Source organism: Pseudomonas nitroreducens (assembly GCF_014204515.1).
Classification (GTDB): Bacteria; Pseudomonadota; Gammaproteobacteria; order Pseudomonadales; family Pseudomonadaceae; genus Pseudomonas; species Pseudomonas nitritireducens_A.
Genome location: NZ_JACHLI010000010.1, coordinates 57,672 through 115,342, shown reverse-complemented (window position 1 = coordinate 115,342; position 57,671 = coordinate 57,672). Strand labels below are relative to the sequence as shown.

The window sequence follows — 57,671 nt, the reverse complement described above, 5'->3', positions numbered from 1 at the left end:
CCGGTCCGCGCCGGCACCTGGGCGCGATCCACGCGCTGCTGCTGACGCTGGGCATGGTGATCACCAGCGATATCCTCAAGACCGCGCCCACCGTGGCGCTCAACGTTGGCGAGGAATACTTCTACGGGGTATGGATTCTCGGTGGCCTGCTGTCGATGGTCGGCGCCCTGTGCTACGTGGAGATGGCCGCGGCCTTCGCCCATCCCGGCGGCGACTACCACTTCCTCGAACGTGCCTACGGCCAGCGCGTGGGCTTCCTGTTCGCCTGGTCGCGCTTCGCCATCCTGCACACCGGCTGGATCGCGCTGATGGCCTTCCTCTTCGCCGATCACTTCAGCGCCTTGCTCGGCCTCGGTCAGCTGGGCAACGTGCTGCTGGCGGGCGGGTTGGTCAGCGCGCTGGTGGCGCTCAACCTGATCGGCTGGCGGGTCAGCCTCGGCACTCAGGCCGGATTGGTGGCGCTGGTGGCGGCGGGGTTCCTGGGGATAGTCGGCGCCGGATTGTGGCTGGACTGGCGCGGCTTCGTGCCCCTGCCGGTTGCACCCGTGCAGCCGGAGCAGGTCGGCGTCGCCGGCTTCTCCGCCGCGCTGATCTACGTATTCCTCGCCTTCGGTGGCTGGAGCGACGCGGCCACGCTGTCGGCGGAGCTGCGCGACAACCGCCGCGGCATCTTCACCGCCATGCTCGGCGCGCTCGCCGCCTTGCTGCTGATCTACCTGGCGCTGAACTGGGCGTTCATCCGCGGGTTGGGCTTCGATGGCCTGGCTGCCAGCGGCGCGCCGGCACTGGAGTTGCTCGGGCTGGCCTTCGGCGCGCCGGGCATCGGGCTGATCATGGCGGTGGTGGTGGTGTCCGCCGTTGCCAGCATCAACTCCACGCTGATCGTCGGCAGCCGCACCACCTATGCCGCCGCACGGGACGTTCCCGCGCTGGGCGTGCTTGGCCGCTGGGATGTGCGCCATGGCGTGCCGCGCGCCGCGTTGCTGGCTGAGGGCGTGGTGGCGCTGTTGCTGATCGCCGTCGGCGGCTGGAGCGGCCACGGCTTCAACACCATGGTGGAGTACATGACGCCGGTGTACTGGCTGTTCCTCAGCCTGAGCAGCGTGGCGCTGATCATACTGCGCCGCCGCCACCCGGAAGTGCCGCGGCCGATCCGCGTGCCGCTGTATCCGTGGCTGCCGCTGGGCTTCCTCGCCGTGTGCCTGTACATGCAGTATTCCAGCGTCGCCTACGTCGGCTGGGGCGCGCTGCTGGGCGTCGGCGTGCTGGCGCTGGGCGCGCTGCTGCAGTTGCTTCTGCGGCCGCGAGCGGTAACCGCTGAAGGTTGGTCGGAGGAGGGCGTGTGATGCGCGCGAAAGCACTCTGGCGCAATGGCGCCGTGGCGGTGCTGCTGGCAGCGCTGGTCGGGCTGTGGCTCAACGAACCGTCCGCCAGTGCCAGCGGTGAGGTGAGCGGTCGGCGCATGCTGCGCACCGAGTTGTACCTGGAGGCGGTGGAGCTGTCGCAGTGGGAGGACTTCCTCGCCCGCGAGGTGACGCCGCGCTTTCCCGATGGCCTCAGCTGGCTCGACCTGCACGGCCAGTGGCGCGGCCCCAGTGGCGGGCCGGAGAAGCTGCCGTCGCGGCTGCTGATCCTCATCCACGCCGACAATCCCTACACCCGCCAGGCCCTTGCGCAGATCGGCGCGGACTTCAAGCAGCGCTTCGGCACGGCGGTGCTGCAGGTCAGCAGCCCGGTTCGCGCCCGCGACCCGGACTGGACGCCGCAGCGCCTGGACAACCCTCAGCTGTCGCGCTGAAGCCCGGCCTCGATCAGGTCGAGCATGTAGCGCGGCAGGGCGAACGCCGCCTGGTGTACCTCGGGGGTGTAGTAACGGGTCACCAGGCCGCTTCTGGCGAAGCGCTGGCGCAGGGTTTCCAGCTCGGTACGGCGGACCTTCTCGCTGTTCGACGCCCAGCCGAAGGCCATGCTGCCGCCGATGTAGGTCGGCACCGCTGCGTGGAAGAAGCCCCAGTCGGCGAAGGTCTCCGCCAGCCGCCGTGCCGTGCCGCCCAGCTCCTCCGGCTGGAGGAAGGGCACGCCGTTCTGCGTGGCGAGGATGCCGCCGCTGCCCAGGCGCTGCTGGCAGTTGCGGTAGAAGGCATCGGTGAACAGGCTGGCCGCCGGGCCACCCGGATCGGTGGAGTCGCAAAGGATCAGGTCGAAGGTCTCGCGGCTCTGCGCGAGGTATTCCAGGCCGTCGGCATAGATCAGCCGCAGGCGCGGATCGTCCAGCGCGCCGGCGGAATGATTCGGCAGCAGCTCGCGGCACAACTCGACCACCTGTGGGTCGATCTCCACCGCGACGATCTCCTCGATGCCGGCATGCCGCACGATCTCCCGCAGGATGCCGCCATCGCCCACGCCGATCACCAGCACCCGGCGCACCGCGCCATGGGCCAGGATCGGCACATGGGCGAGCATCTCGTGGTAGACGAACTCGTCCGCCTCGGTGGTCTGCAGCACACCGTCCAGGGTCAGCACGCGGCCGAAGCGCCGGTTGCGGAACACCTGCACTTCCTGCTGGCCGGTGTGGCCCTGGTAGATCGGTTCGTCGATGCTCAGCGCCTGGGCGTAACCCTCATGCAGCGTCTCGCGGAACTCGCTCATCAGAAGGAGACCTGCGCCGGTTGCGACAGGCGCAGCACGGAGAGGTCGCCGGTAATGCGCTTCCACGCCAGGCGGATCGCCTCGATGTCCTGGCCGCGCGCCGCGCTGTCTTCATGCAGGATCACGATGACCTTGGTGCTCAGCCGCTCCGGCGTCGCGGCGCCGTGGTCACGCCACTGGCCGTAGGCGTCATAGGCGGTGAAACCGTCGGGGAAGCGCGGCGTCACTTCCTGGTCGAGGAACTGCCGCCAGCGCTGCTCGCTGATCTTCTCCTTGCCGTTCTCCTGGCCCAGCGCGAAGTACAACTCGGTGCGCAGCCACTGCGCCTGCGCCGGCCGGGTCGGGTCGCCCTGCAGCGTGGAACTCGCGGGGTTGGTGGTGTGGACGGAAGGAGCGGGCGGGGTGGCGCAGCCGAACAGCGCCAGGGCGAGGCTGGCGGCGAGCAGGTGGCGGAGCATGGGACTTCCTTGCGGTGATGAGAGTTGAACCCGATCGCCACTATAGGAGGTTGCCGGTTATTTCCTTAAATACTGAAAAAGCATTCTCATATGCTCATATTCAGTAGTTCCGGGTGCGCGGGAGCGCAGCTTCCACTGCTTAACCAGCCGCCAGCGCCGGAGCACTCGGCGGTCCGTCGTGCAGCTCGCGCCGCCAGGCCAGCAGGCCATAGATCGCCAGCACGATGAAGCCGGCGTAGAGCGCGGCGGTGAGGTACAGGGACTTGTAGAGAAACAGCCCGGTGTAGACCACGTCGAGGATGATCCACAGCCACCAGCTGGCGACGTACCTGCGCGCGGCCCAGAAGCTCGCCACCAGGCTGAAGGCGGTCAACGCGGCATCCAGCCAGGGCAGGGCGGCGTCGGTGTGGGTGTGCATCGCCCAGCCCAGGGCCAGTGCGCCGAAGGCGCCGGCCAGGCAACTGGTGACGGCCGTGGCGAAGGGCAGGCGCTGGACGCGAACTCTACCGTGGTCGCTGCTGCCCTGGCTCCATTGCCACCAGCCGTAGAACTGCAGCACCACGAAGACCAGTTGCAGGAGCATGTCGGAGTAGAGCTTCACGCTGAAGAAGATCCACGCGTAGAGCAGCACCGCTACCACGTTAACCGGCCAGCACCAGCGGATGCGCCGGGCGGTGAGCCAGACGCCGAGCACGTTGACGATCACCGCGATGATTTCCAGAGCAGACATGCCCGTTTTCCTCAGAATGCGTGTCCAGGCGAGTCAGTTCGTCCGGGTTGCCAGTTGGCGCAGATGGTTGAGCAGTCGCTGGCCTTCGCTGCCCAGGAACCAGCGGGTGTGGCCGAGCAGGTAGTGGTCGTAGGCCAGGGCGGCATTTTCTGCCGAGCCGAGCAGGCCATGGAAGTAACTGATCTCGGACAGGGCGAAATCCGTATGCACCAGCGGCAGCAGGGCGGCGAGCGCGAGCAGGTCGTCGCGGCTCAGCGGGCGCACGCTGGCGTAGCCGCTCAGCAATGCGTCGAGGGCATCGAGGTCGGCCACGGCGGCGCGGCCCTGGTCCAGTTCCAGCCAGGGCACCAGGTTGCGCTCGATGGCGGTGGCCAGGTCGAAGAGGGCGAAGGTGCGGTCGCTCAGGCCGAAGTCCAGCACCGACGCCACCTGTGCCTGCGGGCCGTCTTCGCTCCACAGCAGGTTGGAGGCGTGCCAGTCGTTGTGGGTCCACAGGGCGGGCTGGCGCGCCAGGTACGGCAACAGTTCGCGTTGCAGGGGCAGGTGCAGTTCGCGCAGGGTTTCCCGCCACGGGCGCGCCTGCAGGTAGTCGGCGAGGGCGGGGGCGTTGGGCAAGGTCGCTTCGATGGCGGCGATGGGGTCCGCCGCCCCGAACAGCTTCAGGTTGCTGAACAGGACGTCGGTGCTGCGCGGCGGGGCGTCGAAGCCTTCGGCCGCGCGGTGCAGCTGTGCCAGCGCGACGCCGGCGGCGACGGCGTGGGCGTTGTGCCGGAAGGGCGTCCAGGACAGGGCGTCACGGTACAGGTCCAGCCCAGGGGCCTGCCGATGCACCTCATAGGTCCAGCCATCGCGCTCGATTGCGCTGCACCCGCTGGCATCGTGCAGCACCTGGGCGACCGGCGCGCCACGCCGGGCCAGATGAGCGAGGAAGGCGTGTTCCTCCGCCAACTGGGCGGCCGTGCGCACGCCGGGGTGGTGGCGCTTGACGAACAACGGCTCGCCGGCGCTTGCCACCAGCGCGGCAGCGGAGAACGGCCGTGGGCTGTGCCACAGCAGGCGGCTGTCGGCCTGGCCGAAGCCTTCCAGCAGCGCGGCGACTTCCGTCGCGGTGAGCGCCGGCCAGTCGGGCTCCACGGGTTCCAGGCCCATGCCGTGGCTCAGGCGTTTGCTCATGCGGGTTCTCCACTTGCAGGGGCTGCCGCGCGCAGCACCTATCCATCAGACAGCCTGCGAGAGCAGGGCTGCGGCAATCTTGCGCGGGGCTTGCCCCGGTGGCGGCAGGGCAGCGGCCGGGACGATGCGCGGCGCAGATTCTGCCAGCATCCGCCGGCCAATGGGTGGAACGCCGCTGGGCGAAGCGTGTCGGGGCGCCGGATTTTCCCGGTGCAGCCCGCGCCGCCAGGGCGGATCGATCGCCGCCTGGCCGGTCGGTCGGCGTGACACATTCTTTAACAATTCCTTAACTTCCTGGGTTATAACATTACTTTTTCTCCTTCTCGGGCGCCCGCTGGGTGCCCGGCGATGACCCATCCGCTCGTTGTCGGGGCCGCCTGGCATTCCTGGAGTCTTCATGAGAGTCGATCTGGACATCGAGGCGGAACCGCTCGATGGACTGCCGCGCTTCCAGCGCTCGCTGAGCCTGTCGCGTCCACTGGTGCTGCTGACCTGGCTGCCGGCATTGGCGGCCCTGCTGCTGTGGGCGCTGGGTTACCTCGTCAGTCTGTTTTCCGCCGACTCCCACTGGGTCGCGCTGCTGGGCGTCAATGCGGCGTCCCTGCTGCTGCTCGGCGCGAGCGCGCAATCGGCCTGGCGGGTCGCCAGCTGGCGCGCCGCGGCCATCGGCCAGCAACCGGTTCCCCTGCGCTTCTGGCGGCGCGGCGCCGCCCAGGCGCCAGCGCAGGAGGAGCCGCTCAGCGGCTACGAGCGTTGGCTGGAGCGCATCCTCGGCGCCTGCCGCCGGCAGGTGCAGCGGATCGGCGGCGAGGCGCCGTGGTTGTTCGGCCTGGCGGGCGTCGCCCTGCTGATGGTGAGGGACGTCTGGCGCTTCGACCTGCCGGTGCCGGTCGCGACCGGCCAGCTGACCTGGGTCGCCGTCGGCATCCTGGTGGCCGCGGCATTCTGCCTGGTCGTGGTCGAGCGCCATCTGGCCGCCGACTCCGCGTCGACCTGCCCGGAAGCCGGATCGCTGGCCGCCATGCTGCGCCTGGTCGTGGTCGTCCAGGTGCTGACCGTCGTCTGCCTGGTACTGGTGGACGGCCAGCGCCTGTGGCCGGCCCGGCTGGCGGTATTGATCGGCCTGCTGCCGGGGCTCGCCGCCGTGGAACTGATGCTGCGGGCGCTGCTGTCGCTGTTCAGCCCGCCGCGCCCGCGCCAGGAGCCGACGCTGGTGGCGCGCAGCCTGGTCGCCGACTCCCTGCAATGGCCGCCGCGGCCCCTGGCGTTCATCCAGGGCGAGCTGCAGCAGCGCCTGGGTATCGACCTGCGCCAGGTCTGGGCCTTCGACTTCATGCGTCGCGCCTTGCTGCCGGTGGCGGCGCTGGTGCTGCTGGCCGGCTGGCTGCTGACCGGCGTGGTCGAGGTGCCGCTCAACGGGCGCGGCGTCTACGAGCGCTTCGGCAATCCGCTGCAGGTCTACCAGCCGGGGCTGCACGTCGGCCTGCCATGGCCATTCGGCAAGGTGCTGAGCGTCGACAACGGCGTCGTTCGCGAACTGGCCACCTCCGGCTCGGACAGCACCGCCGACCCGCTGGCGCCCGCCGAAGGGCCGGCGCCGGCCGCCGCCAACCGGCTGTGGGACGCCACCCACCTGAGCGAGAATTCCCAGGTCATCGCTGGCGTCGACGGCGGCCGGCAGAGCTTCCAGATCGTCAACATGGACGTGCGCTTCATCTATCGCATCGGCCTCAGCGACCAGGCCGCGCTGGCGGCGACCTATCACAGCGCCGACGTCGCCCAGTTGTTGCGCAGCATCGCCAACCGCGTGCTGGTCCACGATTTCGCCGGGCGCTCGCTGGACGGCGTGCTCGGCGCCGAGCGCGAAGCCCTCGGCCGCGATATCGGCCGCGCCGTGCAGGCCGATCTCGACCGCCTGGACAGCGGCGTGGAGCTGCTGGCCACTTCGGTGGAGGCCATCCATCCGCCGGCCGGTGCGGCCAATGCCTACCACGCCGTGCAGGCCGCGCAGATCACCGCCCAGGCGCTGATCGCCCGGGACCGGGGCCTCGCCGCGCAGCAGGCGAACCTCGCGCAACTCAATGCCAGCACGCTGACCGACAAGGCCACTGCCGCCGCCCACGAGACCACCAGCCAGGCGCGCACCGCCGAGCTGCGTTTCGCCGCCGAGCGCACCGCCTGGCAGCGCGCCGGCCAGGCCTTTCTCCTCGAACAGTACCTGGGCCGCCTGAGCCAGGGCCTGAACGGTGCCAACAGCCTGATCATCGACCACCGCCTGGCCGCCGGCCAGGCGCCGACGCTGGACCTGCGTGGCTACGCTGCGCCCGGCGCCCCTTCATTGGGTTTTCCCTGATCCCGCCGCAGCCCAGGAGCGCGTCCTTTGAGCTCGAACGCTACCCACGCCCATGACGGGCATTCCCACCCTGACTGCGGCCATGATCATGCCCACGACCATGACCCTGCACACGGGCATGACCACGGGCATGGCCGGGGCGAGTCCGGCCACGCCTGGCGGCGCATCGCCCTGGCTGCGCTGCTGGTGCTGGCCATGGCGGCCACGGCCTGCTTCGTCCAGGTGCGGGTGGGCGAGGCGACCGTCATCACCCGTTTCGGCAATCCCGCGCGGGTGCTGATCCAGCCGGGCCTGGCCTGGCGCTGGCCGCTGCCCTTCGAGGCGGCAGTGCCGGTGGACCTGCGCCTGCGCACCACCTCCAGCGGCCTGCAGGACGTCGGCAGCCGCGACGGCCTGCGGATCATCGTCCAGGCTTACATCGTCTGGCAGGTGGCGCCGGAGCCGGAGAGCATCCAGCGCTTCATGCGCGCGGTGCAGAACCAGCCCGACGAAGCCGCGCGGCAGATCCGCACCCTGGTCGGCTCGGCGCTGGAGACCACCGCCAGCGGCTTCGAGCTGGCCGACCTGGTCAATGTCGACGGCAGCCGGGTGCGTATCGACGACTTCGAACAGCGGCTGCGCCAGCAGATCGCCAGGCAGCTCAGCGATACCTACGGCGTACGCGTGGTGCAGGTCGGCATCGAACGCCTGACCCTGCCCAAGGTAACCCTCGACGCCACCGTCGATCGCATGCGTGCCGAGCGCGAGACCATCGCCACCGAGCGTACCGCCGAAGGCAAGCGCAAGGCTGCGCAGATCCAGTCCGCCGCCGAGCGCGACGCGCGCATCCTGGAGGCCGACGCCAACGTCAAGGCTGCCGACATCCAGGCGCAGTCGCAGGTCGAGGCGGCGCAGATCTACGGCAAGGCCTACGCCGGCGCGCCGGAGCTGTACAACCTACTGCGCTCCCTCGACACCCTGGGCACCCTCGTCAACCCCGGCACGCGCCTGGTGCTGCGCACCGACGCGGCGCCGTTCCGCGTACTGGTCGACGGGCCAACGCTGCCCGCAGCGACCCCGCACTCCGCCGAGCACGCCCATGAATAACCCGGAGCAGGGGCGCCCGAGCCCCTGGTTGCAGGCCGGACGCACGGGCTTCCTGGCCCTGTATGCGGTGACGCTGCTGGCGGCGCTGGGCTGGCTGGCCGGCAACGTCCGCCAGATCGGCCCGGAAAGCCGCGCGGTGGTGCTGCGCCTGGGCGCCGAGAACCGCATCCAGAACGCCGGCCTGCTGCTGGCCTGGCCGCGCCCCTTCGAGGAAGTGATCATGCTGCCCTCGGCCGGCCGTGTGACCGAGCGCCGGGTCGAACTGCTGCTGCGTTCGGAACAGGCGCAGAAGACCGATTACGACGGCACCCTGGCCAACGATTCCACCGCCGGTTCCGGCTACCTGCTGACCGGCGATTCCGGCGTGGTGCAGCTGGACGTGCGGGTCTTCTACCAGGTCAACGATCCCTATGCCTTCGCCCGGCAGGGCGCCCACGTGGAGCCGGCGCTGGATCGCCTGGTGGAGCGCAATGCCGTGCAGGTCTGCGCTTCCCGCGACATGGACGCCATCCTGGTGGCGCGGCCCGAACTGGTGGGCGGCGACTCCGCCCTGGCCGAACGCCGCGAGCGCCTGCGCGGCGACCTGCAGCAGGGCATCAACGCCAGCCTGGCGAAGCTGCAGGACGAAGGCGCGGGCCTGGGCATCGAGATCGTCCGGGTCGATGTCCAGTCTTCGCTGCCGCTGTCGGCCGTCAGCGCCTTCAACGCCGTGCTCACCGCCAGCCAGCAGGCCGAACAGGCCGTGGCCAGGGCGCGCAACGATGCGGCGCGGCAGCAGCAACAGGCGACCCAGGCGGCGGACCGTATCGTCCAGGTGGCCCAGGCCGAGGCTACCGAGCGGCTGTCCCGCGCCCGCAGCGACACCGCCAGCATCGTCAGCCTCGGCCAGCAGCAGGACCCGGGCCTGCTGCTGCGCCTGTACCGCGAACGGCTGCCGGCGATCCTCTCGCGCGCCGGTTCAGTGACGGCGGTGAACCCCGACGACGCGGGACGGATGATCCTGCAGGGGCCTAAACCATGACCCTGTTCGTTCCGTCTTTCCCAGCCAGCAGGAGCTTCCCGGCATGAGTGGCCACCATCACCACGGTCATGATCATCACGGTCACAGCCACCTGCACCTGACCTCCGGGCTGCTCTCGGGCGACGAGCGCCGCCGCGCCGCACGCCAGCTGAGCCTGGCGATGCTCGCCCTGGGCCTGCTCGGCCTCGGGTTGGCCTGGCGCTGGCTGGCGCCGCAGCAGGAGGGCGTCACCCAGCTGCTGCTGGGCATCGCCTCGCTGCTGGTAGCGGTGCCGGTGCTGCGCTCGGCCTGGCACAGCCTGCTGCATCCCAGCCTGCATGGCCTTACCGACCAGTTGATCGGCCTGGCCATGCTCGGCGCCTGGGCCACCGGTGACCTGGCCACGGCAGCGCTGCTGCCGATCATCATGATCTTCGGCCATGTCCTCGAAGAACGCAGCGTGCTCGGCTCGCAGGAGGCGATCGACGCCCTCGGCCGCCTGACCCGCAGCCAGGCGCGGCTGATCGGCGCCGACGGCCAGGTCAGCGAAGTCGACAACGCCAGCCTCAAGGCCGGCGATCAGGTGGAAGTGCGCGCCGGCGACCGGGTGCCGGCCGACGGCCGCGTGCTCGACGGGCAGGCCAGCCTCGATACCGCGCCGATCACCGGCGAAGCAGTGCCGGTGGAAGTGGCGGCCGGCGCAGACATCTACGGCGGCGCCATCAACCTCGATGGCCTGCTGCGGGTGGAGGTAACCCGCACCGGCGAGGATTCCACCCTCGGCAAGGTGATTGCCCTGATGCAGCGCGCCGAGCAGGCCAAGCCGCCGATCACCCGCCTGCTGGAGCGCTACGCCGGGCGTTACCTGCTGCTGGTGCTGCTGATCGCGGCGGTGACCTGGTTCGTCACCAGCGACGCCCAGGCCATGCTCGCCGTGCTGGTGGCGGCGTGCCCCTGCGCGCTGGTGCTGTCGGCGCCGGCCACCGCAGTAGCCGGTATCGCCGTGGCAGCGCGGCACGGCATCCTGATTCGCGGCTCGGCATTCCTCGAAGAGCTGGCCGACCTGTCCTCGCTGGTGATCGACAAGACCGGCACCCTGACCTACGGCGAACTGCGCCTGCACAGCATCGTCAGTGCCGACTCCGGCCAGCCCGGCGAATCCGTCGTGCGGCTGGCCGCCAGTCTGGGGGCCGCCAGTAGCCACCCGGTCAGCCGCGCCCTGGCCGCATTGGTGCCTCACGCGCAGTTGCTGCCGCTGAGCGAGCTGCACGAGCGCCAGGGCTTCGGCGTGGTGGCGCAGACGGAGGAGGGTGAGGCGGCGCTGGGCCGGCCCGAACTGTTCCAGCGCCTGGGCATCGCCATCCCCGAAGTACCGCTGCACGATGGCCCGATTGCCGGGTTGGCGCTGGACGGACGCTTCCTCGCCTGGCTGCTGCTGGCCGACAACGTGCGGGCCGAGGCGGGCGAGGCCATGGAGCAGCTGCGCGAACTCGGCCTGCGGCGCCAGTTGCTGCTCACCGGCGACCGCCGCAGCGTCGCCGATGCGGTGGCCGCCCAGGTCGGCATCGGCAGCGTGGTGGCCCAGGCTCTGCCGGAAGACAAGCTGCAGCAGGTCAACCAGGAACTGCAGACCGGTTTCCGCCCGCTGGTGGTCGGCGACGGCATCAACGACTCCCTCGCGCTCAAGGCCGGCGCCGTGGGCGTCGCCATGGGCGCGGGCGGCGCCGACATCGCCCTGGCGGCGGCGGACATCGTGCTGATCAACGGCGACCTGCGCCGGCTCGGCACCTGCATTCGCCTCAGCCGTCTGTGCCGACGCACGCTGCAGGTCAACGTGCTGATCGGCCTCGGCTGGACCCTGGCCATCGTCATCGCCGCGGCCTTCGGCCTGCTCGGTGCCGCCGGGGCGATGATCGCCGCGCTGCTGCACAACCTCAGCACCCTGCTGGTGCTGGCCAACGCCGGGCGCCTGCTGCGCTACGACGAACGCCTGCCGGAGCGCAGCGAGGCCGCGCCACGCGCCTTGCCGCCGACTGCCGCGCTGGGCGCCGGCCAGTGATCAGCTGCAGGACATGGCGCAGGCGATGAAGGCGGTGGTCAGCGTGGTCAGCGTCAGGCCGAGGAGGAACAGCAGGTCGGCGATGCGCTCCAGGCGGTGGTTGCGCTGCAGCTTGCGGGTGCGCAGGCCGAAGTAGGCGGCGAGGCTGGTGGCCAGGTAGATCACCGTGTTCAGCGCGAGCATGTCCTGGCCGATCAGGTCGACCCGGTGCAGGTTGACGATGATGTGGAGGATGCCCACCACGGTCAGGCAGACGCCGACCATGGCGCCGGAAGCGGCGAAGATGTGCACGCAGATGTCGTCGTCCAGTTGCGCGGTGTGGGTCTTGTGGCTCATGGCGAAAGGCTCCCGGTGCCGGCGGTGCGGTTCATCCGCTGACCTTGCCGGTCTCGATGTGGCTGCCATGATAGGAAGGTCGTGCGCTTTGCTCTACTCGCTTTCCCGGAGCCCCTCCATGCCCAGGAAATCCTCGGAAAATCAGTCAGATAGCCGTCGCTTGCCGCGCCAGGCGCGCGCCATGGAAAAGATCGAACTCATATTGGAGGCGTCGCGGCGCATCCTCGATCGCGACGGCCTCGAAGGTTTCACCACCAACCACGTGGCGCAACTGGCCGGGGTCAGCGTCGGCACGCTGTACCAGTACTTCCCCAACAAGGACCGTGTGCTGGACGAACTGGCCCGCCGCGAACTGGCGCAGCTGGCCAATGGGGTGATGGCCGCCCTCGGGGAGCGCGCGGAAGACTCCCCGGGTTCACGCATCCGCGCGGTGATCCATGCCGCCGTCAGCGCCTATGGCGGACGCACCGGCGCGCACCGGGCACTGATGCAATACCTGCTCACCCGCGGTGGCGGCAACCCCTTGCCCGGCCTGCGCGGCAACATCATGGCGCACCTGGTCGCCCATGGCGTGGGCGGCGCGGGCCAGCCGCCGCGCAGCCTCGACGAAGCGCAGGCATTCGTTCTCGCCCATGCCGTCAGCGGCGTGCTGCGGGCCATGGTGGAAGAGCCCGAAAGCATGCCGGCGGAACGCCGCCAGCGCGTCGAGGACGCGCTGGTGCAGCTGGTGCTGGGGTATTGCTGGGGCGCTGAGCAGAATAAATAGTGGCAGAGTGCTGTGCGGATATTTCCTACAGCCTGGCGCTCACATAGACTTCGCGCTTCGTGTCGCGGAGGGCGAAGGATGCGCAGGCAAGTCGGGTGGGGAGTCGGGGGAATGCTGGCCGTGGTGCTGGGTGCGCAAGCGGCCGAGCCGCTGCCCGATCCGTTGTTGCCGGCCACTGCAAGTGGCTCGGCTGAAGCTGCCGGTCGCGATGTGCGTGGCGTGTTGCATGCCCGCGAGCAGGCGATGCTATCCAGTGAACTGGCCGGGCGCATCCTGGAGATGCCTTTTGCCGAGGGCCAGGCCTTCAAGAAGGGCGATGTGCTGGTGCGCTTCGACTGCTCCGCCTACCAGGCCCAGTTGAATGCCGCCCAGGCCGGGGTGCGGGCGGCAGCGGAGGAGCTGTCGCACAACCGCCAGCTGGCCTCGCTCAATTCCGTGGGGCGCTACGAAGTGGCGCTGGCCGAGGCCAAGCAGGCCGAAGCGCAGGCCCAGGCGCAGGTCTATCAGGTGCAGGTACGTCGTTGCGGCGTGCAGGCGCCCTACGATGGCCAGGTGGTACAGCGCAAGGCGCAGCCCTTCGAAAGCGTCGCCAGCGGTGCGCCGCTGCTGGAGATCGTCGACAACCGCAGCCTGGAAATCCGCCTGCTGGTGCCTTCGCGCTGGCTGTCGAAGCTCAAGCCGGGCGAGCAGTTCAGTTTCACCCCGGACGAAACCGGCCAGCCGCTGCAGGTCGAGGTCAAGCGCCTGGGCGCGCGCATCGACGAGGCCAGCCAGACGCTGTTGCTGATCGCCAGCGTGCCGCCCAGCGCCGGCCTCGTCGCCGGCATGAGCGGCACTGCGCGCTTCGCCCCGTCGCAATGAGCAGCGCCGCCATGAATGCAGCCACCGGGAGCATCGAGCGGGCCTTTGCCCAGTTCCTCGGCCTGCAACGCCAGGCGCGCGCCGCCGACAGCCTGGAGCGGCTGTGCTTCGCCATGGTCAATGACGGCCAGGCGCTGTTCGGCTTTCGCCACGCGGCGCTGGTGATTGCCGGCAAGGTGCGCGCGCTGACCGGCGTCAGTGTGGTCGAGCCGCATGCCCCCTTCGTCGCCTTCATCGAGAGAGCCTGTGTCGAGCTGGGCGCCCATAGCGCGCTGGAACAGCCCACTGTGGCCGATTGCAGCCTGCTGAGCGAGTCGACCCGCCAGGACCAGCAGCAGATGAGCCTGCCGCAGGTATTCTGGTTGCCGCTGCGCGACCGTGCCGGGGTGCGCTTCGGCGGCCTCTGGCTGGCCCGTGAACAGCCCTGGTCGCCGGCCGAGAAGGCCTTGCTGGCGGAACTGGGCGATACCTATTCCCATGCCTGGCAGGCCCTGCAGCCACGCCTGCCGTGGCGCCTGCGCTGGCCGAAGAAGCGCCTGGCGATGGTGCTGGGTGCTGTACTCGTGCTGTTGCTGGTGCCGATCCGCCAGTCCGCGTTGGCGCCTGCCGAAGTGATACCCAAGGGCGGGCGGGTGATTGCCGCGCCGCTGGACGGGGTGATCGCCCAGGTCGTGGTGCGGCCCAACCAGACGGTGCAGCGCGGCGACCTGCTGGTGCGTTTCGACGCCACCACACTCAAGGCCCAGGCCGATGTGGCCGAGCGCGCCCTGGCGGTGGCCGAGGCCGAGCTCAAGGCCAACAGCCAGCGCGCCTTCCAGGACGGCGAATCGGCTGCGCGCCTGGACCTGCTGGCCGCCCGCGTCGAGCAGAAGCGCGCCGAACGCGACTACGCCCGCGAGCTGCTGCAACGCAGCGAAGTACGTGCCGAGCAGAATGGCGTAGCGGTGTTCGCTGATGCCGAACGCTGGACCGGCAAGCCGGTGCGCACCGGCGAGCGCCTGATGGAGATTGCCGACCCGAGCAGCGCCGAGCTGCGCATCGAGCTGCCCACCGGTAGCGTGATGCAGCTGGAGAACGATGCCCAGATCGCGCTGTTCCTCGATAACCAGCCGCTGACGTCGGTGCCTGCAAGTCTGCAGCGCATCGGCTATGAAGCGGAGCCTGTGCCCGGCGGCGGCCTGGCCTATCGGCTGGTCGCCGGCTTCGAGGAGACGCCGCCGCGCATCGGCCTGCGCGGCACCGCCAAGCTCTACGGCGAGCGTGCTCCGCTGGGCTACTACCTGCTGCGCCGGCCGCTGACGGCCCTGCGCCAGACCCTGGGGCTGTGAGCTTGAACCTGCCTGCGCTGCGTGACGACCTGCAGCTGTCCGAGGCCGCGCCGGCCTTCGATGGCGCCGCCCAGTGGGTGCTCAACGACCCCTTGCGCGGCCGCTACTTCAAGCTGGGCGAGGCCGCCGTGCGCCTGCTGCGGCAGTGGGGGCAGGGCGCGCCGCTGGCGGTGCTGGCAGCCGCCAACCGCAGTGCCGGCCGCGCGCTGGGCGAAAACGACCTGGAGCAGTTGCTGAGCTTCCTGCGTGAGCATGACCTGATCGCCGCCGGCGATCCGCAGCAGCGCGACAGCTACCTGGCCAAGTCCCACGCGCGTCGCGAGAGTCTGTGGCAGAAGGCGCTGCATCAATACCTGTTCTTCCGCATCCCGTTGTGGCGGCCCGATCCCTTCCTCAATCGCACCTGGCCCTGGCTGGCCCGGCACGGCGGCGCGCTGCTGCGCTATGGCCTGCCGGCGGTGCTGGCGCTGGGGCTGTTCCTGGTGGCCCGCGACTGGGACCGCTTCATCGGCAGTTTCTCCTACCTGTTCAGCTGGTCCGGCGCCGCTGCGTTCGGCATCGCCCTGTGGTTCGCCAAGTTCTGCCACGAGCTGGGGCATGCCTACATGGCCAAGCGCGCCGGTTGCCGGGTGCACAGCATGGGCATTGCGTTCGTCGTGCTGTTGCCGATGTTCTACACCGATGTATCCGACGCCTGGCGCGTCAGGGATCGCCGCAGCCGTCTGCTGATCGGCGCCGGCGGCGTGCTGGCGGAAATGCTCCTGGCCTGCGTGGCGCTGCTGGCCTGGTCGCTGCTCGACGACGGGCCGCTGCGCACGGCGGCCTTCCTGTTGGCGAGCGCCACCTGGCTGACCACGGTGGCAATCAACCTCAACCCGTTCATGCGCTTCGATGGCTACTTCCTGCTCAGCGACCTGCTGGGCGTGGACAATCTCCAGGGACGCGCCTTCGCCCTGTGTCGCTGGCACCTGCGCGAAGCGCTGTTCGGCTACGGCGCGCCACAGCCCGAGCCACTGCCGCCGGCATTGCGCCTGCGCCTGCTGGCGTGGGGGTACTTCTCCTGGGTCTGGCGCGCGCTGCTGTTCTTCGGCATCGCCCTGGCGGTCTACCACCTGTTCTTCAAGGTGCTGGGCATCTTCCTGATGCTGGTCGAACTGGGTTGGTTCATTGCCTTGCCGATCTGGCGCGAGCTGAAGTTCTGGTGGCAGAACCGCGAGCATGCGCAGCCGCGCCGCAGCCTGCCGACCCTGTTCGGATTGGCGTTGATCGGCCTGGTGCTGCTGGTGCCGTGGCGCACGTCGGTGCAGGTGCCGGCGGTGCTGGAGGCTTCCCAGGTCAGCGAGGTGCATACCCCGGTGGGCGCGCAGGTGGTGCGCCTGCTGGTCCGCGAAGGTCAGCCGGTGAAGGCCGGCGACCTGCTGCTGGAGTTGGCCTCGCCGGATGTCGAGGCGCACCTGCGGATCATCGGCCTGCAGCTGCGTGCGTTGCAGTTGCAGATCGCCCGCACACGCGCCAATCCGCTGCTGGTGGCCGATGCCGGCGTGCTGGAGAGCCAATTGGCGCAGCAACTGGCGGACTACCGCGGACTGGCGGCGGAACGTGAGCGCCTGCAGTTGCGTGCCCCGCAGGATGGCGTGGTGCGTGACCTCAGGAGCAGCCTGCAGGAGGGGCTCTGGCTGGCGCCGGAGGAGGTCCTGCTGCGGGTGGTCGGCCAGCAGCGGCCGAAGTTGCGCGGCTATGTCGAGCAGCAGTCGCTGGAGCGCCTGGCGCCGGGCAACGAGGGCCGATTCGTCGCCGAGGACCCCGGCCTGCCGGCCCTGGCGGTACGCCTGAGTGAGCTGGATGCCACCAGCAGTTCGGTGCTGGCCTTGCCGCTGCTGGCCTCCGACCAGGGGGGGCCCCTGGCGGTGCGCCGCGATGCCGAACAACGTGCGGTTCCCGAGCACGCGCAATACGGCGCGCGCCTGGAGCTGCTGGCCGACAGCCCGGCGCCGCAGCAGTCCGTTCGTGGCGTGGTCAGCCTGCGCGGGCGCAGCGAATCGCTGCTCGGCGGCTTCCTGCGGCGCCTGGCGGCGCTGGGGGTTCGGGAGAGTGGTTTCTAGCCTGCGGCTGTCTAGCGCGAGCCTCTGCGCAGGGGGCGTGGCGGTGGCCCTGTCCATGTTCCCGCAGTTTGTATGAAAAATCTGTACGAATATTCTGAAAAGCCCTAGCATCCAGCAATTGCAAAGTGCCATTGAGTTGTTGCGCAGGGATGCAGAACTTTCACTTCATATCGGGTTTGCCGCGCTCAGGCAGTACGCTGCTGTCCGCCATTCTCCTGCAGAACCCACGCTTCCACGCGGGCATGTCCAGCCCCGTCGGCGGGCTGTTTGTCAGCGTCCGTGAACAGTGCAGCGCAGGCAGCGAGTTCGCCCCGCTGATCAGCGCCGAGCAACGTCGCCGCCTGCTGCGTGGCCTGTTCGACTCCTACTACGCCGACCAGCACGACAAGTCCGTGGTGTTCGACACCAACCGCCTCTGGTGCGCCAACCTGCCGGCCCTGCGCGAGATGTTCCCGCAGGGCAAGGTCATCGCCTGCGTGCGCAACGTCGCCTGGATCATGGACAGCCTGGAACGCTTGTTCCGCGCCAATCCCTTCGAGAACACCAAGCTGTTCGCCGACGCCAGCGAGCGCAACACCGTCTATAGCCGCGTCGAGACGCTGGCCCAGGGTAACCGGCTGGTGGGCTTTTCCTGGAGTGCGCTCAAGGAAGCCTTCTACGGCGAACAGGCCGATTCGCTGCTGGTGATCGACTACGACCTGCTGGTGCGCAGCCCGGAGAAGGTGCTGCGCCTGGTCTACCAGTTCATCGACGAGCCCTGGTTCGAGCACGATTTCGACAATCTGGCCTACGACGCGCCGGACTTCGACACCGCGCTGGGTGTGAACGGCTTGCACCGCGTGCGGCCGAAGGTGGCTGTTCAGGAGCGTCGCACCCTGCTGCCGCCGGACCTGTTCGAGCAGTACAGCAAGCTCTCTTTCTGGGAAGACGGCAGCGCCAGCGCGGCCAACGTGATTCGTATCAAGAACAACTGACAGGACCGGTCACGGCGGCAACAGATCGCCGGTACCCAAGAGGTGCATTGCATGCAGTGGATCAAGCGCGTGTTCGGCGAGGCTGCGCGTCGCCAGGAAGAAACCGGGGTTGCCCAGCCGACGCTGATCATGGCGCTGGAGCCACGCATGATGTTCGACGGCGCGGTGGCCGCCACGGCTGCCGAAGTGGCCAAGCCCACTGACGGCCAGGACGCCGCCGCCGCCGACAAGGCCGGCGCGAGCAGCGCCAGCAAGGACAACGCCGCTGCCCATGCCGCCACCAGCGACGCCCGCAGCGATGCGGGGCACGAAGCGGCAGCCGGCAGTGGACGCAATGTCGTGTTCGTCGATTCGCGCGTGGAAGATGCCCAGCAGCTGTTGCAGGGTGTGGCCGCCAATACCGACGTCGTCTTCCTCGACAGCCGCGGCAACGGTGTACAGCAGATGGCCCAGTACCTGGCCGCGCACCCCGGAGCCGCCTCGGTACAGATTATCGCCCACGGCAACGCTGGCGATCTGTGGCTGGGCAACAGTTACGTCAGTGCCGAGAACATTGCCGACTATGGCAACTCCCTCAGCCAGCTCGGCGCCAGCATGCAGGCCGGCGGCGACATCCTCATCTATGCCTGCAATACCGCCCAGGGTGAGCGCGGGCAGACCTTCGTCAACGAGCTGGCCAGCCTGACCGGGCGTGATATCGCCGCCTCCGATGACCGTACCGGCAACGGTTCGGACTGGGACCTGGAGGTCACCACCGGCGCTATCCAGGCGCGGCCGGTGCTGTCGGCTACTGCCGAAGCTGCCTACCAGCACAACCTGGCGATCATCACGGTCACCACCACCAATGACAGCGGCGCCGACCTGACCTTCGGCGCCAACCAGGCGGCGGATCTTGCCGACGGCAGTGGCCTGTCGCTGCGCGAAGCGATCAACTGGGCCGCCAACGGCGACACCATCAAGTTCGCCCCAGGGCTCAGCGGCGGCACCATCGCGCTGACCGGCCATGCCTCCGGTGACTCTCTGCTGGTGATCGCCAAGAGCCTGACCATCGAGGGCGACATCGATGGCAACGGCTCGGCCGACATCACCCTCGACGGCCAATACAACGGCCGGGTGCTGGAGATCAAGGCGGGCACGGTGAATCTTGACGGCCTGATCATCCAGCACGGCTTGCTCTCCGGCGCCGGTGGCGATGGTGGCAGCGCACCGGGAGTCGCCGGAAGCCAAGGCGGCGACGCCCTGGGCGCCGGTATCCTGGTGAGCGGCGGCACGGCGAACATCAGCCATTCGATCATCCGCTACAACGTCGCTGCCGCAGGCGGTGGTGGTAGCGGTTCCTCCCAACCGCAACTGACTTCCTATGGTGGTGGTGGCGGTGCGGGCTTCAGCAACAAAGGTGGTGGCGCCGGTGGTGGTGGCTACGGCAACCCGGGCAGCCCCTCCACGGGTAACGGTGTGGGTACCGCTGGCCTGGGCGGCCCACTCGGAGGCAAGGGCGGTAGCACCGCCGGTGGTCTCGGCGGCTCCTACACCGGCGGCGCGATCGGTTACAACTACTACCAGGGCGGCGCCGGCGGCAAGGCATCCGGCATCCTCGGCTCCGTCGGTGGTGGCGGCGGGGCAGGCGGCTATGGCCTGGCCGGAACGACACTGGCTGGCAAGGGCGGTAGCGCAGCGGGCGCGATGGCAATTGCCGCGGGGGCGACGGTCAACATGACCGACACCGTGATCCTCGGAAACCTGGCGGCGGGCGGCGGTGGTTCCGCCGGCAGCTCGGCCACGGCGGGCACCGTGGGCGGTGACGCGGCCGGCGCCATCCTGGTCGCCGGTACGCTGCATTACCAGAAGAGCAGTGTGTCCTTCTTCAACAACTCCGGTGTCGCTGGCGGCGGCGGAGCTGGCTTCAGCGGCACTGTCGCTGACGGTGCTTCGTTCAGTGACAGCGGCAAGGCCAGCGCTTCGTCGGGTTTGATCGACTCCACCTACGCTCCTCCGCCGACCGCCACCATCGTCGTCTCCGACAACGCCCTGAAGATCGGCGAAACCTCGCTGGTGACCTTCACCTTCAGCCGGGCGGTGACCGGTTTCACCAACGCCGACCTGACCATCGCCAACGGCACCCTGAGCGCGGTGAGCAGCGCCGATGGTGGCATCACCTGGACGGCGACCTTCACCCCGACCAACGGCATCACCGACACCACCAACCTGATCACCCTCGACAATACCGGGGTGACCGCGATCAGCGACGGCGTGGCGGGTGTCGGCAGCACCTCGTCGAACAACTACGCCATCGACACCCAGCGACCGACCGCGACCATCGTGGTGGCCGACACTGCACTGAAGATCGGCGAAACCTCCCAGGTGACCGTCACTTTCAGCGAAGCCGTGAGCGGCTTCACCAACGCCGACCTGACCATCGCCAACGGCACCCTGAGCGCGGTGAGCAGCGCCGACGGCGGCATCACCTGGACGGCGACCTTCACGCCAACCGCCAACCTCACCAACACCAGCAACCTGATCACCCTGGACAACAGCGGCGTCGTCGACCTGTCGGGCAACGCCGGCAGCGGCAGCACCGATTCGAACAACTACAGCATCGACACCCAGCGGCCGACCGCGACCATCGTCGTATCGGATACCGCGCTGAAGGTCGGCGAAACCTCGCAGGTGACCATCACCTTCAGCGAAGCGGTGAGCGGCTTCACCCTCGCCGACCTGATCGTGGCCAATGGCACGCTGTCGAGCCTGAGCAGCAGCGATGGTGGCATCACCTGGACGGCCACCCTGACGCCGAGCGCGAACATCACCGATACCACCAACCTGATCAGCCTGGACAACACCGGTGTCGTCGACCTGGCCGGCAACGCCGGCAGCGGCACCACCAACTCCAACAACTACGCCATCGACACGGCCCGCCCGACCGCGACCATCGTGGTGGCCGACAATGCGCTGAAGATCGGTGAAACCTCGCTGGTGACCATTACCTTCAGCGAAGCGGTTACCGGCTTCTCCAACGCCGACCTGACCATCGCCAACGGCACCCTGAGCGCGGTCAGCAGCATCGACGGCGGCATCACCTGGACCGCCACCTTCACGCCGACCGCCAACCTCACCGACGCCACCAATGTCATCACCCTGGACAATACCGGGGTCACCGACGCGGCGGGCAACACCGGCAGCGGCACCACCGACTCGAACAACTACGCCGTCGACACCCAGCGCCCGACGGCCACCATCGTGGTTGCCAATCCCAGCCTGGCCCTCGGCCAGACTTCGCTGGTGACCATCACCTTCAGCGAGGCGGTGACCGGGTTCACCAACGCCGACCTGACCATCGCCAACGGCACCCTGAGCGCGGTGAGCAGCGCCGACGGTGGCATCACCTGGACGGCGACGTTCACGCCGACCTCGAGCATCACCGACGCCACCAACGTCATTACCCTGGACAACACCGGGGTCTCGGACACGTCGGGCAACGCCGGCAGCGGCACCACCGATTCGAACAACTACCGCATCGACACCCAGCGGCCGACCGCGACCATCGTCATGGCCGACCCTAACCTGAATGCCGGTGAAACCTCGCTGGTGACCATCACCTTCTCCGAAGCGGTCACGGGTTTCACAAACGCCGACCTGACCATCCCCAACGGTACCTTGAGCGCGGTCAGCAGCAGCGACGGCGGTATTACCTGGACGGCGACCTTTACCCCGAGCACGGGCATCAACGACGCCACCAACCTGATCACCCTGAACAACACCGGCATCGCCGACCTGGCCGGCAACACCGGCGCCGGTACGACCAACTCCGCAAACTTCACCATCAACACTGTGCTGCCGACCGCCACCATCGTGGTTACCGACAGCTCGCTGCGTATCGGTGAAACCTCGCAGGTGACCATCACCTTCAGCGAAGCGGTCACCGGGTTCACCAATGCTGACCTGACCATTGGCAACGGCACCCTGAGCGCGGTCAGCAGCGCCGATGGCGGCATCACCTGGACGGCGACCTTCACCCCGACCAACGGCATCACCGACACCAGCAACCTGATCACCCTGGACAACTCCGGGGTGCAGAACTTCGTCGGCAACGCCGGCAGCGGCACCACCTCGTCGAACAACTACGCCATCGACACCCAGCGCCCGACGGCCACCATCGTGGTGGCCGACACGGCGCTCGGCATCGGCCAGGCGACTACGGTGACCATCACCTTCAGCGAAGCGGTGACCGGCTTCAGCCTGGCCGACCTGACCGTGGCAAACGGCACGCTCAGCGGCCTGACCACCTCGGACAACATCACCTGGACGGTCACCCTCACCCCGGCCACGGGCATCACCGACACCAGCAACCTGATCACCCTGGACAACACCGGGGTTTCGGACGCTGCGGGCAACACCGGCAGCGGCAGCACCGACTCGAACAACTACGCGATCGACAGCCAGCGCCCGACGGCGACCATCGTCATGGCCGATACCGACCTGCGCCCGGGCGAAACCTCGCTGGTGACCATCACCTTCAGCGAGGCGGTGAGCGGGTTCGACAACAGCGACCTGAGCGTGGCCAACGGTACGTTGAGCAACGTCGTCAGCAGCGACGGCGGTATTACTTGGACGGCCACCTTTACCCCGAACCTCGGCGTCAGTGATGCCACCAACCTGATCGTCCTCAACAACACCGGGTACACCGACCTGGCCGGCAACAGCGGCAGCGGCACTACCAATTCTGCCAACTACGCGGTGCAGACCCTGGTGCCGACCGCCACCATCGTGGTCGCCGATACCGCCCTCAAGGCCGGCGAAACCTCGCTGGTGACCATCACCTTCAGCGAGGCGGTCAGCGGGTTCGACAACAGCGACCTGACTGTCGCCAACGGTACGCTGAGCAACGTCAGCAGCAGCGATGGTGGCATCACCTGGACGGCGACGCTCACCCCGACCGCCAATGTCACCGATGCCAGCAACCTGATCACCCTGAACAACGCCGGGGTGAGCAACGCATCGGGCAACAGTGGGGTCGGTACCACCGACTCCAACAACTTCGCCATCGATACCGCATTGCCGACCGCCACCATCGTGGTCGCCGACAATCGTCTGGGCATCGGTGAAACCACTGCCGTGACCATCACCTTCAGCGAGGCGGTGAGCGGCTTCGACCTGTCGGATATCAGCGTCGCCAATGGCGTCCTGTCCAACCTGAGCAGCACTGACGGCGGCGTGACCTGGACCGCGATTCTGACGCCCACCGCCGGCATCAGCGATGCGACCAACCTGATCGTCCTCGACACCAGTGGCGTGCAGGACCTCGCCGGCAATATGGGCGCCAGTATCGCCATCTCCAACAACTACATCGTCGACGGCATACGCCCGACGGCCAGCATCGTGGTAGCCGATGCCGGGCTGGGTCTGGGCCAGACCAGCCAGGTGACCATCAGCTTCTCCGAGGCGGTGACCGGGCTGGACCTGTCGGACCTGGTGGCCAGCCACGGCAGCCTATCCAACCTGACGACCAGTGACGGCGGACGCACCTGGACCGCGACCCTGACGCCCGACGCCAATACCACCCAGGGCGGCAACCAGATCACCCTGGACACCAGCCTGGTGGCGGACCTGGCCGGCAACACGGGGGTTGGCAGCGTCGCCTCCAATGTCTACACCGTCGACACCCAGCGCCCGACCTCGAGCATCGTGGTGACCGACAGCGCGTTGAACGCAGGCCAGTCGACGCAGGTGACGATCACCTTCAGCGAAGCCGTGAGCAACTTCGACAACAGCGACCTGACGGTCAGCAACGGCACCCTGAGCGCGGTCAGCAGCAGCGACGGCGGCATCACCTGGACCGCGACCTTCACGCCTTCCATCGGTGTCACCGACGCCAGCAACCTGATCACCCTCGACAACTCCGGGGTCAACGATGCCCTGGGGAACGCCGGCAGCGGCGTTTCCATCTCGAACAACTACGCCATCGACACCGCTCGCCCAACGGCCACCATTGTGGTCGCCGATCCGCGCCTGGCCATCGGCCAGTCCAGCCTGGTGACCATCACCTTCAGCGAGGCGGTCAGCGGCTTCGACAATGCCGACCTGAGCGTCGCCAATGGCTCGCTCAGCGCCGTCACCTCCAGCGACGGTGGCCTTACCTGGACGGCGACTTTCACTCCGAACGCCGGCGTCACCAGCCTCGACAACGTCATCAGCCTGAACAATGCCGGCTACACCGATGCGGCCGGCAATAGCGGAACCGGGACCAGCGTTTCCAACAGCTTCGCCCTCGATACCCAGCGCCCGAGCGCGACTGTCGTGGTGGCCAACAACGAGCTGCGCCTCGGCCAGTCCTCGCAGGTGACCATCACCTTCAGCGAGCCGGTCAGTGGCCTCGAACTGTCCGACCTCACGGCCACCAATGCCACGCTGTCCGGCCTGAGCAGCAGCGATGGCGGCCTGACCTGGACGGCCACACTGACGCCGTTGCTCAACGTCGTCGGCTCGAACAATGTGGTGACGCTGAACAACCTGGGCTACACCGATGCCGCCGGCAATACCGGGCTCGGCATCAGCCAGTCCAACGTCTATGCGATCAACAGCATTGCCCAGGAAGGCGACCCGCAATACCGCACCGAGCAGGGCGTGCGCCCCGTGGTGACGAACAGCGGCCTGCCGGGCAATGCACCGCAGGTGCCGTCGGCGCTGCAGAACGCCGGCCCGCCGACGCTGGGCAGCATTCCATTGCTCGACAGCAGCAACCGTGGTTCGGCGCAGTCGGCGCTGGGCAGTGTGTTCCGCGAGGGCCCGAGCCAGAGCCAACTGGCGCTGATCTTCTCGAACAACGGCAACTCGGCGTTCGGCGACGACAGCGGCCATGGCTTCCTCGGCTTCGGCGGCGGCGATGGCGGGGTCTTCGCCAGCACCACCCTCGGCTCGATCTTCGGCGAAGCCCGTGAGGGCGACGAACAGGCGCTGTCGGCCTTTGGCCAACGGCATGGGGATATTGGCGGTGGCCTGAGCGGCGTCTTCGCCGGCAACGGCCTCGGCCAGCAATTGCATGAAATGAACCAGCGTGAGCAGCGTCAGGTCGCCGACCTGGCGCAGGCTTTCGGTGAGCTCGGCCAGGTAAGGCCGGCGAGCTGAAGGTGGCAGGGCGGACAATCACAAGAAGCCGTACAGGGGGCGGCTCCACCACCATGAACAAGCAATTCCGATTCCTCAGCGTCAGCCTGCTGGCGCTGGCCATCAGCGGCTGCGCCGTGACCAGCGAACCGATCAGCCGTGCCGACAGCGAGCAGCGTGCGCGCGACGACCTGTCCGGCATGTTCAAGACCCAGGAGCCGCTGGGCGGCGCGCTGACGCTCAACGAAGCGCTGGCCCGTGCCATCAAGTACAACCTGGAAGGTCGCCTGAAGGTCATGGAAGAAGCCCTGGCCAGCCGCCAGGTCGACCTCGCGACCTTCGACATGCTGCCGCGCATGGCGCTGGAAGCCGGCTACGCCGGGCGCAACAACGTCAGCGCGTCCTCCAGCAAGAGCGTGCTGACCAACCAGCAGTCCCTGGAACCGTCCACCTCGCAGGATCGCGACCGCGACGTCGCTGACCTGACCATGGTGTGGAACGTGCTCGACTTCGGCGTCAGCTACGTCAGCGCCAAGCAGCAGGCCGACCAGCGCCTGATCATCGAGGAACGCCGCCGCAAGGTGCGCCAGACCATCGTCCAGGACGTGCGCTCGGCCTACTGGCGCGCCGTGGCCGCCGAACGCCTGCTGGGCCGTATCGACAGCCTCAGCGCGCGTGTCGATCAGGCCCGCAAGGACAGCCAGAACCTCAGCAGCCAGCGCATCGGCGACCCGGTCCAGGCGATGAGCTACCAGCGCTCGCTGATCGAGGCGACCCGCCAGCTGGAAGTGCAGCGCAAGGCGCTGTCGCTGGCCAAGACCGAACTGGCCACCCTGATCAACCTGCCGCCGGGCACCGACCTCAAGCTGGCCATGCCGGCCGAGGGTTACCCGCTGCCGGAGCTGAAGGTGAGCATGGAGAGCCTGGAGCTCGAAGCGCTGGCCTCGCGCCCGGAACTGCGCGAGCAGGACTACCAGGGCCGCATCAGCGCCGCCGAGACCAAGAAGGCCATGCTGCGCATGCTGCCGGGCCTGGAGTTCTCCGCGGGCGGGCACTACGACAGCAACTCCTACCTGGTCAACCAGAGCTGGGCCGACTATGGCGTGAAGGTCACCTGGAACCTGTTCAACGTGCTCTCCGCGCCCGCCGCGATCAAGGTCGCCAAGGCGGGCGAGGACGTCGCCGCGGCGCGGCGCCAGGCGCTGTCCATGGCGGTGCTGGCGCAGCTCTACGTGGCCCAGGCGAACTACCAGGAAGCCCGCCGGCAGTTCCAGACCAGCGAAGAACTGGCCAGCCTCGACGGCCAGATCACCCAGGAACTGCGCAACCGTCACCAGGCCCAGGGCATCGGCGAACTGGAGCTGATCCAGGGCGAGCTGAACACCCTGCAGGCCGACCTGCAGCGCGACCTGGCCTACGCCGAGCTGCGCAATGCCTACGGCCAGGTGTTCGCCAGCGTGGGCCTCGACCCGCTGCCGGCACAGCTCAAGTCCGACTCCCTCAGCGACATCGGCCAGGGCCTGGCCAGCCGCGAGGAGCAGTGGCAGCGCGGCGAGATCGCCAATCCCTGATAGCGCCCGCGCAACAGAAAAGCCCCGGCCAAGTGCCGGGGCTTTTTTCATCGATCCACCGCCCGGTGCAGACCTCATCTGCCGGTCTGCTCTTCGTAGGAGCGAGCTTGCTCGCGAACCGCCCAACCGACAAACCCGCCGGAAACACCGTTCGCGAGCAAGCTCGCTCCTACAGGTGCACCCTGCCACAGAGTTGCCACAAAAAAGCCCCGGCAGATGCCGGGGCTTTTTCATTCAGGCGGCGTGATGCCGCTTCAGCGGCGATCCACCCAGACGGTCTGGGCGTTGCAGAACTCGCGCACGCCGAAGTGCGACAGCTCGCGGCCGAAGCCGCTCTTCTTCACGCCGCCGAAGCCGACGCGCGGATCACTGGCGCTGTAGCCGTTGATGAACACGCCACCGACATCCAGCTCGGCGGTCATCTGCCGGGCACGGGCGAGGTCGGCGGTGAACACCGTGGCAGTCAGGCCGAAGTCGCTGTCGTTGGCCAGTTCCAGCGCGTGACGGGCATCCTTCGCACGGATGATCGAAGCCACCGGGCCGAACAGCTCCTCGCGGAACGAGGTCATCTGCGCGGTAACGTCGGCCAGCACCGTGGGCTGGTAGAAGTTGCCGGTGCCTTCGGCCTTGCCGCCGCCCAGCAGCAGGGTGGCGCCTTCGGCCAGGGTGCGCTGCACCTGGTCGTCCAGCTCGTCACGCAGGTCGAAGCGGGCCATCGGGCCGATGTAGGTCTGCGCCTGGGTCGGGTCACCCATTACCAATTCGCGGGCAGCGGCGACGAAGCGTTCGGTGAAGGCGTCGGCGATGCTGTCTTCGATGATGAAGCGCTTGGCGGCGGCGCAGACCTGCCCGGAGTTCTGGAAGCGCCCGGCGACGGCGGCCTTCACCGCGACCTCCAGGTCAGCGTCGGCGAGCACGATGAAGGCGTCCGAACCGCCCAGCTCGAGCACGCACTTCTTCAGCGCGGCACCGGCCTGGGAACCGATGGCGGAGCCTGCGCGCACGCTGCCGGTGACGGCGGCTATGCGGTCGTCGCGGATGGCCTGGGACACCAGGTCATTGCCGACGTTGATCACCTCGAAGGTGCCGGCCGGGAAGTCTGCCTGCTGGAAGGCCTGCTGCATCAGGTAGGCGCTGCCCATGACGTTGGGCGCGTGCTTGAGCACGTAGGTGTTGCCCGCCAGCAGCGCCGGCACCGCGCCGCGCAGGACCTGCCAGACCGGGAAGTTCCACGGCATCACCGCGAGAATCGGGCCCAGCGGGCGGTACTCGATCCAGGCGCGCTGCTGCTCGACGCTGGTGGGCTCCGGGGCGAGCATCTGCGGGCCGTTGGCGGCGTACCAGTCGCACAGGCCGGCGCACTTTTCCACCTCGCCGCGGGCCTGGGAAATCGGCTTGCCCATCTCCGCGGTGATGGTGGCGGCGAAGGCTTCGGCGTTGGCGCGCAGCGCCTGGCCGAGGCGCACCAGGGCGGCGGCGCGCTGCTCGATGGGGGTGCGCTTCCAGCCGGCGTAACCCTGGGCCGCGCGGGCCAGGGACTGCTCCAGGGCCTCGGCGGATTCGAAGGCGTAGCTGTTGATCACCTCGCCGGTGGCGGGGTTGCGGGAAATCGCGTGGGTCTGCGGGGTGATGCTCATGGCTCGCTCCTGGAGAGTGGCTGAGGGCCGATCGGGGATCAGTGAGGGCCAGTGTCGCGTTGAATCGTGCTTATGAAAACTGAATAATAATGACGATTACGCTCTCGTCTGGAGAATGAAATGGACCTGGTCCAGCTGGAAATCTTCTGCGCCGTGGCCGCCCACAAGAGCATTGCCGCCGCCGCCCAGGCCATGCACCGCGTGCCATCCAACCTGACCACGCGGATCAAGCAACTGGAAGCGGACCTGGGCACTGACCTGTTCATCCGCGAGAACAACCGTCTGCGGCTGTCGCTGGCCGGCCACGACTTCCTCGTCTATGCCACGCGCATCCTCGGCCTGGTGGAGGAGGCGCGGGTAGTGGTGTCGGGCAAGGAGCCCAGCGGGCGCTTCCCCATCGGCTCACTGGAAAGCACGGCGGCGGTGCGCATCCCGCGCCTGCTGGCGCGCTACCACCAGCAATACCCCAAGCTGGAGCTGGACCTCTCCACCGGTCCCTCGGGCGAGATGATCGACGGGGTGATCGCCGGCGAGCTGATCGCCGCCTTCGTCGACGGGCCCATCAAGCACCCGGCGCTCGACGGCATGCCGGTGTTCGACGAGGAGATGCTGGTGGTCGCGCCGTCCCACCATGCGCCGATCCGCCGTGGCCGGGATGCCGACGGCGAGATGATCTACGCGTTCCGCGACAACTGCTCCTACCGCCACCACTTCGAGCGCTGGTTCGCCAGCGACGGCGCGGCGCCCGGCGCCATCCGCGAGCTGGAGTCCTACCACAGCATGCTCGCCTGCGTCAGCGCCGGCGGTGGCCTGGCGGTGATGCCGCGCAGCATGCTCAGCCACATGCCCGGCAGCAGCTCGGTGAGCGCCTGGCCGATGGCCGGCGAGTTCGCCCGCCTGAACACCTGGCTGATCTGGCGCAGCGACTCGCGTTCGCGCTCGCTGGAGCTGTTCCGGCAGATGGTCGAGGAGCAGGCGGCAGCGCTGGACATGGCCGGCGGCTGAACTGCGGGCGACTTTCGCCCGCCGCCGGGTGGATGTGCCTATGCTGTTGCGCAGGGAAAACGGCTGGAGGCTGGGTGGCTATGGCCAGGGTTCTGCTCGCGGATGCGACACCCATCGTGCGCGATGCCTTGCGCACGTTACTCGAAGACATGCGCCATGAAGTGGTGGCAGAGGCCGTCGACGTGCCCACGGCGCTGAGCCTGGCGCGGGAGACCCGGCCGGAGCTGGTGATACTGGAGCTGAGCCTGCCCGGCGCCGGCGGGCTCGACCTGCTGCGGCGCCTGCGGGCGCGCGAGGCCAGGCAGAAGGTGCTGGTCTACACGCGGCAGAATCCCGCGCATTTCGCGCCGCTGTGCTTCCAGGCCGGCGCCGCCGGTTTCGTCGGCAAGGACCAGGACACCGCGCTGCTGCGCAAGGCCATCGCCGACGTGCTGGCCGGGCGCGGGCATTTCGCCCGTGAGTACATGCAGCCCGGCGCCGGCGATGCGCTGGCCAGTCTCACGCCGCGCGAGCTGGCGGTGCTGCAGCTGATCGCCGAAGGGCATTCCAACGTGCGCATCGCCGAGCAGCTGCGCATCAACTTCAAGACCGTCAGCACCTACAAGGCCCACCTGCTGGAGAAACTGCACGTCGGCTCGAACGTCGAGCTGGCCGAGATCGCCCGGCGCAACGGGCTGGTGGCCGGCTACCCGGGCGGCGCGGCAGTGAGCGAAGCTTTGCCGGCCGAGCTGGGCCTGCTGCGCGATCTGGTGGACGCCGCACCCAATCCGATGTTCGTGCGCAACATCGAGGGCCGCCTGCTGTTCTGCAACCAGCGCTTTCTCGACTACCACCACACCAGCGCCGAAGTGGCGCTCAGTGCGTCGCTGGCCGACAGTCCGTGGTTGCCGGCGGAGTACCGCGAGTCGCTGCCGCAGCGCTTCGAACAGATGATCCACGACGGCGTCCCGGTGCAGGGCGTGCGGCGCATGGTTGTGCAGGGCCAGGTGCGCGTGGTGCATATCTGGATGGTGCCGTGCCGCGATTCCAGCGGGCAGCCGTCCGGGGTACTGGGCGGCCTGCAGGATGTCACCGACAGCGAGGAGCAACTGATCGAGTGGCGTGACCGCGCGCTGGCCGCCGAAGGGCGCCTGCACCGCAGCCGCGAGATCGGCACGGCGGCGCTGGAAGAATTGAGCGCACGCCTGGCGGCGCTGGAACTGCACCCAGCCACGCCCGGCCTGGCGGGCTTCAGCCAGGCGCTGGAGCAGTTCAAGAGCACCTGCGACCCTCGCCAGGACACGCCGATGCCAGCGCTGGAGCCCTGCGATCCGTTGCTGCTGATTCAGGCGGTCCTGGCCAACCATCCCGGCAGCCGCCTCGACAACCGCTGTATCCAGCCATTGCGGGGTTGGCTTGACGCCGGGCTGCTCAGGGCCTGGATGAATGCGGCGCTGGGCTTGCTGGTGGCAGGGCCGGATGGCGCGTTGACGGTCATGCTCGACGCCAAGGCGACGCGCCAGGGACAGGTACTGATGCGCCTGGAACTGAACGGCCCCGGTGGGCAGCCCAGTATCGTGCTGCAGCAGTATGCCCTGCGCGTGGCCGAGCGCCTGAGTGCGCGTATGGGCATCGAGCGCGGCAGCGAGCGCGTCACGATCGACCTGGAGCTGGAGTTCGCCCTGGCGGCCGGTCCCTGACTGCGGAAAAACTCTGATGGCAGCGCGGGAAGGACTCTGAGTTCGCAACGCCGGCGCCGTTCCTAGCATGGCAACAACTCGAACATCTACAGGAGTTGTTGCCATGATCCCCCTCTCGAAAACTGTCGGCAGCCGTCGCTGCAGCGCGCTTTCCGCCCTGGCCCTGGCGCTGCTGGTCGCCACCGGCCCGGTGCTCGCCGCACCGCCCCAGACCGCTGCTCAACCCGTCTCCCAGCCCCTGGTCCTGCTCGCACACCAGCAGTTGCTCGAAGGCGATCTCGCCGCGGCCCAGGCGCTGCTCAACCAAGCCGGCGCCCAGGGGCAGGGCGGCACCCGCGCGCTGGCCGAGCAGGCCTTCATCGAGGATGCCGCCGGCCGCCACATGCGGGCCCGGCAGTTCTACGACGCCCTCAAGGGCAGTGACCAGGCGGCGGTGATTGCCTTGCCGCAGGCGGTGAACCTGGCGGCGTTGGGCCGGCTCGACCAGGCCGGCAAGGCCTTTGCCGAGCTGCAGAAGTCCTCGGCCAATCCGCGCCTGCAGGCCTATGCCGGCATGTGGAATCTCTGGGTCAACGCTCGCCAGGCCAGCGCTGCCGGGGCCAGGCCGGCCGCCGTCAAGGCCAGGGTCGAAAAGCTGGCCCGTGGCATCAAACCGTTCGATGAACACCAGCGCGCCCTGCTCGCGCTGTTCCAGGGCAAGTCCGACAGCTCGGCGGTATTCGCCCAGATCGACGCGCAACAGGCCCCCGATGCGGTGAAGCGTGACATGCGCAGCGAAGCCGGGCTGTTCGCCGGTGGCTACCTCGACTACGTCCGCCAGGACCACGCCGGTGCGCTGCGCCTGTACGAGCGCGCGCTGCAGCAGTCGCGCCCGACGGCGATGGAGCGCCCGCAACTGATCCAGTCCAGCCGCGCCCTGCAGCTGTCCTCCCGCTGATTTCCCCCTGATGACGCCAGGGGCTGATCCCCTGGAAGGAGTCCCCTCATGAACAGGATTTATCGTCTGGTATGGAGTGCCTCGCGCAATGCGTGGGTCGCCGCCTGCGAATTCGCTACCGCCCACGGCAAGGCCGGACGCAGCGTGGTGGTCGGCACGCTGGCAGCCTCGCTGCTTTGCAGCCCGGTGGCTTCGACCTTCGCGGCAACCCCGTACAAGAACGGCTCGGCCTTTGAAAAAGGCGTCGCCGGCAACCCCGGTCTCTACGTCAACGACGCCAGCAACGACAGCGGCTGCATCTTCGTCCACGATACCGGCGCCACGGGTAGTACCGGCTGGAAGTACGATTCCGACAACACCAACTGCCTGACCAGCGACAAGGCCAGCCAGACCGCCCGTGTCCTGTTCTACGGTTCGGGCAAGCGCACCGATGGCACCGACTCGCTGACCCTGGGTAACGAGCTGTATGTGAATGGCGGGCGCATCGGCCTGAACGATCAGTTCGGCGCCAACCCGACGCATTCCATGGCCATCGGCAACATCGGCGTCGATGCCAGCGGCAACCCCACCGGCACCCGCGCCACCGCGCAGGATTCCATCGCCATCGGCAACGATGCCGTCGCCAGCCAGCAGAACGCCATGGCCCTGGGCACCAACGCACAAGCCAACGTGGCCGATGGCGTGGCGCTGGGCTCGCGCTCGGTGGCCGGCACTGCTGGCGGCCAGCCCGGCTATGCACCCATGGGTGCGAATCAGCCGCAGCTCGACGCGATCAACGCCACCACCAGCACCCTAGGCGCCATCGCCGTGGGCGATGCCAGCAACGGCCAGTATCGGCAGATCACCGGCCTGGCCGCGGGCAGCCTGGACAGCGACGCGGTCAACGTCGCCCAGCTCAAGGGCGTGACCGGCCAACTGGCCCAGGACGCACTGCTCTGGGACCCGACCTCCAACGGTGGGCAGGGCGCTTACAGCGCCAGCCACGGCGGCAATACCATCAACAGGATCACCAACGTTGCTCCCGGCACCCTCAGCCCGACCTCCACTGACGCGGTGAACGGCTCGCAGCTGAACCAGACCAACCAGAACGTCACTAACGTCGACAACCGCGTGAGCAATGTCGATAACCGCGTCAGCAATGTCTTCGGCGACGACAGCGTTACCAACATCCAGCAGAACGGTCGCGGCATCCGCTACGTGCGCACCAACGACAACGGCCTGCCAGTGACCGATGCCTACGCACAGGGGCAGGGTTCTACCGCGGTCGGCTACCAGGCCACCGCCGCTGCCGCCAATGGCATTGCCATGGGCCGTGACGCGAGCAGCCTGAGCCGGGAAGCCACCGCCATCGGCGTCGGTGCCAAGGTCGACGTCGATTCCAGCCGTGGTCTGGCGGTGGGCAACAATGCCCTGGTCCAGGGCGGCAGCGGCATCGCCGTGGGCAACGACGCGCAAACTCTTTCCGCCGACGCCATCACCCTGGGCAACCGCGCCGTGGTCAATCATGGCGCCACCGACAGCCTCGCCCTGGGCAATGACAGCCAGGTCGCCACAGACGCCAACAAGGCCGTGGCCCTGGGCTACGGCGCCAAGGCCAACGCCAGCCGTTCGCTGGCGCTGGGCAGTGATGCCGCTGCGGGCGCGGCGGGCTCCGTCGCCCTGGGCAGCGGTGCCTCGGTCAACGATATCGGCTCCACCGGCAGCCTCGCGCTGGGGCAGAACAGCAGCGTCACCGGCAGCAACTCCGTGGCGCTGGGCAATGGCAGCAACGCCTCCAGCAGCAATGCCATGGCAATGGGCAATGGCGCCCGTGCCGGCGCTGCCAGCAGCATCGTCCTCGGCCAGAACGCCAACGTCACCGACAGCGGCTCCACCGGCGCCGTGGTGATCGGCCAGAACGGCAGCGCCCTGGGCGCCAATGCCATCGCCCTGGGCACCGGCAGCAGCGTGACCCGCGCCAACTCCGTAGCCATCGGCCGCGACGCCAGCGCCACCGCGCTCAACAGCGTGGCCCTTGGCGCGCGCAGCAGCACCAGCGCCAACCTCCAGCAACCGGCCTACGTACCTGCTGGTGCGTCCGGCGTGGCTGGCAGCACCCCGGCGGGTGAGGTGTCCATCGGCTCGGCGGGTAGTGAGCGGCGCCTGACCAACCTGGCCGCCGGCGCCGCCGATACCGATGGCGTCAACGTCAGCCAACTGAAGACCCTGGGCAGCCAGGTCGCCGACAACGATGCCGGGGCGGTCAAGTACGAGCGCAACCCCGACGGCACCATCAACTACAACAGCGTGGTGATGCAGGGCGACACCTACAACTCGGTGAGCAAGACCGGTGGCACGAAGATCACCAACGTCGCCCGGGGCTCGGATGACAGCGATGCGGTGAACATGTCGCAGCTCAACGAGACCAACCAGAACGTCAGCAACGTCGACAACCGGGTGACCAACGTCGACAACCGCGTGAGCAATGTCTTCGGCGACGACAGCGACGCCAACGTCGCCGAGAACGGCCGTGGCATCCGCTACGTGCGCACCAACGACAATGGCCTGCCAGTGGACGATGCCTACGCCAAGGGGCAGGGCTCCACGGCGGTCGGCTACCAGGCCCAGGCGACTGGCGGAAGCGCCCTGGCACTAGGCCGCAACGCCAGCGCCACGGCGGACAACAGCGTCGCGCTGGGGGCGGGCAGCACGACCACGGCCAACCTTGCCCATCCGGCTTACCGGGCGGGTGGGCACCCGGTGATGGGCAATGCCACCGGTGAGGTCTCGGTCGGTTCAGCAGGAGCCGAACGCCGGGTGACCAACCTCGCCGCCGGCGCGGATGAAACCGATGCGGTGAACGTCTCGCAACTGCGTGGCGTTGCCGACCGCACCGACCAGCTGGCCCAGGACGCATTGCTCTGGGACCCGGCCGCCAACGGCGGCAACGGCGCCTTCAGCGCCAATCATGGTGGGCGTGGGCCGAACAAGATCACCAATGTGGCGGCCGGCGATATCAACGCCGACTCCACCGATGCGGTGAACGGTTCGCAGCTGTACGAAGTGACCACCCAGATCAACAACATCACCCTGGGCGGCATCAAGTACTTCCATGCCAACTCGCAGAAACCCGACTCGCTCGCCAGCGGCACCGACTCCATCGCCGTCGGCCCGGCCGCCCAGGCTTCCGGGACATCCTCCCTGGCCTTGGGGGATGGCGCCAACGCCAGCGCGACCAATGCCAGCGCCATCGGCAGCAACGCCGCCGCCAGCGGTGAAAACGCCACGGCGGTGGGCACCGGGGCCAGCGCCAGCGGCGGCTCCTCGGTGGCCCTGGGCGAGGGCGCCAGTGCGACCGCCGAGCGCAGCTCGGCCATCGGCGCCGGAGCCAGCGCCCAGGCCGCCAACAGTGTGGCCCTGGGCGCCGATTCGCTGGCCGACCGTGACAACAGCGTCTCGGTGGGCAGCGCCGGCAACGAGCGGCAGATCACCAACGTCAAGGCCGGCGAGGCCGACACCGATGCGGTCAACGTCTCGCAGCTGCGTGATCACGGCGACACGATCAACAACAGCATCAGCAACGTCGACAACCGCGTGACCCAGGCGAAGACCGACATCACCCAGCTGCAGAACGGCACCGACGGCATGTTCCAGGTGAACAACAGCAGCAACCTGCCCAAGCCGCGCCCCACAGGGACTGACGCGGTAGCCGGTGGGGCCGGGGCGGAGGCCGCTGGCAACAACAGCGCGGCCATCGGCACCCGTGCGCGGGCCAGTGGCAGCAATGCCACGGCACTGGGCAACGGCGCCAGCGCCCAGGCGCAGAACTCGGTGGCGCTGGGCGCCAACTCGGTGGCCGACCGCGCCAACAGCGTCTCGGTGGGCAGCGCCGGCAATGAGCGGCAGATCACCAACGTCGCCGCCGGCACCGCGCCGACCGACGCGGTGAACGTCAGCCAGTTGCAGCAGAGCATGGGCGACATCTCCAACCAGTTCTACGACTACACCGACTCGCGCTACAACGCGCTGCGCCACGACCTGAAGAAACAGGACGACATCCTCAGCGCCGGCATCGCCGGGGCCATGGCCATGGCGACCCTGCCGCAACCCCACTCGCCGGGGGCCAGCATGGCCACCGTCGGCCTGGGCAACTACCGCGGCCAGGGCGCGCTGGCGATCGGCGTGTCGCGCATCTCCGACAACGGCAAGTGGGTCACCAAGCTGCAGGGCACCACCAGCAGCCAGGGTGAAGCCGGCGTTGCCGTCGGTGTCGGTTACCAGTGGTAAGTCATTGCAGCGGCGCCCGGCTGCGGCCGGGCGCCTGAAGGAGATCAAGATGAACACGTTCGATATCCGCGGCCTTCGCCCCCTCGCCATCGTCTGCGCCGGCCTGCTGCTGGCGGCCTGCGGCAGCCACAGCACGGTGGATGCGCAAGGCCACAGCGCCGAGCCGAAATTCCCCGCGATCAGCGACTCCTATCGTCCGCAGGGCAGCTACGTGAACCTGGAAAACCTCGGCAAGATCCAGCCGGGCATGGGCAAGGCCCAGCTCTACGAGCTGCTCGGCACCCCGCACTTCCAGGAGGGCCTGTTCGGCGTCCATGAGTGGGACTACGTCCTGCGTTTCCGCCGTCCGGGCCAGCAGGACCTGGTCTGCCAGTACAAGGTGCTGTTCGACAAGGACATGCAGGCACAGACCTTCCTGATCTCGCCGGCCGATTGCCTGGATCAGGCCCGGCCGGTCCCGGCCGCGTCGCCCGTGGTGGCACCGGCTGCGGCACAGCGGGTCACCCTGGGCGGCGACGCCACCTTCGCCTTCGACAGCGCCGAACTCAGCGCCGCCGGCCGCGCCAGCCTGGCGCCGCTGGCCGGACAGCTGAAGGCGCAGCAGCCGGCGCACATCAGCATCACCGGGCACACCGACCGCCTCGGCTCGCCGGCCTACAACCTCGACCTGTCGCGGCGCCGCGCAGAAACGGTGCGGGACTACCTGGCGGCTGCCGGGGTGCCGACCGCCGCCATGCGCGTGCGCGGCGCCGGGGCGGCCGAACCGCTGGCCGACTGTCCGGAGCTGCCGCGCAGCCAGCTCATCCATTGCCTGGCGGCCGACCGCCGGGTCGTCATCGAATCCAGCGCCGTTGCGGCGCAAGCCCAAGAGTGAGGACCACGCCATGAACATCCAGAGCAAATGGCTGACTGCGCTGCTGATTCCCGCCTGCCTGCTGGCCGGCTGCAAAGGCGCCGACCCGTCTGCCGTCACCAGCGCCAAAGCGAACGTCCAGCAGTCGCTGGGCACCCTGGACTATCCGGCCCTGCCGGTGATCCGCAACGCGATCTTCAGCATGAGCCCGCTGGTGGACGGCAAGCGCAATGCTGCAGTGATGCAGCAGGTCTGCGGCCTGGCCCGTGGCGAAACCACCCAGGCGCAGGTTGATCGCTTCGTCGCCGCCAGTGGCGAGACGACGCAGCACCTGAAGGACAAGGGCGGCGTCACCGCATTGCTGGTCAGCGGCAACCACACCGGCCAGCAGATCGCCTGCGCCGCCTACCTGGCCACCGCACCGCTGATCCAGGTCGACGGCAACGAGTTCATCGCGCCGCAGAAAGGCGCCGACGGCAAGCTGCAGGTCGACCAGGCCCGCCTGGGTGAAGTCATGGCCGTCCGCATGGCCCTGGCCCGCACCGACGCCGAATACTTCAGCCTGATCGCCGAGAAGCTGCAGCAGACCCCGGGCCTCACCGACGCCCAGTACCAGGCGCGCACCCGCGAGCTGTTCTCCGAACTGGCGCCGGCCTACCTCAAGCGCGTCAAGGAAATGATGCCGCCGGCCGGCACCCGCTTCGACCTCAAGCAGATGGACAGCGAGCGCTTCGCCTTCGGCACCTCCAACGGCGGTGAGTACGAGTACACCAGCGACGGCATGACCCTGCGCCAGGACAACATCACCTGGTACGGCAACGGACAACTGATGGGGCAGGCGCACAGCCTGAAGATCGCGCACTACCCGCAGGAGGTGACGCAGAATCTGCGTTGATCGGCAGGCTACGCGAGGCGCCGGCATTGCTCGGCGCTTTCGCGCGCAGCTCGTTCAGCGCTCATGGCGCACTCAGGACTTCTCGCGCATCAGTCGACCCAGGACGGCAGCCAGTGCGGCGCCTGCCACGCCGCCGGCGAGGGTCGCGAGTATCTCGGCCAGCAGTCCAAGGGCGCTATCGCGGTCCGGGGCGCCGAGGAAATTCCCCAGCTCCGGCCACAAGGCCAGCCACAGGCCGATGAAGGTCAGCGCCAGGTTGTACCACCGCCCGCTGACCCGCGCCGGGCGATAGCTGCGCACGAACAGGATGAAGGTGCTGAACGCCAGGGCCAGGAGCAGGGTACCCAGGCACTGGCTGAGGGCGTCCGGGCCGGACATCGACTCAATCCTCCGCGCTGCGCAGGCGCAGGCACTGGCGGCGATGCAGGCCCAGGTCCATCTCGTCGAGCAGCGCCTCGGCGTAGGAGCGGGCGAGGGCGGTGGCGTCGGCGTTGCTGTCGCTGGCACGGCTGAAGTCGTCGATGCGCAGGCCCTGGGCCACGGCCGGCTGCTCCACCAGCATCCAGTCCAGGCCGCTGACTTCCAGGCTGCGCGCCAGCCCTGCGGCGAGCTGTTCGTCGGCGCTATCGGCGGGGTCCACCAGCCACTGCCAGTGGCCGACGAGGAACAGGCGTGGCAGTTCGGCGCGCAGTGCGCCGTCGATGAGTGCGCCGCACAGCGGTGGCAGCCGTGGCGGGGGTTCGTGGCCGAGGAAGGCCACGGCGACGTCCAGGCCGGCCACGGCTTCGCTCACCACTGCGGGGGAGTCCAGGCTGCCCAGCTTGCAGCGCAGGCCCGGGCGGGCGCGCAGCTGGTTGAGGTCGCCCTGCAGCACCGTCACTTCGTGCTGGCGCTGCAGGGCGCTGGCGATCAGGGCCTGGGCGAGGCTTTCGGCGGGCTGGAAGATGCCCAGCTTGAAGGTCGGTGTTTCGAGGTTGTGCATGCTGCCTCCTGCGGGTGGCCGTCCTCGTTCGAAGGTCGTGCGCCGCAGGAGGTTCAAGGCGATTCGCAGGCGGTGCTAGAGCCACCAGCGCAGCAGGTAGAAGGCGCCCATGCTGAGGATCACGCTGAGCAGCACGTTGCGCGTCCACAGCACCAGGGCCACGGCGACGATGGCGCCGAGCAGGTAGGGGTTGTCCGGGCGCAGGTTCAGCTGGTGCTCGGGGAGGAACACGATGGGCCCGCAGATCGCCGTGAGCATGCCCGGCACAGCGAAGCCGAGGAACTGCCGCACGTTGCTGCCCAGGCGGATCGGCAGGCGCGGTTCGAGGAACACGTAGCGGTTGAAGAAGACGATCAGCCCCATGCCGAAGATCACTGCCCAGACCATCATGCGCGTACTCCCGAGAATTTCTGGCAGAGGAAGCCGGCGAACATCCCCGCCAGCCCGGAAAGCACCAGCGCCGAACCGACCTGCCAGTAGCTGAGCAGCACCGAGCAGAACAGCGCGACGGCGACGCAGACCACGGTGGGGATGTTCTTCACCACCGGTACGATCAGCGCGACGAAGGTGGCGGCGATGGAGAAGTCCAGCCCCAGGTGTTCCAGGCCCGGAATGCTGGTACCGATCAGCACGCCGGCGAGGGTGAAGAGGTTCCAGGCGATGTAGAAGGTCAGGCCCACGCCCAGGGCGTACCAGCGGTTGAAGGTCTCGCGCTGGTGGCCGCTGATCAGCGCGAACAGCTCGTCGGTGAGCAGGAAGCCCAGCCCGGCGCGCCAGCGTCCCGGCAGGCCGGAAATCACCGGGCGCAGGGTCATGCCGTAGAGCAGGTGCTGGGAGGTCAGCAGCAGGGTGGTGAGCAGGATCGAGAAGATCCCCGCGCCGCCCTTGAGCATGCCGATCGCCACCAGCTGCGCGGCACCGGCGAAGACGATGGCCGACAGCCCCTGGCCGTGCAGCGGCGACAGCCCGGCGTCGATGGCCAGGGAGCCGGCGAGCAGCCCCCAGGGCAGCACCGCGAGCGACAGCGGCAGGATGTCGATGGCGCCCTTGAGGAAGGCGCGTGAGGGAAGCGGGTGTTGGGACATGGAAGCTTCTTGCAGGCAGGTAAGTGCTGCAAGGGTGGCAGAGACGGGCAACGTCTGGCTTGAACAATCTTGCTGCCGGGCGCTTCTTTCGTCGCCTGCCATGCCTCCAGGCGATGCCGAGCCCAGCTGACCCCGGCCGGGTGCGGCCGAGGACCGGGCGGCGCTCAGTCGCTGCCCAGCAGCTCGCCCAGGGAGCGCGCCAGTTCCTCGTGGTGCACCGGCTTCTGGATCACCAGGCTGCCGGGCAGCTCCAGCCCCTGCAGCTCGGCGTAGCCGGTGAGGAACACCACCGGCAGGTAGGGGAAGCGCTCGCGGGCGATCCGCGCCATCTGCGCGCCGTTGAGCTCGGGCATGGCGAAGTCGGTGAGCAGCAGGTCGACATGCTCGTCGAGCATCTCCAGCGCCTGCTGGCCGCTGCTGGCCTGGCGCACGCGGTAGCCGTAGAGACGCAGGGCATCGCCGAGCAGTTCGCGGACCAGGTCGTCGTCGTCCACCAGCAAGATGTTGCGGTCGTGACCGCTGTCGGAGAGGTCGCGCAGCGGTTCCGGCTCGCCGCCGTCGACGGCCTGCGGCTGCTTCACCGCCGGCAGGTAGACGTTCACCTGGGTGCCGCGGCCGGGCTCGCTGTCGATGTGCACGCCGCCGCCGGACTGCTTGACGAAGCCGAACACCTGGGCCAGGCCCAGCCCGGAACCCTTGCCGATGTCCTTGGTAGTGAAGAAGGGTTCGAACACCTTGCCCAGCACGTCCTCGTCCATCCCGCAGCCGGTATCGCGGATCGACAGCACCACGTACTCGCCCGGCTCGGGGTGTTCCGGGCGACTGGGTGCCTGGGTGATCCGCAGGTTGTGGGTGGACAGGGTCAGCTGGCCGCCGGCGGGCATGGCGTCGCGGGCGTTGATCGCCAGGTTGAGGATGATCATCTCGGTCTGGGTCGGGTCGGTCAGCGCCTGCCAGAGGCTGTCGTCCAGCGCCAGGTGCACCGAGATGTTGCCGCCCAGGGAGCGGCGCAGCAGTTCTTCGAGGCCGGCCAGGGTGTCGTTGAGGTTCAGCGGCACCGGCTCCAGGCGCTGGCGGCGGGAGAAGGCGAGCATCTGCGCGGTGAGCTTGGCGCCGCGCTCGCCGGCCTCGCGGATGTGCTGCAGGCGCTTGTTGGCCTTGTCCACGTCGCCCTTGGCCAGGTCCCGTTCGAGGAAGGTGGCGCCGCTGAGGATCACCGTCAGCAGGTTGTTGAAGTCATGGGCAACCCCGGCGGTCAGCTGGCCGACCGCTTCCAGACGCTGCATCTGCTGCAGCGCCGCCTCGATGCGTTCGCGCTCGGTGATCTGCTCGCGCAGCCGCGAGTTGGCCTCGGCCAGGTCCAGCGCCGCCTCGCGCTCGCTGGTGATGTCGCGGGCGACCACGTAGAGCAGGGTGTCCTCCGGCACCACCACCCAGGACAGCCAGCGCTGCCGGCCGTTGGCGTGGCGGATGCGGCCGTCGAAGCGCGCGCTGGTGCCGCCGTGGGCGAAGGAGGCCAGTTCGCCGAGGAAGGCCTGCTGGTCCTGCTCGGGCAGCAGCTGCAGCAGCGACAGGCGCGAGAGCATCTGCCGCTTGAAGCCCAGGGCGTGCTCCCAGGCCGGGTTGAGGGCGACCGGGGTGAGGTCGCTGTTGAGCACCGCCAGCAGGTCCTGGGACAGGTCCCAGGAGCGGTCGCGCTCGCGGGTGCGGCGCTCGACCCGTTCGCCGAGCATCTCGTTGAGCTGCTCCAGCGCCTGGGTCGCCTGGCGCTGCTGGTGGATGTCCTGCAGCACCCCGGAGAAGCGCACGCAGCGGCCGTCGACGAACTGCGCCTGGCCATTGCTCAGCAGCCAGCGCGGCTCCTGCGCACCGTGGGCGCCGATGCGGAACTCCACCCGGTAGCGGCCATCGCCGTCGGGCTGCATGGCGCGCTCGACGGCATCGCGGACCAGCCCGAGGTCGTCGGGGTGGATGCCGGCGAAGAACACCTCCATGCTCATCTCGGTGTCCGGCAGCAGGCCGAACAGGGTCTTGCAGCGTTCGTCCCAGAGCAGCAGGCCGTCTTCCGGGCGCAGGTCCCAGGTGCCCATGCCGGCGGCATCGATGGCGATGCGTGCGCGCGCCTCGACGTCCGCCAGGGCCTCTTCGGCGCGGCGTCGGCGCTGGCGCTCCTGCACTTCGGTGAGGGCGCGGCGTACCGCCTTGGGCAGCAGCGAGAGGTTCTTCTTCAGGACATAGTCGGTGGCGCCCAGGCGGATCATCTCCACCGCATGTTCCTCGCCGTAGATGCCGGAGAGGAAGATGAAGGGGGTGTCCGGCACCATGCGCTGGGCGATGGCCAGTACGTGGGTGCCCGAGGAGCCGGGCAGCACGCAGTCGCAGAGGATCAGGTCGAAGCTGCCTTCGTTGAGGGCGTGCTCGACACCGATGTGGTCGAAGACGTGGCGGGAGTCGATCTTCATCCCGCTGCGCTCCAGGCGCAACAGGGTCAGCTCGGCATCCATGGCGCTGTCTTCGACGATCAGCAGTTTCAGCGGGACTTCGGGCATCTCCGCTCCGTCAGGGGTTGCGCTTACGATTCAGACGCAGGGAACCTGGCGGAGGTTCATTGAGAACGGCCCAGAAGATCCCCAGGTCGGAGATCGCGGTGACGAACTCCTTGAACTCCACGGGCTTGACCACATAGGCGTTGACCCCCAGCTCATAGGCGCGCTGCAGGTCCGGCTCCTCCCGCGAGGAGGTCAGCATCACGGTGGGGATGCTGCGCAGCTCGGGGGTGTCGCGCACCACCTTGAGCACTTCCAGGCCATCGACCTTGGGCAGCTTGAGGTCCAGCAGCAGCACGGCCGGGTTGCCGTCGTCGCGCTGGGCGTGGGCGCCGCGGCGCAGCAGGTAGTCCAGGGCGTCGGCGCCATCGCGCATGACGATGACCTCGTTGGCCAGTTGGCTGCGCTCCAGGGCGACCAGGGTCAGTTCCAGGTCCCTGGGGTTGTCTTCGACCAGCAGGATGGGTTTGAGCATGAGCGAGTGCTTCCTCAGGGGGTCAGGGAGAGGCGGGGCAGGGCGAAGTGGAAGGTCGCCCCCTGGTCGATCCGGCCTTCGGCCCAGACCCGCCCGTCATGGCGTTCGATGATCCGCCGCACGCTGGCCAGGCCAATGCCGGTGCCTTCGAACTCCTCCATCCGGTGCAGGCGCTGGAAGACGCCGAACAGCTTGCCGGCGTAGGCCATGTCGAAGCCCACGCCATTGTCGCGGATGAAGATTTCCGTTTCGCTGGCGCTCTGCCGCGCACCGATCTCGATGCGCGCCGGCTCGCGCCCGCGGGTGTACTTGATGGCGTTGGCGATCAGGTTGCGCAGCGCCAGGTTGATGAAGGCGGGGTCGCCGACCAGCTTGGGCAGGGTCTCGATTTCCCAGACGATCTCGCGGCCGGCATAGTCGGGTTCCATCTCCACGCGGATGGTTTCCACCAGGGCGTTGAGGTCGACGTCCGACAGGCGCAGGGCGGAGCGGCCCATCTGCGAGAAGCTCAGCAGGTTGTCCACCAGGGTGCCAGCGAAGCGTGCGGCCTCCTCGATATGCTGGAGGAAGCGCCGACCGCGCTCGGTCAGCGCCTCGCCCTCGATCTCGGTGAGCAGCTCGGCATAGCCGGCGATGTGCCGCAGCGGTGCGCGCAGGTCGTGGGAGACGCTGTAGGAGAAGGCCTCCAGCTCCTTGTTCGAGCGGCGCAGTTCGCCGGCCAGCTGGGCCAGTTCCTCGGCCTTGCGCAGCACGATGCCCAGCACCGAGGTGCGCAATTCCACCACGGCATCGACGATCAGCGGCTCCCAGGGCGCAGAGAAGCCACGCACGTCTTCCTGCCAGCGCTCGAAGCTGTGGCGTGGGTTGAGCTTGCCCTGGGCGTCGAGTTCCTTTTCCGGGCGGCCGGCCCAGTTCACCGTGCGTGCCTGCTCGGGGCGGAACCACACCAGGTAGTGCGAGTGGATCTGCGAAATCGCCACCGCCAGCACGCCGGCGGCATGCCTGGCCAATTCCGGCAGTTCCTCGATATCGCGCGCGACGTTGTCGCTCTGGAACACCACCTCGTCACCGCGCTGGGCCAGCCAGTGCACCAGGGCATTGACCTGCGAGGCCGGCGGGGTGACGCCGACCAGGTCGCAGCGTTCGGCGGAGATGATCGCCGCGCCGCTGGCACTAGCGAAGCCCAGCAGCACGTCCGGCAGCTCCAGCAGGCCTTCGCTGACGCTGTCGTGGTCGGCCATGGCCGAGAGCATCTGCACGATGCGCTGGCGCAGGTCGAGCAACTGGCGGGTGCTGGCGTGGGACTCGCGGGATTCGATCTGCAGCGACAGCACGCTGCTGAGCAGCTCGCAGGCGGTGCGCGTCTGGAAGCCCACTGCGCGCGGCTCGCGGTGATGGCAGGAAATCAGCCCCCAGAGACGGCCATCGACCACGATGGACAGCGACATGGAGGCCAGCGTGCCCATGTTGCGCATGTATTGCAGGTGCACCGGGGACACGCTGCGCAGGGCGGCGAAGCTCATGTCCAGCGGCCGGCCGGTGCGCGGGTTGTCCATCGGGATCATCGGCGAGGGCTGGTAGTCGGCGTCCTCGATCACCCGGATGCGGTTGATGCGGTACAGCTCGCGGGCCTGGCGCGGGATGTCGGAGGCCGGGAAGCACAGCCCGAGGTACTGCGGATAGCCGGGATCGGCGATCTCGGCGACCACCAGGCCGTTGCCCTCGGCATCGAAGCGGTAGGCCTTGACCCGGCCGAACTCGGTGATGCGCTTGACCTCGTGCACCGAGCGCCGCAGCAATTCCTCGATGCTGCCGGCACTGTGCAGGCCGGCGACGAAGGCGCGCACCAGCGGGTAGAAGTCCACCGGTGGACGGTTGCTGCCCTGCTCCTGGCGCGGTTCGAACTCGGCGATCAGCACCTGGTCGTGGCGGTGCACCATCACCGTGGTGCGTCGGCCAGCGCTGGGGCCCAGGCGCAGGCGTACGTCGCCGATGTGGAAGGGGAATATCTCGCTGTCCGGCAGGCGCTTGAGGTGCTCGCGCAGGTCGAAGTCTTCCGCCAGCAGTGCACCGAAGTCGCGGCCCAGCAACTCGCTGGCGGGGATGCCGAGCCAGCGCTGGGCATTCTGGCTGGCCTGCAGGATGCGCAGCTCGGCCTCGTCGAGCACCAACAGGAACCCCTGCGGCTGGATGCTGCCCGGTAGCTGGATCGGCTCCTGGGCGCAGCGTTCGATGGCTTGTTCGAGGACGGTCTCGGCGGCGGGCAAGGCAAGGCACTCCGGTGGGGACCGACTCTGGGAGCCGGATGCGTGGCGGGCAGGGATTTTCAGCCCGACCCGTATGAAAGCATGTCAGTTTGGCTGGCACGAGCGCTTTTCGCACTGATGGCCTGGGGCCATTTGTCCGGAATGCGCCGCTCTGCCACGCCGCCGAAGACGCTATCCGCTGCTGTCTCTGGCCAGAAAGGCGAGCAGCGTGGCTTCCTCCGCCGACAGGCCCTTGCGCTTGCGCGCCTTGCGCAGGCCGGCCAGTTCTCCGGCGAGAAAGGCCTCGATCACCCGCGGGTGGACATAGCACTTGCGGCAGATGGCCGGGGTGTTGCCCAGCTCCTGCGCCACCTCGCCGATGATCTCCTTGAGCTGGCGGTTGGCGCTCTTCTCGTCCACCCAGCCGGCCTTGCGGCAATGCTCCAGGGCCAGGGCGCTGCCGGCCCAGGTGCGGTAGTCCTTGGCGGTGAACTCCTCGCCGGCGTACTGGCGCAGATAGGCGTTGATGTCGCGGGAGTCGATCATGTGCCGCTGGCGCTCGTCGTCCAGGTACTGGAACAACTGCTGGCCGGGCAACTCCAGGCAGCGCCGGAGGATGCGCGCCAGGCGCGGGTGCTCGATGTCCACGCTGTGCTTCACGCCGCTCTTGCCGCGGAAGGCGAAACGGATGCGCGCGCCCTGCACCTCGACGTGGCGCGGGCCCAGGGTGGTGAGGCCGAAGGAGCGGTTCTCCTTGCGGTAGCGCTGGTTGCCGATGCGGATCAGCGTGCAGTCGAGCAGCTCGACCACCGTCGCCATGACCTTCTCGGCGCCCAGCCCCGGTTGTGCCAGGTGCCGGTCGAGCTGCGCGCGCAAGGCCGGCAGCGCCGAGCCGAAGCGCAGCAGGCGCTCGTACTTGGCGCTATCGCGCACCTCGGTCCAGCGTGGGTGGTAGCGGTACTGCTTGCGCCCGCGCAGATCGCGGCCGGTGGCCTGGAGATGGCCGAGCGGGTCGATGCAGATCCACACGTCCAGGTAGGCCGGCGGAATCGCCAATTTGTTGATCCGCTGGATCTCCGCTTCCACGCGGATGCGCTCGCCGCCCGGATCGAAATAGGCGAAGCGCCCGCGCAGCTTGCGCCGGCTGATCCCCGGATGGGCATCATCGACATAGTGCAGGTCGGCTGGCAGGTCCAGCAGCTCGGGCGGTGTGCTCATGCGCGGCTCCTTCGACTGTCTCTGTGTATGAGCGTCGCAGGGCGGCCGGAGTGCCGAATTTTTTTACGCGGCATGCCGTGATCGAAGTGCTGGCGCAGTGGCGCGGGTGCTCTCTTCGCCTTCCGACACCGACTGTAGGAGCGAGCTTGCTCGCGAACCGCCCGACGCCGCGGTCAAGGCGTATCCCTTCGCGAGCAAGTCCGCTGCCGCGAAAAGCGGGCAGTAAAAAGCCCCGGCTGGCTTGCGCCAACCGGGGCTTTCGATCGATCAGGCCACGACCGGGATCAGCGGGTCGGCGGCGGCCAGCGCGGTGGCGCGGTCGGCGGCCGGCGGGTAGATCCATACGGTGTTGATCTCGGTCTTGATCTTCTTGCCTTCCGCGCGCTGGAAGCGCACCTGGCGATCCCAGCCCTCGGTGAACAGCGCGCCCCAGGCGCCCAGGTCCAGGCAGGTCACGTACTTCACCTGGCTGTAGGGGATGGGCGCCACGCCCAGCAGGTCGGCGGCGGCGTTGTTGCCGGCCGAGCGGCCCAGGGCGATGGCATGCTGGCAGGTCATCAGCGCGTAGTTGCCGGCGTCGTCGGTGGCGGCGTAGGCCACGTCGCCGGTGGCGAACACACTGTCCTGGCCGATCACCTGCAGGTTGCGATCCACGTGCAGGCGGTTCTGCCGGTCGCGTTCGCCAGCGATCTGCTCGGTGAGGGAGCTGGCGCGTACGCCGGCGGTCCAGATCACTGTCTTCGCCTCGATGCGCTCGCCGCTGGAGAGGGTCACACCGTTCTCGTCGATGGATTCCACCGACGCCTGCAGACGCCATTCCACGCCCAGCTCGGCGGAGGCTTCGGCCACCACCGCCTGCGAGGTCACGCCCAGCGCGCTGCCGATCTCGGCGCCGCGGTCGACCACGATGACCCGCACCTCGGCGTCCGCACCGAGTACTTCACGCAGGCGCGCCGGCATTTCGCTGGCGGTCTCGATGCCGGTGAAGCCGCCGCCGGCGACGACCACGGTATTGCGCGCTGCCGACTGCGGCAGTTGGTCCAGCGAGCGGATGTGGTTCTCCAGGCGCACGGCCTGGTCTATGTCGTCCACGTCGAAGGCGTGCTCGATGCCCGGCAGGGCGGGGCGGGCGACCTTGCTGCCGCTGGCGAGGATCAGGCGGTCGAAGCCCAGGGTGGCGATTTCGCCCTGGGCGTTGCGGTAGTCCAGCTGGTGGCCGTCGACGTCGATCTGCTCGACGGTGCCCTGGATGAAGGTCACGCCCACGGCGGCGAACAGCTCACCCAGCGGCGCGGCCATCTGATGCACGTTCGGCTCGTAGAAGCGCGGGCGGATGCGCAGTTCGGCCTGGGGCGCAAGCACTGCGACTTCGACGTCGCCGCGCTGGTGCATGTCGAGCAGGCGAGTGGCGCTCAGGGCGCTCCACATACCGGCGAAACCGGCGCCGACGATCAGGATGCGTTGTTTCATGGTGCTCTCCGACGAAAAGGGTGAATCCGTTTGTGGGTGTCCCGGGCGCCTGACATCGGAGCGGTTCGCTTCCCGGCTTGCCTCGGATAACTGCGACTATATTGGTCGTAGTTATCGAGTGCAACCGATTTCTGCTGCAAACTCCGACCGCTCGTCCCGCCAATGGCACCTCGATTCCTCTATTTCCAGTATGGGAAGGAACGTGGCGTATAGCTGGAGGCCAAGCGCGGCGCGTGACAGCTCGTCCGATCGCGTGCTTAAGTGCTTGCCGGAATCCTGCTGCGGCGGGATAATAATGCGACTAGATTAGTCGGAGTTTGTGATGGCTCTATATAGCGCAGGGGTGGAGTACGGCATTCACTGCCTGCTGTTCCTGACGGACGAGAAAGGCGACAGCCGCGATTCCAGCGTGCGTGCGCTGGCGGAACTGCAGGGCGTGCCGCAGGAGCTGCTGGCCAAGGTCTTCACCAAGCTGGCCAAGGCCGGGCTGGTGGCGGCCACCGAAGGCGTGCGCGGCGGCTTCCGCCTGGCGCGGCCGGCGGACGAGATCAGCGTGCTGGACATCGTCCAGGCCATCGACGGCGACAAGCCGATCTTCGAATGCCGGGACATCCGCGGCCGTTGCGCGATCTTCGAAGGCTCGCCGCCGGAGTGGGCGACCTGCGGCACCTGCTCGATCCACGCGGTCATGCTCACCGCGCAGAAGCGCATGGAAGAAGCCCTGGCCCAGCACACCGTGCTGGACCTGGCGCGGCGTGTCGGCCGCAAGGCGCCGCCGGAGTTCGGCGACGCCATTGTGCGCTGGATGGACGGACAGCGCGACGGTTCCAGCGCCGTCAGCTGACGCCCCTCAGCGGGCGTCGCCGCCGCGCGGCTTGTAGAAGACGAACTCGTCGGTCTCCGCCGTGCGGATGTATTCCTTCGCCCAGCCCGGCGACACGTGGCGATCGTGGAAGTACATGGCGCCACGGGTGCGATCGCTCAGCTGCTTGTTCAGCGCGCGGCGGGCAATCTCCTTGGCGATGTCGTAGCGGTTCTTCTCCTCCACCTGGTCCGAGCGGCCGTCGCACCACCAGGAGAACTGGCAGTGCTTCTGCTCCTGGCCCTGCTTGACCACGCCGCAGACGGTGTCCGGGAAGCCGCCGTGGCCCATGCGGTTGAGCACCACGTTGGCCACCGCTTCCATGTCGGCCTTGCCGCCGCCCTTGGCTTCCCAGTAGATGGTCCGCGACAGGCAGACGATGGCATCGTCCAGCGGCGCCTGGCCGGCCGGGTCCAGCGCCTTCACTTCGGCCTTGGTGATCGGCGCCGGGCTGGTCGCCGCCGTGGCCGGATGGGCCACCTGCTGTTCCAGGACCTCCGCCTTGGTCACGGCGGCCTGGGCTTTTTCGTCGGTGGAAGTGCCGATATCGGCAGCGAATGAGAAGGGCGCCCACAGCGTGAGCAGCCACAGTGCAACCCAATGACGGCGGACCATGATCGAACCTACCTGCGCAGAGAAAACCAGCCTGGCCGCCGCAGCCGAACCCGGCCTGCGACGGCGCCCTTGAGGCCGCCCTGCATTCAGGACAGGAGAGCGACTGCGCCTGGTCGATGTGACTGCGCCGCTGCGCTTTTGATTCAATTTTCCAGCCCGGTGGTATCGGCGCCAGGCCACGGATGACGTGGGCTAGGGCAGATAGAGGCGAAGGAAGCTGGTCACCGCCTGGAGTACCGCCGCCGGCTGCTCGCGGTGTGGCACGTGCCCGCAGTCGGGTAGCAGCGTCATCACGCCGGGTACGTCGGGGACCGAGGTGAGGCGTTCAGGGTGGGCGGCCGAGCCGTATTCGTCCTGTTCGCCGTGCAGGCTCAGGAGCGGGCAGCGCAGCTCGGTGAGCGGCTCGTCCAGGTTCCACTGGCTGAAGGCGTCGGAGAGCCAGGTATCGATCCAGGCGCGCAGCACCCAGAGCGCCTTGTCGCCGTGGTATTTCTGCAGGCGCTCCAGCTGGCCTTCGCGGGCAAATTCCTGTTCCGCCGCGCGAATGCCATCGCGGGTGCGCAGTTCGACGAAGGCCTGCGCCGATTCGCTGATCAGCGCCGCGCAGGCCTGCGGGTGGCGGGCCGCACAGGTCACCGCCATGGCGCCGCCGACGCTGTGGCCGAAGGGCACGCAGCGTTCGAAGCCGAAGTGGGCTTGCAGCAGGGGGAAGTGGTCGCGGGCTTCCGCCTCGATGAAGTCCAGGGGCAGGGCGCCGGGATATGGCTCGGAACGGCCGAAGCCAAGGCGGTCATAGGCGATCACCTGACGGCCGGTACTCAGCGCGAGGTTCTGCGGAAAATCACGCCAGAGGGTCACGCAGCCCAGCGAATCGTGCAGCAGCAGGATCGGTTCGTCACGGGCATCGGCGGGCGCCCAGTGCTGGGCGAACAGCCGGCCCTGGTCGCTGTGGATCCAGTGTTCGCGGGTGACGACGGCAGACGGCATGCGGCTCTCCAGTGCATTTCAGGGCGCCGGCCATGGTATTGCCGATGGCCGTGCAACGCCATGCCGTGGGTTGCTAAGGAAGCCTTAAGGCGGCGCGGGGATGATGACGACTTGCGGCCGGAGCTGTCCCGGGCAGTGCTCACACCGGGTCCGGCCGTCTTTTTCGAATTCCTTGTCGATGGGTGGTTCCACACCTGTCCGGCTTTGCCGCAGCGCCGTGGTGAAGCGGCGTACCACCGCGAGCGGTTGTACGCCCTGCGGTCGGCCGAAGCCTTCTCGCGATGCCTGATTGATGGGTATCGCTGCGCTCCACGCCATCCTACTTCCACGCTCGTCGGTTGCCTGGTGCGCTGTTGAAGCGAATGCGCTCGCGTAGCGCATGGGAGCAACGTAGGGCGGATAACCCGGAACGGGTTATCCGCCGGCTCGGCGGATAACGCCGTAGGCGTTATGCGCCCTACCTTGTCATGACCTTCTAATCATCGATGACGGGCTGGCTTGGTAGGCGCGGAGCTTCTCCGCGATCCGCCGGCAGGCGGGTTGTTCATCGGGGGCATTCGCGGACAAGGTCCGCTCCCGCGCGCTGAAGCCGGTGTATGGCTGTAGGAGCGAGCTTGCTCGCGAACCGCCCGGCACCGGTGCCACCAGGGAACCTGTTCGCGAGCAAGCGCGCTCCTGCAAGGGCTGCCTGGCCTCAGCTCTCGCGGGCCGTCCGGCAGCCGCAGCGCGGCGCCGGTGCGCGAGCTTCCTCGGCCACCACGCCGCGCCACCAGCGCTCGCCCTTATGCGGCGAGGCGATGTCGATGCGTTCGCCCATCATCGGCGTGGTCACCGCCAGGCCGTGTTCGCCGGCGATCTCCAGCACCCGTTCGAAAGGTTCGAACCAGGCATGCATGGCCAGGTCGAAGGTGCCGTTGTGGATCGGCAGCAGCCAGCGGCCGTTGAGGTCGCGGTGGGCCTGCACGGTCTGCTGCGGGTGCATGTGCACGTATGGCCAGTTGTCGTTGTAGGCGCCGGTTTCCATCAGCGTCAGGTCGAAGTGGCCGAAGTGCCGGCCGATCTCGGCGAAGCCGTCGAAGTAGCCGGTGTCACCGCTGAAGAAGACGCGCAGGCTGTCATCCTCGATCACCCAGGAACACCACAGCGTGCGGTTGCCGTCGCGTACGCCGCGGCCGGAGAAATGCTGCGCCGGGGTGGCGGTGAGGCACAGGCCGTCCACCGTGGTGCTCTGCCACCAGTCCAGCTGGCGCACCTTGTCCGCTGGCACGCCCCAGTCGAGCAGGCGGTCGCCGACGCCCAGCGGGGCGAGGAAGACTTCCGCGCGCTCGGCCAGCACGGCGATGGTGGCGTGGTCCAGGTGATCGTAATGATCGTGGGAGAGGATCACCCCGCGGATCGGCGGCAGGTCCTCCAGGGCAATCGGCGGCGCGTGGAAGCGCTTGGGCCCGGCGAAGCTGAAGGGCGAGGCGCGCTCGGAGAACACCGGGTCGGTCAGCCACCAGCCGCCGCGCAGCTTGAGCAGCAGGGTGGAGTGGCCGAGGCGGTAGAGGCTGCGGTCCGGCGCGTTATCCAGTTCTGCGCGGCTCAATGTGCGGACTGGCACCGGCGCACGCGGCACGGTGTTGCGCGGCTTGTTGAAGATCACATCCCATAACACCCTGGCGCTCGGCTCGGGCATGTCGGGCGAGCGCGGGGTGAGGTTGTGGAAGCGGCCGCCGCGCGATTGCGGCGAGTGGCTGTAGTCGCCGATGGGCGCGCGTTGCAGTGGGAGGCGGGGCACGGCACTGATCCTCGGGTGGCGGATTGCGTCAGCAGATCACGCTACAGGTTCGGCCGCCAGGGGGCATTACCGGCATTTTGATTCAGAACATCACCGCCATCGATGGTTGCTTCGGCGGAGCTGGCTCGAGCTGCCGGGGCGGCCTTGCTCGCGGATCCGGCGTGGCTCCGGCGTTGCCGGGAGGCAATCGCGGACGGAGTCCGCTCCTACGCAACCGGCTAGCGCAGGAGCAACTGTCTTCGTTCTGGAAGCCCGTGCCTTGGGTTTTTACCCTCTTCCTGAAGGGAGATGGAGCCGTCCGTGCCGGCTGATGCAAGGGTTCAACCTGCACCGGATCAGTTCCCTCTCCCTTCATGGGGGGACGCCTAGTCAGAGGGTTAGGGTGAGGGTAGGTTCTCGCGCCGAAGTTCACGTAGGAGCGGACTCCGTCCGCGATGACTGACCCTCCGCGCCCCAACTGCCCGCCCGCAGGGCGCATAACGCGGAACGGTCTATCCGCCGCGATGGTGGCGACGTGCAGCCGCGAGCCTTCTCAATCGAGCTTCGAAAGGATGTCCCAAGCCAGCTTCACCCGCACTTCGTTGGGGTAGTTGCGGTTGGCCAGGATGACGATGCCGCGCTGCTTGCTCGGGACGAAGGCGACGTAGGCGCCGAAGCCGCCGGTGGCGCCGGTCTTGTTCACCCACACATCCTGCTGCGGCTTGAGCGGCGGGCGGATGGCCTTGACCTCCTGGCTGTCCTGGATCATCTGTGCGCCGTTGTACTGCTGCAGTTCGGCCAGCTTGGGCGGGTAGGCGTACTGCTCCCAGACCAGGTCCTGGGTCATCGGTCCGACCTGGTAGTAGCCAACGCGGGTGGCGTCCACCGCGGCCTGCAGCTTGGCGCCGAGCTTGATCTCGCCCAGCTGCACCTGCACGTAGCGCAGCAGGTCGCGGCTGCTGGTCTTCACTCCGTAGGCCTCGTCGGCGACCAGGTCGGGGTTGACCCGCACCGGGGCGTCGTTCTTGTCATAGCCTTGGGCGTAGATGGCCTGGCGCGTCACCGGCACTTCGATGTGGGTGTTGGAGAGGCCCATGGGCGCGAACACGTTGCGCTGCATCGCGGTGGCGAAGGGCAGGTCGAGGGCGCGGGCGGTGGCGAGGCCGAGCAGGCCGATGCTGGGGTTGGCGTAGGTGCGCCGGGTGCCGGCGGGATACTGTGGTTGCCAGAGCTTGTAGTAATCGGTGAGCTGCCGGGACGTCTTCACTTCTTCGGGCAGCTGCAGCGGGAAACCACCGGCGGTGTGCGTGGCGAGATGGACCAGGGTCACCTTGTCCAGCGCGCTGCCGCGCAGTTCCTTCATGGAGCGCGTCGGGCTGTCGTCCAGTTTCAGTTTGCCGGCGGCCTGGGCGAAGCCGGCGAGGGTGGCGGTGAAGGTCTTGCTCACCGAGCCGATCTCGAACAGCGTGTCGCTGCTCACCGGCTGCCGGCTCTGTTTCGAGGCGACGCCGAAGTTGTAGAAGTAGGTCTGGCCGTGGTCGGTGACGCCGATGGCGAGCCCGGCGATGCCGTTGTCCTTGGTCACCCGCTGTGCGGCCTTGCGCACCTGGGCGTCGAAGTCTGCGGGGGCGGCCTGGGCGAGGCTGGCGAGGCTGGCGAGGAATAGGCTGGCAAGGGCGAAGGAAGCGGTCCGGCGCATGGCAACATCCTGTAGCGGAGGGCAAGGGGCAGACCCTAGCATCGCTGCGGTGTTCGCTCCAGCGGAAGGCGGGGCGCGATGCCCCGCCCGGCAGGCATCAACGAATGTTGTTGATGTTGCCCTTGTTGCCGGTGACCTTGACGTCGACCTTCTTGAAGATGAAGTAGTCCTGCACGGACACTTCATAGCGCGGCGCGACGATCAGGTCGGCGTTGGAGCTCTTCACCGCCTTGTAGGCTGCAGCGGCCTTGACCGAGGAAACCGGGTCGAGGAACGACAGGCCTGCACCGCTATCCGCGCCGTAGGTGACGCCGTCGGCAAACTGGCTGTCGCCGCCGAACTTGAGGAAACCGAACAGGATGTTGACCTGGGATTGGCCGCTGATGGGGCCGCCGACGGCTACGTCGGCCTTCAGGTCGGTCTTCACTTCGCCGGCCACCGGGGCGATCGGCTGGCTGACGTTGTAGCTGGTGCAACCGCTGGCCAGAAGGGCGGCAGAAACCACGGCAGCGGCGCTCAGAAACTTCTTCATGCTTACTCCTTGTATGCAAGTGCCTCCTCTTTTTGAGGTGTCGCTGGGAGGCGGCGGCACTTTAGGTCGCCGATGGACGGTGGCTGAATAAGAAAGTTCTCAAAGTGCCGTCATGCCGGAAACGCCCTGCGACGGGCTTCTCGATAATGCCGGCGGGTGGCTGCTGCGCGAGGTCGGCGGGCGGTGGTAGGATTCGCGCCCCATGCGCATCCACGACCTCGACCAACGCCTCGCCGACCTCGGCGCGCTGCCCCTGCATCGCGCGCGGATGCTGCGTGCCTGGCTGCAGGGCAGGGCGCTGGATGCGGGCACCCGGCGCCAGGCCGCCGAGGACTTCCTGCCGCTGAGCGTGCGCAATGGCGTGGCGCAGCTCTCCGCCGAGCTGGACGCCCTGGCGGCTGTCGAGTCGCGTCATCCGGGCGCCGACGGCTCCGAGCGCCTGCTGGTGCGCCTGGCCGATGGGCAGATGGTGGAGAGCGTGCTGCTGCCGCGTGGCGGTGTGTGCGTGTCCACCCAGGTCGGTTGCGCCGTCGGCTGCCGCTTCTGCATGACCGGCAAGAGCGGCCTGCTGCGCCAGCTCTCCACCAGCGAGATCGTCGCCCAACTGGTACTGGCGCGCCGCGTGCGGCCGGTGAAGAGAGTGGTGTTCATGGGCATGGGCGAGCCGGCGCACAACCTCGACAACGTGCTCGAAGCCATCGACCGCCTCGGCACCGACGGCGGCATCGGCCACAAGAACCTGGTGTTCTCCACCGTGGGCGACCCGCGCGTCTTCGAACGTCTGCCGCAGCAGCGGATCAAACCGGCCCTGGCGCTGTCGCTGCACACCAGCAACGCCGAGCTGCGCGAGCACCTGCTGCCGCGCGCGCCGAAGCTGACGCCCGAGGAGCTGGTGGAGCAGGGCGAGGCCTATGCCCGCGCCACGGACTATCCGATCCAGTACCAGTGGACGCTGCTCAAGGGCATCAACGACAGCCAGGACGAGCTCGATGGCATCCTGCGCCTGCTCAAGGGCAAGTTCGGCGTGCTCAACCTGATCCCCTTCAACGCCCTGGAAGGCGACCAGTACCAGCGCCCGGACGCCGGGCGCATCGCCGAAATGGTCCGCTACCTGCACAGCCGCGGCGTGCTGACCAAGGTGCGCAACAGCGCCGGCCAGGATGTCGACGGCGGCTGCGGCCAGTTGCGCGCGCGGGCGAGCGGGTTGATCGCCACCTCCGGCCGGCGGATTTCTCGTCTGAGCGAGTAATTACCGCTCGCCTTGGCTGTTCGAGATCTTGCACAGGTATTGCGCCGGTTGTTAGCCTGCCGTATCTGAAAGAACCAGCAGGGCTGGGTATGGCGTTCCGGGTTGTCGAAGCACAAGAAGTTGATCAGCAGCGCATAGCCATTCCGGGTTGGGAGCAGCAGTACACGCAGATGTCTGCCGGGCGCTTCTCCGGGCGCATCCTGCATGCCGAGGCCGAGGGCATCGAGCTCTACGAGGAGCAGATGAACCTGCGCGTGGAGCAGGAGTTCCACGCACCGCCCGGCGCCCTGGTGTTCAGCTTCGACATGTCCGACAACGCGCTCTACCTGCTCGACGGCGAGACCCGCAACGCCTGGGTCACCCCGGAGAACTACCGCGAGGTGGCGGTGGTGATCAAGCAGGCGGCGAGCTGGGGGCCGCCCGCGGAAACCTTTTCCGAGCTGGTGCTGACGCCCCTGCGCTCGGGTCACTGCCGGTCGGTGGCGACCTCCCTGAGCAACCTGCTCACCGGCGCTTCGACCGATGCCGATCCGATGGATGCGCCGGGGATGGCGCAGAGCATCGTTTCCCACTGCTTTTCACTGCTCTGTGAGGCGCCCCTGGAAGAGGAGCGCCGCGCGCGCTCCATCGTCCAGGCCAAGCGCGTAGTGCAGCGGGTCAAGGAAGTGGTCAACGATTGTCCCGAGGAGCCCTTCGGCATGGCCGACCTGGCGGCGCGCGTCGGCGTCTCGCCGCGTACGCTGCAGCAGTCGTTCCTGCATTATGCCGGCATCCCGCCCATCGTCTGGCTGCGCAACCGCCGCCTGAACGCCGCACGGCGCGACCTGCTGGCCGCCGCCGAGTCCGGCATGAGCGTGGCCGAGGTGGCGATGAAGTGGTCGTTCTGGCACTTGGGGCGGTTCTCCCAGTCGTATTTCGCGCTGTTCGGCGAGTACCCGAAGACCACGGCGAAGCAGGGCGGCCGGGCCTGAGGTTACCCATCGCTGTCGGGATGCGCATGACGCAGAACCGTAGGATGGCGTGGAGCGAAGCGATACCCATCGGCTTCCGAGGGGGTGACCGCCAGTGTGCCTCCGTTTTCGCCTGGCGCCGTGCGGTTCGCGAGCAAGCTCGCTCCTACGAAAAACGCTCAGGATCCGAACGTAGGGCGCATAACGCCTATGGCGTTATCCGCGATTGCGGCGGATAACCCGTTCCGGGTTATGCGCCCTACGGACTGTCAGCTAAGGAGCGGAGCGCGCGGCCAATCATCGCGGACGGAGTCCGCTCCTACGGAGGCATTGCGTGACCCGTGCCTCCCGTGTGCGTAGGAGCGGACTCTGTCCGCGATTGCCTTCCGGCGACGCCGATTCCGGGCCGTACGCCAATCAGCCGAGCAGCTCGCGCACCCGATACCACGCCATGCCCAGCGCCAGCAGCGGCGAGCGCAGCAGCTTGCCGCCGGGGAAGGTCAGGTGCGGTACGGCGCTGAACAGGTCCAGTCCCTTGCTCTCGCCCTGGTGGATGGCCTCGGCCAGCAGCTTGGCCGACCAGTGCGTGACGTTCAGCCCGTGGCCGGAATAGCCCTGGGCGAAATACACGTTCGGGTGGTTCTTCAGCCGGCCGACCTGGGGGAAGCGATTGGCGGTGATGCCGATCATGCCGCCCCACTGGTAGTCCAGCTTCACCTGCTCAAGCTGCGGGAACACCTTGAGCACCTTCGGCTGCATGTAGGCGCCGATGTCCGCCGGGTCGCGCCCGGAGTAGTGGCAGGCGCCGCCGAACAGCAGGCGGCGGTCGGCAGTCAGGCGGTAGTAGTCCAGCCCCACCTTCTGGTCGCATAGCGCCATGTTCTGCGGGATCAGCTGCGCCGCCAGTTCCTCGGAAAGCGGCTCGGTAGCTACTACGTAGCTGCCGGCGGGCAGCACCTTGCCGGTGAGCCTGGGCTCCAGTTCCTCCAGGTGCGCGTTGCAGCCCAGCACCAGGTTCTTCGCCAGCACGCGCCCCTGGGCGCAGTGCACGACAGCCGTTGGGCCATGCTCGATACGCAGCACCGGGCTCTGCTCGAAGATCTGCGCGCCGAAGCCCTGGGCCGTACGGGCCTCGCCCTTCACCAGGTCCAGCGGGTGCAGGTGACCCGAGCCCATG

General features: G+C 68.3%; 43 protein-coding genes (2 of these 43 cut by a window edge). 22 read left to right on the top strand and 21 right to left on the bottom strand.

Features of this window, described 5'->3' with window-relative positions; all coding sequences use genetic code 11:
* Both HNP46_RS14730 and HNP46_RS14725 read left to right on the top strand, forming a co-directional pair.
* On the top strand, positions 1 to 1,346 hold the 3' portion of the coding sequence (locus tag HNP46_RS14730; protein WP_184590132.1) for an APC family permease. 31 nt of this gene lie to the left of the window's left edge; only the last 1,346 of its 1,377 coding nucleotides appear in the window; the start codon falls outside the window, past its left edge; the stop codon is at positions 1,344 to 1,346.
* Positions 1,346 to 1,798: a DUF3574 domain-containing protein gene (locus HNP46_RS14725; protein ID WP_184590130.1), complete on the top strand. Its 453-nt coding sequence runs from the start codon at positions 1,346 to 1,348 to the stop codon at positions 1,796 to 1,798. Before HNP46_RS14730 ends, HNP46_RS14725 begins: the two co-directional genes overlap by 1 nt.
* Here HNP46_RS14725 and speE read toward each other — a convergent pair.
* The 4 genes from speE to HNP46_RS14705 form a co-directional block, all read right to left on the bottom strand.
* Positions 1,783 to 2,649 (bottom strand): polyamine aminopropyltransferase, encoded by an 867-nt coding sequence (speE, locus tag HNP46_RS14720; RefSeq protein ID WP_184590128.1) that lies wholly within the window; start codon positions 2,647 to 2,649, stop codon positions 1,783 to 1,785. The genes HNP46_RS14725 and speE overlap by 16 nt on opposite strands.
* Positions 2,649 to 3,107 carry a DUF3574 domain-containing protein gene (locus tag HNP46_RS14715; protein WP_184590126.1) on the bottom strand — a complete coding sequence of 153 codons (459 nt, stop codon included), beginning with the start codon at positions 3,105 to 3,107 and terminating at the stop codon, positions 2,649 to 2,651. The genes speE and HNP46_RS14715 overlap by 1 nt, the downstream gene beginning before the upstream one ends.
* Before the next feature lie 139 nt (positions 3,108 to 3,246).
* Positions 3,247 to 3,837: a nicotinamide riboside transporter PnuC gene (gene pnuC, locus HNP46_RS14710; RefSeq protein WP_184590124.1), complete on the bottom strand. Its 591-nt coding sequence runs from the start codon at positions 3,835 to 3,837 to the stop codon at positions 3,247 to 3,249.
* A 33-nt stretch (positions 3,838 to 3,870) separates the two neighbouring features.
* On the bottom strand, positions 3,871 to 5,010 hold the full coding sequence (locus tag HNP46_RS14705; protein WP_184590122.1) for a phosphotransferase enzyme family protein: 1,140 nt from the start codon (positions 5,008 to 5,010) through the stop codon (positions 3,871 to 3,873).
* A 397-nt stretch (positions 5,011 to 5,407) separates the two neighbouring features.
* Here HNP46_RS14705 and hflK (HNP46_RS14700) point away from each other — a divergent pair, with 397 nt between their 5' ends.
* The 4 genes from hflK (HNP46_RS14700) to HNP46_RS14685 are packed head-to-tail and all read left to right on the top strand — an operon-like array spanning position 5,408 to position 11,508.
* The gene (gene hflK, locus HNP46_RS14700) at positions 5,408 to 7,363 is read left to right on the top strand and encodes a protease modulator HflK (RefSeq protein ID WP_184590120.1); all 1,956 of its coding nucleotides are present in this window, start codon (positions 5,408 to 5,410) and stop codon (positions 7,361 to 7,363) included.
* Between the two features lie 27 nt (positions 7,364 to 7,390).
* Positions 7,391 to 8,449, top strand: a complete 1,059-nt coding sequence (gene hflC, locus HNP46_RS14695; RefSeq protein ID WP_184590118.1) for a protease modulator HflC — start codon at positions 7,391 to 7,393, stop codon at positions 8,447 to 8,449.
* Positions 8,442 to 9,470, top strand: coding sequence for a protease modulator HflK (gene hflK / locus HNP46_RS14690; RefSeq protein WP_184590116.1), 1,029 nt, complete (start codon positions 8,442 to 8,444; stop codon positions 9,468 to 9,470). The genes hflC and hflK (HNP46_RS14690) overlap by 8 nt, the downstream gene beginning before the upstream one ends.
* Positions 9,471 to 9,513: 43 nt before the next feature.
* Positions 9,514 to 11,508, top strand: coding sequence for a heavy metal translocating P-type ATPase (locus tag HNP46_RS14685; RefSeq protein WP_184590114.1), 1,995 nt, complete (start codon positions 9,514 to 9,516; stop codon positions 11,506 to 11,508).
* Here HNP46_RS14685 and HNP46_RS14680 read toward each other — a convergent pair whose 3' ends face one another.
* Positions 11,509 to 11,844 carry a hypothetical protein gene (locus HNP46_RS14680; protein WP_184590113.1) on the bottom strand — a complete coding sequence of 112 codons (336 nt, stop codon included), beginning with the start codon at positions 11,842 to 11,844 and terminating at the stop codon, positions 11,509 to 11,511. It lies immediately after the preceding gene.
* Positions 11,845 to 12,025: 181 nt separating this feature from the next.
* On the opposite strand from HNP46_RS14680, the gene HNP46_RS14675 reads away from it, so the two are divergent.
* The 7 genes from HNP46_RS14675 to HNP46_RS14645 all read left to right on the top strand — a co-directional run bounded on the left by HNP46_RS14675 (position 12,026) and on the right by HNP46_RS14645 (position 26,547).
* On the top strand, positions 12,026 to 12,610 hold the full coding sequence (locus HNP46_RS14675; RefSeq protein WP_184590111.1) for a TetR/AcrR family transcriptional regulator: 585 nt from the start codon (positions 12,026 to 12,028) through the stop codon (positions 12,608 to 12,610).
* 78 nt (positions 12,611 to 12,688) lie between these two features.
* The gene (locus HNP46_RS14670; protein WP_184590109.1) at positions 12,689 to 13,471 is read left to right on the top strand and encodes an efflux RND transporter periplasmic adaptor subunit; all 783 of its coding nucleotides are present in this window, start codon (positions 12,689 to 12,691) and stop codon (positions 13,469 to 13,471) included.
* An 11-nt stretch (positions 13,472 to 13,482) separates the two neighbouring features.
* Positions 13,483 to 14,799 (top strand): efflux RND transporter periplasmic adaptor subunit, encoded by a 1,317-nt coding sequence (locus HNP46_RS14665; RefSeq protein ID WP_184590107.1) that lies wholly within the window; start codon positions 13,483 to 13,485, stop codon positions 14,797 to 14,799.
* Positions 14,800 to 14,801: 2 nt separating this feature from the next.
* A complete protein-coding gene (locus HNP46_RS14660; RefSeq protein WP_184590105.1) occupies positions 14,802 to 16,901 on the top strand; it encodes an HlyD family efflux transporter periplasmic adaptor subunit in 2,100 nt (699 codons plus the stop codon).
* A gap of 149 nt (positions 16,902 to 17,050) precedes the next feature.
* A complete protein-coding gene (locus HNP46_RS14655; protein ID WP_184590103.1) occupies positions 17,051 to 17,875 on the top strand; it encodes a sulfotransferase family protein in 825 nt (274 codons plus the stop codon).
* Positions 17,876 to 18,022: 147 nt separating this feature from the next.
* On the top strand, positions 18,023 to 24,997 hold the full coding sequence (locus HNP46_RS14650; protein ID WP_184590293.1) for an Ig-like domain-containing protein: 6,975 nt from the start codon (positions 18,023 to 18,025) through the stop codon (positions 24,995 to 24,997).
* 53 nt (positions 24,998 to 25,050) lie between these two features.
* Positions 25,051 to 26,547: a TolC family protein gene (locus tag HNP46_RS14645; RefSeq protein WP_184590101.1), complete on the top strand. Its 1,497-nt coding sequence runs from the start codon at positions 25,051 to 25,053 to the stop codon at positions 26,545 to 26,547.
* Between the two features lie 254 nt (positions 26,548 to 26,801).
* On the opposite strand, the gene HNP46_RS14640 is transcribed toward HNP46_RS14645, so the two are convergent.
* Positions 26,802 to 28,184: an aldehyde dehydrogenase family protein gene (locus HNP46_RS14640; protein WP_184590099.1), complete on the bottom strand. Its 1,383-nt coding sequence runs from the start codon at positions 28,182 to 28,184 to the stop codon at positions 26,802 to 26,804.
* 120 nt (positions 28,185 to 28,304) lie between these two features.
* On the opposite strand from HNP46_RS14640, the gene ptrR reads away from it, so the two are divergent.
* From ptrR to HNP46_RS14610, 6 genes are all read left to right on the top strand, one after another.
* Positions 28,305 to 29,189 carry a putrescine utilization regulator PtrR gene (gene ptrR, locus HNP46_RS14635; protein WP_184590097.1) on the top strand — a complete coding sequence of 295 codons (885 nt, stop codon included), beginning with the start codon at positions 28,305 to 28,307 and terminating at the stop codon, positions 29,187 to 29,189.
* A gap of 80 nt (positions 29,190 to 29,269) precedes the next feature.
* Complete coding sequence (locus HNP46_RS14630; RefSeq protein WP_221454976.1) at positions 29,270 to 30,868, top strand: response regulator; 1,599 nt, start codon at positions 29,270 to 29,272, stop codon at positions 30,866 to 30,868.
* 103 nt (positions 30,869 to 30,971) lie between these two features.
* The gene (locus HNP46_RS14625) at positions 30,972 to 31,805 is read left to right on the top strand and encodes a hypothetical protein (RefSeq protein WP_184590093.1); all 834 of its coding nucleotides are present in this window, start codon (positions 30,972 to 30,974) and stop codon (positions 31,803 to 31,805) included.
* A gap of 48 nt (positions 31,806 to 31,853) precedes the next feature.
* The gene (locus tag HNP46_RS14620) at positions 31,854 to 36,071 is read left to right on the top strand and encodes a YadA-like family protein (protein ID WP_184590092.1); all 4,218 of its coding nucleotides are present in this window, start codon (positions 31,854 to 31,856) and stop codon (positions 36,069 to 36,071) included.
* A gap of 49 nt (positions 36,072 to 36,120) precedes the next feature.
* Positions 36,121 to 36,945, top strand: coding sequence for an OmpA family protein (locus HNP46_RS14615; RefSeq protein WP_184590090.1), 825 nt, complete (start codon positions 36,121 to 36,123; stop codon positions 36,943 to 36,945).
* Positions 36,946 to 36,955: 10 nt separating this feature from the next.
* A complete protein-coding gene (locus tag HNP46_RS14610; protein WP_184590088.1) occupies positions 36,956 to 37,819 on the top strand; it encodes a hypothetical protein in 864 nt (287 codons plus the stop codon).
* A 72-nt stretch (positions 37,820 to 37,891) separates the two neighbouring features.
* Here the strand turns inward: HNP46_RS14610 and HNP46_RS14605 are convergent, their stop codons facing one another.
* From HNP46_RS14605 to HNP46_RS14565, 9 genes are all read right to left on the bottom strand, one after another.
* On the bottom strand, positions 37,892 to 38,197 hold the full coding sequence (locus HNP46_RS14605; RefSeq protein WP_184590086.1) for a hypothetical protein: 306 nt from the start codon (positions 38,195 to 38,197) through the stop codon (positions 37,892 to 37,894).
* A gap of 4 nt (positions 38,198 to 38,201) precedes the next feature.
* Positions 38,202 to 38,801, bottom strand: coding sequence for an NAD(P)H-binding protein (locus HNP46_RS14600; RefSeq protein ID WP_184590084.1), 600 nt, complete (start codon positions 38,799 to 38,801; stop codon positions 38,202 to 38,204).
* 75 nt (positions 38,802 to 38,876) lie between these two features.
* Entirely contained in the window at positions 38,877 to 39,191 is a 315-nt protein-coding gene (locus HNP46_RS14595; protein ID WP_184590082.1) for an AzlD domain-containing protein, read from the bottom strand.
* Positions 39,188 to 39,886, bottom strand: a complete 699-nt coding sequence (locus tag HNP46_RS14590; protein WP_184590080.1) for an AzlC family ABC transporter permease — start codon at positions 39,884 to 39,886, stop codon at positions 39,188 to 39,190. Before HNP46_RS14590 ends, HNP46_RS14595 begins: the two co-directional genes overlap by 4 nt.
* A gap of 164 nt (positions 39,887 to 40,050) precedes the next feature.
* Positions 40,051 to 42,435, bottom strand: a complete 2,385-nt coding sequence (locus HNP46_RS14585; RefSeq protein WP_184590078.1) for a response regulator — start codon at positions 42,433 to 42,435, stop codon at positions 40,051 to 40,053.
* A gap of 10 nt (positions 42,436 to 42,445) precedes the next feature.
* Positions 42,446 to 42,907 carry a response regulator gene (locus HNP46_RS14580; RefSeq protein WP_184590076.1) on the bottom strand — a complete coding sequence of 154 codons (462 nt, stop codon included), beginning with the start codon at positions 42,905 to 42,907 and terminating at the stop codon, positions 42,446 to 42,448.
* Between the two features lie 14 nt (positions 42,908 to 42,921).
* Positions 42,922 to 45,174 carry an ATP-binding protein gene (locus HNP46_RS14575; RefSeq protein WP_184590074.1) on the bottom strand — a complete coding sequence of 751 codons (2,253 nt, stop codon included), beginning with the start codon at positions 45,172 to 45,174 and terminating at the stop codon, positions 42,922 to 42,924.
* Positions 45,175 to 45,345: 171 nt separating this feature from the next.
* Positions 45,346 to 46,371 carry a DNA topoisomerase IB gene (locus HNP46_RS14570; protein ID WP_184590072.1) on the bottom strand — a complete coding sequence of 342 codons (1,026 nt, stop codon included), beginning with the start codon at positions 46,369 to 46,371 and terminating at the stop codon, positions 45,346 to 45,348.
* Positions 46,372 to 46,638: 267 nt separating this feature from the next.
* Complete coding sequence (locus tag HNP46_RS14565) at positions 46,639 to 47,841, bottom strand: NAD(P)/FAD-dependent oxidoreductase (RefSeq protein ID WP_184590070.1); 1,203 nt, start codon at positions 47,839 to 47,841, stop codon at positions 46,639 to 46,641.
* A 322-nt stretch (positions 47,842 to 48,163) separates the two neighbouring features.
* On the opposite strand from HNP46_RS14565, the gene HNP46_RS14560 reads away from it, so the two are divergent.
* Positions 48,164 to 48,685, top strand: a complete 522-nt coding sequence (locus HNP46_RS14560; RefSeq protein ID WP_184590068.1) for an RrF2 family transcriptional regulator — start codon at positions 48,164 to 48,166, stop codon at positions 48,683 to 48,685.
* 6 nt (positions 48,686 to 48,691) lie between these two features.
* Here the strand turns inward: HNP46_RS14560 and HNP46_RS14555 are convergent, their stop codons facing one another.
* The 5 genes from HNP46_RS14555 to HNP46_RS14535 form a co-directional block, all read right to left on the bottom strand.
* Positions 48,692 to 49,318: a cell wall hydrolase gene (locus HNP46_RS14555; RefSeq protein WP_184590066.1), complete on the bottom strand. Its 627-nt coding sequence runs from the start codon at positions 49,316 to 49,318 to the stop codon at positions 48,692 to 48,694.
* Positions 49,319 to 49,510: 192 nt separating this feature from the next.
* Positions 49,511 to 50,305 (bottom strand): alpha/beta fold hydrolase, encoded by a 795-nt coding sequence (locus tag HNP46_RS14550; protein WP_184590064.1) that lies wholly within the window; start codon positions 50,303 to 50,305, stop codon positions 49,511 to 49,513.
* 694 nt (positions 50,306 to 50,999) lie between these two features.
* Positions 51,000 to 52,085 (bottom strand): MBL fold metallo-hydrolase, encoded by a 1,086-nt coding sequence (locus tag HNP46_RS14545; RefSeq protein WP_184590062.1) that lies wholly within the window; start codon positions 52,083 to 52,085, stop codon positions 51,000 to 51,002.
* A gap of 532 nt (positions 52,086 to 52,617) precedes the next feature.
* On the bottom strand, positions 52,618 to 53,763 hold the full coding sequence (gene ampC / locus HNP46_RS14540; RefSeq protein WP_184590060.1) for a class C beta-lactamase: 1,146 nt from the start codon (positions 53,761 to 53,763) through the stop codon (positions 52,618 to 52,620).
* Between the two features lie 97 nt (positions 53,764 to 53,860).
* Complete coding sequence (locus HNP46_RS14535; RefSeq protein ID WP_184590058.1) at positions 53,861 to 54,295, bottom strand: hypothetical protein; 435 nt, start codon at positions 54,293 to 54,295, stop codon at positions 53,861 to 53,863.
* Between the two features lie 202 nt (positions 54,296 to 54,497).
* On the opposite strand from HNP46_RS14535, the gene HNP46_RS14530 reads away from it, so the two are divergent.
* Both HNP46_RS14530 and HNP46_RS14525 read left to right on the top strand, forming a co-directional pair.
* Positions 54,498 to 55,544, top strand: coding sequence for an RNA methyltransferase (locus tag HNP46_RS14530; RefSeq protein WP_184590056.1), 1,047 nt, complete (start codon positions 54,498 to 54,500; stop codon positions 55,542 to 55,544).
* Positions 55,545 to 55,633: 89 nt separating this feature from the next.
* Positions 55,634 to 56,515 (top strand): helix-turn-helix domain-containing protein, encoded by an 882-nt coding sequence (locus HNP46_RS14525; RefSeq protein ID WP_184590054.1) that lies wholly within the window; start codon positions 55,634 to 55,636, stop codon positions 56,513 to 56,515.
* 396 nt (positions 56,516 to 56,911) lie between these two features.
* Here HNP46_RS14525 and HNP46_RS14520 read toward each other — a convergent pair whose 3' ends face one another.
* Positions 56,912 to 57,671, bottom strand: partial view of an NAD(P)/FAD-dependent oxidoreductase gene (locus HNP46_RS14520; RefSeq protein WP_184590052.1) — the 3' portion only. It continues 536 nt past the right edge of the window; only the last 760 of its 1,296 coding nucleotides appear in the window; the start codon falls outside the window, past its right edge; its stop codon occupies positions 56,912 to 56,914.

Coding starts and splice junctions, on each gene's coding strand:
- HNP46_RS14725 (WP_184590130.1), top strand. CDS start 1,346: ATGCGCGCGAAAGCACTCTGGCGCAATGGCGCCGTGGCGGTGCTGCTG.
- speE (WP_184590128.1), bottom strand. CDS start 2,649: ATGAGCGAGTTCCGCGAGACGCTGCATGAGGGTTACGCCCAGGCGCTG.
- HNP46_RS14715 (WP_184590126.1), bottom strand. CDS start 3,107: ATGCTCCGCCACCTGCTCGCCGCCAGCCTCGCCCTGGCGCTGTTCGGC.
- pnuC (WP_184590124.1), bottom strand. CDS start 3,837: ATGTCTGCTCTGGAAATCATCGCGGTGATCGTCAACGTGCTCGGCGTC.
- HNP46_RS14705 (WP_184590122.1), bottom strand. CDS start 5,010: ATGAGCAAACGCCTGAGCCACGGCATGGGCCTGGAACCCGTGGAGCCC.
- hflK (WP_184590120.1), top strand. CDS start 5,408: ATGAGAGTCGATCTGGACATCGAGGCGGAACCGCTCGATGGACTGCCG.
- hflK (WP_184590116.1), top strand. CDS start 8,442: ATGAATAACCCGGAGCAGGGGCGCCCGAGCCCCTGGTTGCAGGCCGGA.
- HNP46_RS14685 (WP_184590114.1), top strand. CDS start 9,514: ATGAGTGGCCACCATCACCACGGTCATGATCATCACGGTCACAGCCAC.
- HNP46_RS14680 (WP_184590113.1), bottom strand. CDS start 11,844: ATGAGCCACAAGACCCACACCGCGCAACTGGACGACGACATCTGCGTG.
- HNP46_RS14675 (WP_184590111.1), top strand. CDS start 12,026: ATGGAAAAGATCGAACTCATATTGGAGGCGTCGCGGCGCATCCTCGAT.
- HNP46_RS14670 (WP_184590109.1), top strand. CDS start 12,689: ATGCGCAGGCAAGTCGGGTGGGGAGTCGGGGGAATGCTGGCCGTGGTG.
- HNP46_RS14665 (WP_184590107.1), top strand. CDS start 13,483: ATGAATGCAGCCACCGGGAGCATCGAGCGGGCCTTTGCCCAGTTCCTC.
- HNP46_RS14655 (WP_184590103.1), top strand. CDS start 17,051: ATGCAGAACTTTCACTTCATATCGGGTTTGCCGCGCTCAGGCAGTACG.
- HNP46_RS14650 (WP_184590293.1), top strand. CDS start 18,023: ATGATGTTCGACGGCGCGGTGGCCGCCACGGCTGCCGAAGTGGCCAAG.
- HNP46_RS14645 (WP_184590101.1), top strand. CDS start 25,051: ATGAACAAGCAATTCCGATTCCTCAGCGTCAGCCTGCTGGCGCTGGCC.
- HNP46_RS14640 (WP_184590099.1), bottom strand. CDS start 28,184: ATGAGCATCACCCCGCAGACCCACGCGATTTCCCGCAACCCCGCCACC.
- ptrR (WP_184590097.1), top strand. CDS start 28,305: ATGGACCTGGTCCAGCTGGAAATCTTCTGCGCCGTGGCCGCCCACAAG.
- HNP46_RS14630 (WP_221454976.1), top strand. CDS start 29,270: ATGGCCAGGGTTCTGCTCGCGGATGCGACACCCATCGTGCGCGATGCC.
- HNP46_RS14625 (WP_184590093.1), top strand. CDS start 30,972: ATGATCCCCCTCTCGAAAACTGTCGGCAGCCGTCGCTGCAGCGCGCTT.
- HNP46_RS14620 (WP_184590092.1), top strand. CDS start 31,854: ATGAACAGGATTTATCGTCTGGTATGGAGTGCCTCGCGCAATGCGTGG.
- HNP46_RS14615 (WP_184590090.1), top strand. CDS start 36,121: ATGAACACGTTCGATATCCGCGGCCTTCGCCCCCTCGCCATCGTCTGC.
- HNP46_RS14610 (WP_184590088.1), top strand. CDS start 36,956: ATGAACATCCAGAGCAAATGGCTGACTGCGCTGCTGATTCCCGCCTGC.
- HNP46_RS14605 (WP_184590086.1), bottom strand. CDS start 38,197: ATGTCCGGCCCGGACGCCCTCAGCCAGTGCCTGGGTACCCTGCTCCTG.
- HNP46_RS14600 (WP_184590084.1), bottom strand. CDS start 38,801: ATGCACAACCTCGAAACACCGACCTTCAAGCTGGGCATCTTCCAGCCC.
- HNP46_RS14595 (WP_184590082.1), bottom strand. CDS start 39,191: ATGATGGTCTGGGCAGTGATCTTCGGCATGGGGCTGATCGTCTTCTTC.
- HNP46_RS14590 (WP_184590080.1), bottom strand. CDS start 39,886: ATGTCCCAACACCCGCTTCCCTCACGCGCCTTCCTCAAGGGCGCCATC.
- HNP46_RS14585 (WP_184590078.1), bottom strand. CDS start 42,435: ATGCCCGAAGTCCCGCTGAAACTGCTGATCGTCGAAGACAGCGCCATG.
- HNP46_RS14580 (WP_184590076.1), bottom strand. CDS start 42,907: ATGCTCAAACCCATCCTGCTGGTCGAAGACAACCCCAGGGACCTGGAA.
- HNP46_RS14570 (WP_184590072.1), bottom strand. CDS start 46,371: ATGAGCACACCGCCCGAGCTGCTGGACCTGCCAGCCGACCTGCACTAT.
- HNP46_RS14565 (WP_184590070.1), bottom strand. CDS start 47,841: ATGAAACAACGCATCCTGATCGTCGGCGCCGGTTTCGCCGGTATGTGG.
- HNP46_RS14560 (WP_184590068.1), top strand. CDS start 48,164: ATGGCTCTATATAGCGCAGGGGTGGAGTACGGCATTCACTGCCTGCTG.
- HNP46_RS14555 (WP_184590066.1), bottom strand. CDS start 49,318: ATGGTCCGCCGTCATTGGGTTGCACTGTGGCTGCTCACGCTGTGGGCG.
- HNP46_RS14550 (WP_184590064.1), bottom strand. CDS start 50,305: ATGCCGTCTGCCGTCGTCACCCGCGAACACTGGATCCACAGCGACCAG.
- ampC (WP_184590060.1), bottom strand. CDS start 53,763: ATGCGCCGGACCGCTTCCTTCGCCCTTGCCAGCCTATTCCTCGCCAGC.
- HNP46_RS14535 (WP_184590058.1), bottom strand. CDS start 54,295: ATGAAGAAGTTTCTGAGCGCCGCTGCCGTGGTTTCTGCCGCCCTTCTG.
- HNP46_RS14530 (WP_184590056.1), top strand. CDS start 54,498: ATGCGCATCCACGACCTCGACCAACGCCTCGCCGACCTCGGCGCGCTG.
- HNP46_RS14525 (WP_184590054.1), top strand. CDS start 55,634: ATGGCGTTCCGGGTTGTCGAAGCACAAGAAGTTGATCAGCAGCGCATA.